The organism is Rhodobium gokarnense (genome assembly GCF_025961475.1).
GTDB lineage: Bacteria > Pseudomonadota > Alphaproteobacteria > Rhizobiales > Rhodobiaceae > Rhodobium > Rhodobium gokarnense.
Genome location: NZ_JAOQNS010000004.1, coordinates 400,129 through 457,799 on the forward strand (window position 1 = coordinate 400,129; position 57,671 = coordinate 457,799).

48 protein-coding genes (1 of these 48 running past the window's edge) are annotated in these 57,671 nt (G+C 66.5%); 12 read left to right on the forward strand and 36 right to left on the reverse strand.

Features of this window, described 5'->3' with window-relative positions:
* The 7 genes from M2319_RS23170 to M2319_RS09525 form a co-directional block, all read left to right on the forward strand.
* Positions 1-1,440, forward strand: partial view of a septal ring lytic transglycosylase RlpA family protein gene (locus tag M2319_RS23170; protein ID WP_319801774.1) — the 3' portion only. 162 nt of this gene lie to the left of the window's left edge; 1,440 of the gene's 1,602 nt are visible here — the last part of the coding sequence; its start codon lies beyond the left edge, outside the window; its stop codon occupies positions 1,438-1,440.
* Positions 1,441-1,606: 166 nt separating this feature from the next.
* Complete coding sequence (locus tag M2319_RS09500; protein ID WP_264601214.1) at positions 1,607-2,773, forward strand: D-alanyl-D-alanine carboxypeptidase family protein; 1,167 nt, start codon at positions 1,607-1,609, stop codon at positions 2,771-2,773.
* A 140-nt stretch (positions 2,774-2,913) separates the two neighbouring features.
* Positions 2,914-3,582, forward strand: a complete 669-nt coding sequence (tmk, locus tag M2319_RS09505) for a dTMP kinase (RefSeq protein WP_264601215.1) — start codon at positions 2,914-2,916, stop codon at positions 3,580-3,582.
* Complete coding sequence (locus M2319_RS09510) at positions 3,575-4,660, forward strand: DNA polymerase III subunit delta' (RefSeq protein WP_264601216.1); 1,086 nt, start codon at positions 3,575-3,577, stop codon at positions 4,658-4,660. The genes tmk and M2319_RS09510 overlap by 8 nt, the downstream gene beginning before the upstream one ends.
* 38 nt (positions 4,661-4,698) lie before the next feature.
* On the forward strand, positions 4,699-6,261 hold the full coding sequence (gene metG / locus M2319_RS09515) for a methionine--tRNA ligase (RefSeq protein ID WP_264601217.1): 1,563 nt from the start codon (positions 4,699-4,701) through the stop codon (positions 6,259-6,261).
* Complete coding sequence (locus M2319_RS09520; RefSeq protein ID WP_264601218.1) at positions 6,261-7,040, forward strand: TatD family hydrolase; 780 nt, start codon at positions 6,261-6,263, stop codon at positions 7,038-7,040. The genes metG and M2319_RS09520 overlap by 1 nt, the downstream gene beginning before the upstream one ends.
* The gene (locus M2319_RS09525; protein ID WP_264601219.1) at positions 7,037-7,846 is read left to right on the forward strand and encodes an MBL fold metallo-hydrolase; all 810 of its coding nucleotides are present in this window, start codon (positions 7,037-7,039) and stop codon (positions 7,844-7,846) included. Before M2319_RS09520 ends, M2319_RS09525 begins: the two co-directional genes overlap by 4 nt.
* Before the next feature lie 358 nt (positions 7,847-8,204).
* Here the strand turns inward: M2319_RS09525 and M2319_RS09530 are convergent, their stop codons facing one another.
* Positions 8,205-8,852: an aspartate/glutamate racemase family protein gene (locus M2319_RS09530; protein WP_264601220.1), complete on the reverse strand. Its 648-nt coding sequence runs from the start codon at positions 8,850-8,852 to the stop codon at positions 8,205-8,207.
* 195 nt (positions 8,853-9,047) lie between these two features.
* On the opposite strand from M2319_RS09530, the gene M2319_RS09535 reads away from it, so the two are divergent.
* Positions 9,048-9,551, forward strand: coding sequence for a hypothetical protein (locus M2319_RS09535; RefSeq protein ID WP_264601221.1), 504 nt, complete (start codon positions 9,048-9,050; stop codon positions 9,549-9,551).
* Positions 9,552-9,847: 296 nt separating this feature from the next.
* Positions 9,848-10,666: a nucleoside triphosphate pyrophosphohydrolase gene (gene mazG, locus M2319_RS09540; protein ID WP_264601222.1), complete on the forward strand. Its 819-nt coding sequence runs from the start codon at positions 9,848-9,850 to the stop codon at positions 10,664-10,666.
* A 39-nt stretch (positions 10,667-10,705) separates the two neighbouring features.
* Here the strand turns inward: mazG and hflX are convergent, their stop codons facing one another.
* The 9 genes from hflX to dusB all read right to left on the reverse strand — a co-directional run bounded on the left by hflX (position 10,706) and on the right by dusB (position 23,043).
* A complete protein-coding gene (hflX, locus tag M2319_RS09545) occupies positions 10,706-12,055 on the reverse strand; it encodes a GTPase HflX (protein ID WP_406682089.1) in 1,350 nt (449 codons plus the stop codon).
* A 54-nt stretch (positions 12,056-12,109) separates the two neighbouring features.
* The gene (hfq, locus tag M2319_RS09550) at positions 12,110-12,367 is read right to left on the reverse strand and encodes an RNA chaperone Hfq (RefSeq protein WP_264601223.1); all 258 of its coding nucleotides are present in this window, start codon (positions 12,365-12,367) and stop codon (positions 12,110-12,112) included.
* Between the two features lie 259 nt (positions 12,368-12,626).
* On the reverse strand, positions 12,627-14,093 hold the full coding sequence (locus M2319_RS09555; RefSeq protein WP_264601224.1) for a TrkH family potassium uptake protein: 1,467 nt from the start codon (positions 14,091-14,093) through the stop codon (positions 12,627-12,629).
* A gap of 20 nt (positions 14,094-14,113) precedes the next feature.
* Positions 14,114-15,490, reverse strand: coding sequence for a Trk system potassium transporter TrkA (gene trkA / locus M2319_RS09560; RefSeq protein ID WP_264601225.1), 1,377 nt, complete (start codon positions 15,488-15,490; stop codon positions 14,114-14,116).
* Positions 15,491-15,631: 141 nt separating this feature from the next.
* The gene (gene ntrX / locus M2319_RS09565; protein WP_264601226.1) at positions 15,632-16,999 is read right to left on the reverse strand and encodes a nitrogen assimilation response regulator NtrX; all 1,368 of its coding nucleotides are present in this window, start codon (positions 16,997-16,999) and stop codon (positions 15,632-15,634) included.
* Positions 17,000-17,004: 5 nt separating this feature from the next.
* Positions 17,005-19,272 (reverse strand): sensor histidine kinase NtrY-like, encoded by a 2,268-nt coding sequence (locus tag M2319_RS09570; RefSeq protein ID WP_264601227.1) that lies wholly within the window; start codon positions 19,270-19,272, stop codon positions 17,005-17,007.
* Between the two features lie 179 nt (positions 19,273-19,451).
* Positions 19,452-20,894, reverse strand: coding sequence for a nitrogen regulation protein NR(I) (gene ntrC / locus M2319_RS09575; protein WP_264601228.1), 1,443 nt, complete (start codon positions 20,892-20,894; stop codon positions 19,452-19,454).
* Positions 20,891-22,027, reverse strand: coding sequence for a two-component system sensor histidine kinase NtrB (locus tag M2319_RS09580; protein ID WP_264601229.1), 1,137 nt, complete (start codon positions 22,025-22,027; stop codon positions 20,891-20,893). The genes ntrC and M2319_RS09580 overlap by 4 nt, the downstream gene beginning before the upstream one ends.
* Positions 22,027-23,043 carry a tRNA dihydrouridine synthase DusB gene (dusB, locus tag M2319_RS09585; protein WP_264601230.1) on the reverse strand — a complete coding sequence of 339 codons (1,017 nt, stop codon included), beginning with the start codon at positions 23,041-23,043 and terminating at the stop codon, positions 22,027-22,029. Before dusB ends, M2319_RS09580 begins: the two co-directional genes overlap by 1 nt.
* A 179-nt stretch (positions 23,044-23,222) precedes the next feature.
* Between dusB and M2319_RS09590 the strand changes: the two genes are divergently transcribed.
* Positions 23,223-24,455 (forward strand): bifunctional 2-C-methyl-D-erythritol 4-phosphate cytidylyltransferase/2-C-methyl-D-erythritol 2,4-cyclodiphosphate synthase, encoded by a 1,233-nt coding sequence (locus M2319_RS09590; protein WP_264601231.1) that lies wholly within the window; start codon positions 23,223-23,225, stop codon positions 24,453-24,455.
* Positions 24,448-24,945 (forward strand): CinA family protein, encoded by a 498-nt coding sequence (locus tag M2319_RS09595; RefSeq protein WP_264601232.1) that lies wholly within the window; start codon positions 24,448-24,450, stop codon positions 24,943-24,945. The genes M2319_RS09590 and M2319_RS09595 overlap by 8 nt, the downstream gene beginning before the upstream one ends.
* 119 nt (positions 24,946-25,064) lie before the next feature.
* Here the strand turns inward: M2319_RS09595 and M2319_RS09600 are convergent, their stop codons facing one another.
* From M2319_RS09600 to glmU, 11 genes are all read right to left on the reverse strand, one after another.
* Positions 25,065-25,556, reverse strand: a complete 492-nt coding sequence (locus M2319_RS09600) for a type II toxin-antitoxin system RatA family toxin (protein ID WP_264601233.1) — start codon at positions 25,554-25,556, stop codon at positions 25,065-25,067.
* Between the two features lie 17 nt (positions 25,557-25,573).
* Positions 25,574-26,566 (reverse strand): lipoyl synthase, encoded by a 993-nt coding sequence (gene lipA, locus M2319_RS09605; RefSeq protein WP_264601234.1) that lies wholly within the window; start codon positions 26,564-26,566, stop codon positions 25,574-25,576.
* Between the two features lie 103 nt (positions 26,567-26,669).
* The gene (locus tag M2319_RS09610; RefSeq protein WP_264601235.1) at positions 26,670-26,918 is read right to left on the reverse strand and encodes a GlsB/YeaQ/YmgE family stress response membrane protein; all 249 of its coding nucleotides are present in this window, start codon (positions 26,916-26,918) and stop codon (positions 26,670-26,672) included.
* Between the two features lie 73 nt (positions 26,919-26,991).
* Entirely contained in the window at positions 26,992-28,407 is a 1,416-nt protein-coding gene (gene lpdA / locus M2319_RS09615) for a dihydrolipoyl dehydrogenase (protein ID WP_264601236.1), read from the reverse strand.
* A gap of 82 nt (positions 28,408-28,489) precedes the next feature.
* On the reverse strand, positions 28,490-29,854 hold the full coding sequence (locus M2319_RS09620) for a pyruvate dehydrogenase complex dihydrolipoamide acetyltransferase (protein WP_264601237.1): 1,365 nt from the start codon (positions 29,852-29,854) through the stop codon (positions 28,490-28,492).
* 57 nt (positions 29,855-29,911) lie between these two features.
* A complete protein-coding gene (locus tag M2319_RS09625; RefSeq protein ID WP_264601238.1) occupies positions 29,912-31,336 on the reverse strand; it encodes a pyruvate dehydrogenase complex E1 component subunit beta in 1,425 nt (474 codons plus the stop codon).
* Positions 31,337-31,352: 16 nt separating this feature from the next.
* Positions 31,353-32,420: a pyruvate dehydrogenase (acetyl-transferring) E1 component subunit alpha gene (gene pdhA / locus M2319_RS09630; protein WP_264601239.1), complete on the reverse strand. Its 1,068-nt coding sequence runs from the start codon at positions 32,418-32,420 to the stop codon at positions 31,353-31,355.
* Positions 32,421-32,599: 179 nt separating this feature from the next.
* Entirely contained in the window at positions 32,600-32,920 is a 321-nt protein-coding gene (locus M2319_RS09635) for an FtsB family cell division protein (protein WP_264601240.1), read from the reverse strand.
* A gap of 150 nt (positions 32,921-33,070) precedes the next feature.
* Entirely contained in the window at positions 33,071-33,823 is a 753-nt protein-coding gene (locus M2319_RS09640) for a DUF502 domain-containing protein (protein WP_264601271.1), read from the reverse strand.
* Positions 33,824-33,996: 173 nt separating this feature from the next.
* The gene (gene glmS, locus M2319_RS09645; RefSeq protein ID WP_264601241.1) at positions 33,997-35,823 is read right to left on the reverse strand and encodes a glutamine--fructose-6-phosphate transaminase (isomerizing); all 1,827 of its coding nucleotides are present in this window, start codon (positions 35,821-35,823) and stop codon (positions 33,997-33,999) included.
* A gap of 170 nt (positions 35,824-35,993) precedes the next feature.
* The gene (gene glmU / locus M2319_RS09650; RefSeq protein ID WP_264601242.1) at positions 35,994-37,349 is read right to left on the reverse strand and encodes a bifunctional UDP-N-acetylglucosamine diphosphorylase/glucosamine-1-phosphate N-acetyltransferase GlmU; all 1,356 of its coding nucleotides are present in this window, start codon (positions 37,347-37,349) and stop codon (positions 35,994-35,996) included.
* Positions 37,350-37,597: 248 nt separating this feature from the next.
* Here glmU and M2319_RS09655 point away from each other — a divergent pair, with 248 nt between their 5' ends.
* Positions 37,598-38,812 (forward strand): hypothetical protein, encoded by a 1,215-nt coding sequence (locus M2319_RS09655; protein WP_264601243.1) that lies wholly within the window; start codon positions 37,598-37,600, stop codon positions 38,810-38,812.
* 3 nt (positions 38,813-38,815) lie between these two features.
* On the opposite strand, the gene lpxB is transcribed toward M2319_RS09655, so the two are convergent.
* From lpxB to dnaE, 15 genes are all read right to left on the reverse strand, one after another.
* Positions 38,816-40,033, reverse strand: a complete 1,218-nt coding sequence (gene lpxB / locus M2319_RS09660) for a lipid-A-disaccharide synthase (RefSeq protein ID WP_264601244.1) — start codon at positions 40,031-40,033, stop codon at positions 38,816-38,818.
* Positions 40,030-40,905 carry an LpxI family protein gene (locus M2319_RS09665; protein WP_264601245.1) on the reverse strand — a complete coding sequence of 292 codons (876 nt, stop codon included), beginning with the start codon at positions 40,903-40,905 and terminating at the stop codon, positions 40,030-40,032. The genes lpxB and M2319_RS09665 overlap by 4 nt, the downstream gene beginning before the upstream one ends.
* A 27-nt stretch (positions 40,906-40,932) precedes the next feature.
* Positions 40,933-41,733, reverse strand: a complete 801-nt coding sequence (lpxA, locus tag M2319_RS09670; RefSeq protein WP_264601246.1) for an acyl-ACP--UDP-N-acetylglucosamine O-acyltransferase — start codon at positions 41,731-41,733, stop codon at positions 40,933-40,935.
* A gap of 11 nt (positions 41,734-41,744) precedes the next feature.
* Positions 41,745-42,209: a 3-hydroxyacyl-ACP dehydratase FabZ gene (fabZ, locus tag M2319_RS09675; protein ID WP_264601247.1), complete on the reverse strand. Its 465-nt coding sequence runs from the start codon at positions 42,207-42,209 to the stop codon at positions 41,745-41,747.
* A 67-nt stretch (positions 42,210-42,276) separates the two neighbouring features.
* Complete coding sequence (lpxD, locus tag M2319_RS09680) at positions 42,277-43,332, reverse strand: UDP-3-O-(3-hydroxymyristoyl)glucosamine N-acyltransferase (protein ID WP_264601248.1); 1,056 nt, start codon at positions 43,330-43,332, stop codon at positions 42,277-42,279.
* 64 nt (positions 43,333-43,396) lie between these two features.
* Entirely contained in the window at positions 43,397-45,724 is a 2,328-nt protein-coding gene (bamA, locus tag M2319_RS09685; RefSeq protein WP_264601249.1) for an outer membrane protein assembly factor BamA, read from the reverse strand.
* Positions 45,725-45,971: 247 nt separating this feature from the next.
* Positions 45,972-47,123, reverse strand: coding sequence for an RIP metalloprotease RseP (gene rseP, locus M2319_RS09690; protein WP_264601250.1), 1,152 nt, complete (start codon positions 47,121-47,123; stop codon positions 45,972-45,974).
* Positions 47,124-47,293: 170 nt separating this feature from the next.
* Positions 47,294-48,520, reverse strand: a complete 1,227-nt coding sequence (locus tag M2319_RS09695) for a 1-deoxy-D-xylulose-5-phosphate reductoisomerase (protein ID WP_264601251.1) — start codon at positions 48,518-48,520, stop codon at positions 47,294-47,296.
* A gap of 5 nt (positions 48,521-48,525) precedes the next feature.
* A complete protein-coding gene (locus M2319_RS09700; protein WP_264601252.1) occupies positions 48,526-49,407 on the reverse strand; it encodes a phosphatidate cytidylyltransferase in 882 nt (293 codons plus the stop codon).
* Positions 49,404-50,174 carry an isoprenyl transferase gene (locus M2319_RS09705; RefSeq protein WP_264601253.1) on the reverse strand — a complete coding sequence of 257 codons (771 nt, stop codon included), beginning with the start codon at positions 50,172-50,174 and terminating at the stop codon, positions 49,404-49,406. Before M2319_RS09705 ends, M2319_RS09700 begins: the two co-directional genes overlap by 4 nt.
* Before the next feature lie 33 nt (positions 50,175-50,207).
* Positions 50,208-50,771 (reverse strand): ribosome recycling factor, encoded by a 564-nt coding sequence (gene frr / locus M2319_RS09710; protein WP_264601254.1) that lies wholly within the window; start codon positions 50,769-50,771, stop codon positions 50,208-50,210.
* 61 nt (positions 50,772-50,832) lie between these two features.
* Entirely contained in the window at positions 50,833-51,552 is a 720-nt protein-coding gene (gene pyrH, locus M2319_RS09715; protein WP_264601255.1) for a UMP kinase, read from the reverse strand.
* A gap of 105 nt (positions 51,553-51,657) precedes the next feature.
* Positions 51,658-52,584, reverse strand: coding sequence for a translation elongation factor Ts (gene tsf, locus M2319_RS09720; protein ID WP_264601256.1), 927 nt, complete (start codon positions 52,582-52,584; stop codon positions 51,658-51,660).
* Between the two features lie 128 nt (positions 52,585-52,712).
* Entirely contained in the window at positions 52,713-53,828 is a 1,116-nt protein-coding gene (locus tag M2319_RS09725; protein WP_264601257.1) for a 30S ribosomal protein S2, read from the reverse strand.
* Positions 53,829-54,042: 214 nt separating this feature from the next.
* Positions 54,043-57,510 (reverse strand): DNA polymerase III subunit alpha, encoded by a 3,468-nt coding sequence (dnaE, locus tag M2319_RS09730; RefSeq protein ID WP_264601258.1) that lies wholly within the window; start codon positions 57,508-57,510, stop codon positions 54,043-54,045.
* Positions 57,511-57,671: the final 161 nt, after the last annotated feature.

The following is a 57,671-nucleotide window of genomic DNA, read 5'->3' on the forward strand; positions in this document are numbered from 1 at the left end:
GGCGGCCGCTACCTGGTCGGCAAGCCCTACAAGGTCGCCGGCAAGTGGTACAAGCCCCGGAAGGTCCGCAAATACACCAAGACCGGCTACGCCTCCTGGTACGGGTCCGCCTTCCACGGCCGGCTCACCGCCAATGGCGAAGTCTACGATATGAACCGGCTGTCGGCGGCCCACACCACCCTGCCGCTGCCGTCCTATGTCCGCGTCACCAATCTGAAGAACGATCGCTCGGTGATCGTGCGCGTCAACGACCGCGGCCCGTTCCACGGCAAGCGCGTGATCGATCTGTCGAAGCGTACCGCCGATTTGCTCGATTTCCGGCATAGCGGCGTCGCCAAGGTCAAGGTCGAATATGTCGGCGATGCGCCGCTGGAAGGCCACGACCACGCCATGCTGATGGCGTCCTATCGCGGCCCGGGCCAGACGGCGCCTGGCGGCACCTTCCCGGGCACGATGATCGCGAGCGCGACGCCGAAGACGCCGGCCGCCGCCGAGGTCGCGACGCCCGCAAGGCCGACCCCGCCGGTGATGCTGGCCCAGGCGCCGGTGCCCAAGCCGCGTCCGTTCTGGGCCGCGACCGCGCCGGTCGAGGTCGCGTTCGATCCGGCGTCCGCCTTTGCCGCCGGCGATGGCGTCATGGTCGCCTCGCTTGAAACCCCCGTTACCTCGCCGACGGCCGAGCCCGCCGGTGCCGCACAGAGCGCCGTCACCGGCACCTACAGCCCGGACGACAGCCGGCCGGATGCAAAGGTCGCCCTTGCCGAGAACGCCGCCGACGATGCGCGCCGCGTGCGCACCGTCACCTATCGGATGCCTGGGCAGGACAGGGTCGCGACGCCGCAGCGCGCTGCCGCGCCGGTCCAGCGATCCGAGCCCGTGCGCGTCGCCTCCAATCCGATCAATCTGCAGCCGCAGCAACCGGCCCGCCAGGTGCGCCAGGCCGTTTCCAACGACACCGGCCTGCGTCTGCGTCGCAGTTCCGCGCCGGTGCCGCCGGCCCCGGTCGGCGCGACGCCGCCCGCCAATGTCGGCGGTCCCTTCGTCCCCGTTTCGGCCGATGCGTCCAGCGCCGTCTTTACCGCCGGCGGCCTCTTCTACGCCCGTCCGGACCGCATCGAGGCCGGCTACCAGGTGATCGCCAGCGTCGCCGACGGTTCCGTGCCGCTCAGCACCCTGGAAGCCCGCATTGCCGCTGCCGGCCAGCGCGCCGTCGCGGCCCGGGCCGACATCCGCCTCGGCGTCTTCCGCAATCCGCAGAGCATCGCCAAGCTGGAGCGCGGACTTGCCCATCTCGGCCGCATCGACCGGCGCACCGTCACCGCCAATGGCGAGGCGCTGACGCTCCTGTCGCTGACCGAGATCAAGGCCGGCGTTTCGACCGATGACGCCATTGCCGCCGCCGAAAGGCTCGGTGCCGCGGGCGCCCATCCGGTGCGCTGAGCAGGGCCCTGCCTGGTCGCGGCGTCGATTGCAGCCCCAATTGCCGATTGACTTATTCCGCCGGATTTCGTTCAAAACGGACGGGGGCAGTCGGTATAAGTGCGGGTGAGCGGTGCCGTTTTCTTTTCATGGAACGCCGCGGCGTGGTCGGATAGCGGGCCGGGGATTGCGTCCCGGTTGTCGTTTCGTTGCCGTCCTTGCCGCCTTTTGCCTGATCCTTTCCGCGCATGGTCCGAGCCTGGCGCAGCCGATCGAGACGGTCGCCGAACAGGCGATCATCATGGATGCGGAAAGCGGCGCCATTCTTTTTGAAAAGAATGCCGAGGAGCGCATTCCGCCGGCCTCGCTGACGCTGCTGATGACGGCCGAGACCGTCTTCGACATGATCAAGCGCGGCCAGCTCAGCCGCGACCGGGAATTCAAGATCAGCGAGCATGCCTGGCGCACAGGCGGCGCGCCGGCCGGCGGCACCACCATGTTCGCCGAGCTCGGCTCCATGGTGCCGGTGATCGATCTCCTTCGCGGCGTCATCATCCAGATCGCCAATGACGGGGCGATCGCCCTTGCCGAGGGCATCGCCGGCTCGGAAGCGGCCTTCGGCGAGCAGATGACGCTGAGGGGCCTGGAAGTCGGCATGACCGACTCCAATTTCGTCAATCCGACCGGCTACGAGGACCCGAAGAACTACTCCACGGTCAAGGACCTCGCCGTCCTCGCGCGCCATGTCATCCGCACCTATCCGGAGCTCTACAAGCTCTTTGCGCAGCAGGAATTCACCTGGAACGACATCACCCAGCGCAACAAGAACCCGATGCTGACCATGTCGTCGTTCCAGGTCGACGGCCTCGTCATCGGCGGCACCAGCATCGACCGGCTCGGCATGGTGACCTCGGCAAAGCGCGGCGACCTCAGGCTGATCCTCGCCTTTTATGGGCTGCCTTCCAAGGCGGCGCGGCTGAAGGAGGCCAAGGCGCTGCTCGACTGGGCGTTCGGCTCGTTCGAGGCGGTGCGGCTGTTCGAGGCCGGAGAGACCGTCGGCGAGGCGCGGGTCTTCGGCGGCGAGAAGAGCTATGTGCCGCTGGTCGGCGAGGGAGCCGTCATCGCCTTCCTGGAAGAGAACGTCGTCAAGGGATACCACGGCCGCATCGCCTATGAGGGCCCCGTCGTGGCGCCGGTGGAAAAGGGCCAGCCGATCGGCAATCTGGAAATCGTCCGTGACAAGGCGGTGGTCCAGAAGATCCCGCTCTTTGCCGGCGAATCGGTCGGCATCGGCGGCTTCCACGGCAAGGCGTTCGATGCGTTGATCGAAGCCGTCGCCGGGCTCTGGTACTGACGTCGCCGCCGGCATTCCTCGGCAAAAAAATATTCCGTTCGCGCACGATCCCGGACTGGGGCTTTCCTCGCGCGCCCGTTCGGTCGATATAAGGGCTGAACGCGCGTGGGCGCACATCGCAGATATCGGGACCCAGCCAGGTGGCCGGAACGTTCATAACCTTCGAAGGCGGCGAGGGCGCCGGCAAGTCGACGCAGATCCGGCGCCTTGCCGCGCGGCTGGAAGGACTCGGCCTTGAGGTCGTGACGACCCGCGAGCCGGGCGGCGCGCCGGGCGCGGAGGCGATCCGCGAGGTGCTGCTCTCCGGCAAGGCGAAGGCCCTCGGGCCGCTCGTGGAGGCAACGCTCTTTGCCGCCGCGCGGATCGACCATGTGGCGAACAGGATTCGCCCGGCGCTCGATCGCGGCGCGGTCGTGCTCTGCGACCGCTTCACCGATTCCACCCGCGTCTATCAGGGCGACGGCGACGGGGTCGATGCGACGACCGTGGCGGAACTGGAGCGCATTGCCGTCGACGGCGTCCGTCCGGACCTCACGCTCGTCCTCGACCTGCCGGTGGAGGTGGCGCTAGAGCGGATTGCGACGCGCCGGGGCGACGAGCATCCCGATCGCTTCGAGGGCGAGGCCGACGTCGTCCATCATCGCCGCCGCGAGGCGTTCCTGTCGATCGCGAAAGCCGAGCCCGACCGCTGCGCCGTTATCGATGCCTCGGGCGACGAAGAGACGGTGGCTAATCGCATCTGGGAGACCGTCGCGGCGCGCCTCGATCTTCCCACAGAGAGCCATCCTGCGGAGGCCGGCCATGGCTGATGCCGTACCGCTCGACGCCGACGCCATCGACGATGTGCCGCATCCGCGGCAGCAGCAGCGGCTTGCCGGCCAGGCGCATGCCGAGACCGAACTGCTGGACGCCTACCGCTCGGGCCGCATTCACCACGCCTGGATTCTCTCCGGCACCCGCGGCATCGGCAAGGCGACGCTCGCCTTCCGGATGGCGCGCTTCGTGCTCGCCCATCCCGATCCAAAGGCGGCGGCGGTCGCGGGCGCAAGAGACCTCTCCGTCGCCCCGGACGTCCCCGCGGCGCGCAAGGTCGCGGCCGGGTCCCATCCGGATCTTCTGCACCTGCGCCGGCCCTATGACGACAAGCGCAAGCGTTTCAAGACCGAGCTTCCCGTCGACGAGATCCGCCGCACGGCGTCCCTGTTCGGCACGACGGCGGGAGAGGGGGGCTGGCGCATCTGTATCGTCGATGCCGCCGACGACATGAACGCCAACGCCGCCAATGCGCTCCTGAAGGTTCTCGAAGAGCCGCCGCCGCGGGCGCTGTTCCTCGTCGTCTCGCACAATCCCGGCCGGCTCCTGCCGACGATCCGCTCGCGCTGCCGCAAGCTGGCGCTCGACCCGCTGGCGCCGGAAACGATCGCCGGCGAGCTGCAGGCCCTCGGCCTTGCCGGCGGGCTCGACGAGCGCACGCTGCACCGGGTCGCCGTGCTCGGCTCGGGGAGCCTCCGCCGTTCCGTCCTTCTCCTGCGCGCCGACGGCGTTGCGCTCTGGGATGCCTTCGAGGACATCGCCCACGGCCTGCCGAAGATGGACCGGGCGGCGATCCACGCCCTTGCCGACCGGGTCGCGGCGCGCGATGCCGACGACGTCTTTGCCACCTTCAAGGACATCGTCCGCGACTGGCTGACGGCGCGGGTGCGCGACGGGGCGGCCGCCGGCGCCTCGGCCGGCGACCTCATTGCCTGGAGCGAGGCCTGGGAGACCATCAACCAGGCCAACCGCACGGCCGCCGTCCTCAATCTCGACCGCAAGCAACTGGTGCTCGATACCTTCCGGACCCTTGCGGAAGCGGCCCGAAATTCGCTATCTCCCCAGTCGACCTAGCGCTGCACAAGCGCCGACCTCCCGAAAGTTTTCCGCCAATGAGCGACCAACAGACATTCTACATCACGACGGCCATCTCCTATCCGAACGGCGCGCCCCATATCGGCCACGCCTATGAGGTGATCGCCACCGACACGCTCGCCCGCTTCAAGCGGCTCGACGGCTACAATGTCCGGTTCCTGACCGGCACCGACGAGCACGGCCAGAAGATGATCCAGACGGCGGCCAAGCACGGCATGTCGGTGCGCGATTTCGCCAACCAGCAGGCGCCCCTGTTCCAGGAGATGGCGCGGGTGCTGACCTGCTCCAACGACGACTTCATCCGCACGACGGAAGAGCGCCACACGCGCTCCACCCAGGCGATCTGGCAGGCGATGGTGGACGCGGGCGACATCTATCTGGACAAATATTCCGGCTGGTACTCGGTGCGCGACGAGGCCTATTACGCGGAATCGGAAACCACCGTGACCGACGACGGCGTGCGCATCGGGCCGCAGGGCTCGCCCGTCGAATGGGTGGAGGAGGAGAGCTACTTCTTCCGGCTGTCGAAATATGAGCAGCCGCTCCTCGACCACTACGCCGCCAACCCGGATTTCATCGGCCCGGACGAGCGGCGCAACGAGGTCGTCAGCTTCGTGAAGGGCGGGCTCCGCGACCTCTCCGTCTCGCGCACGACCTTCGACTGGGGCATCCCGGTGCCGGGCGATGAAAAGCACGTGATGTATGTCTGGGTCGACGCGCTCACCAACTACATCACCGCCGTCGGCTATCCCGATACGCAGAGCGACCTCTTCGCGACCTACTGGCCGGCGAACGTCCATGTCATCGGCAAGGACATCCTGCGCTTCCACGCGGTCTACTGGCCGGCCTTCCTGATGTCGGCGGGTGTTGCCCTGCCGAAGCGGGTCTACGCCCACGGGTTCCTCTTCAATCGCGGGGAGAAGATGTCGAAGTCGGTCGGCAACGTCATCGATCCGCATTCCCTGGTCGCGGCCTATGGCGTCGACCAGCTCCGCTATTTCTTCCTGCGCGAGGTGCCGTTCGGCAAGGACGGCAACTACAGCCACGACGCCATCGTCAACCGCATCAACGCGGACCTTGCCAACGACCTCGGCAATCTCGCCCAGCGCTCCCTGTCGATGATCGCCAAGAACCTCGGCGGGGTGCTGCCGGAGCCGGGCGCCTTCACCGGGGACGACACGGCGATCCTCGATCAGACCGATGCGCTGCTCGACAAATGCCGGGCCGCCATGGACCGCCAGGAGATCCATCTGGCGCTCGGTGAGGTCTGGCAGGTGGTCGGCGAGGCGAACCGCTATTTCGCCGCCCAGGAGCCCTGGGCGCTGAAGAAGACCGATCCGGAGCGGATGGGGACCGTGCTCTATGTGACGGCCGAGATCATCCGCCAGGTGGCGATCCTCGCCCAGCCGGTGATGCCGACGTCCTCAGAGAAGCTGCTCGACCTTCTGGCGCTCAGTGCCGACGAACGGACCTTCGCGACGCTCGGCGCTAGCGGCCGGCTGAAGGCCGGCACAGAGCTGCCGAAACCGCAGCCGGTCTATCCGCGCTATGTCGACGAGATCCCGGACGAGGAGAAATGATGCTCGTCGACAGCCACTGCCATCTTGATTTTCCTGATTTCGCCGAGGAGCGCGACGACGTGGTCGCCCGCGCCCTCGACGTCGGCGTTGCCCGCATGGTGACGATTTGCACGCGGGTCCGCCAGTTCGATGCCGTGCGGGCCATAGCCGAGACCTACGATCCGGTCTACTGCTCGGTCGGCACCCATCCGCACAATGCGGCGGAGGAACTGGACGTCACCACCGAGCATCTCGTGCGCATGGCCGAGCACCCGAAGGTGGTCGCCATCGGCGAGGCCGGGCTCGACTATTTCTATGACCATTCGCCGCGCGAGGCGCAGCAGCAGAGCTTGCGCGTCCATATCGCGGCGGCGCGCGAGACCGGGCTGCCGCTCGTCATCCATTCGCGCGATGCCGACGACGACATGATCGCGATCCTGACGGAGGAGATGGGGAAGGGGGCTTTCCCGGCCCTCCTCCATTGTTTCTCGTCCGGGCGCGCGCTTGCACTCGCCGGCATCGACCTCGGCCTCTACGTCTCGTTCTCCGGCATCCTCACCTTCAAGAAGTCCGAAGAACTGCGCGCGATCGCCGCCGAACTGCCGCGCGACCGGTTGCTGGTGGAGACCGACGCGCCGTATCTGGCGCCGGTGCCGAACCGGGGCAAGCGCAACGAGCCGTCCTTCGTTGCCCATACGGCCAAGGTGCTGGCGGAGACGGTCGGCGCCACCGAGGAAGAAATCGGCGCGGTGACGACGGAGAATTTCTTCCGGCTGTTTTCCAAGGTGCCGAGGGTTTGAGTGAGTATGTCTTCACGCTGCTCGGCTGCGGGGCGTCGCCGGGCGTGCCGCGCATCGGCAACGACTGGGGTGCGTGCGACCCCAAGAACCCGAAGAACACGCGGCGGCGGAGCGCGCTCCTGATCGAGCGGCGGACGGGCGATGCCGTGACCTGCGTTCTCGTCGATACGGGGCCGGATCTTCGCGCGCAGATGATCGATGCCCATGTCGCCTGGGTGGACGCCGTCTTCTACACCCATCCGCATGCCGACCACATCCACGGCATCGACGACCTCAGGGCCTTTGCGATCAACCACCGGCGCCGCGTCGACGTCTATATGGATGCGGAGACGGCGGAGCGCGTGCGGGGCGGCTTCGACTATTGCTTCCGCATGCCGAAGGCCTCGAACTATCCGCCGATCCTGGAAGAGCACCGGATCCGCGCCTTTGAGCCGGTGACGATCGACGGGCCGGGCGGCGCGATCGAAATGCAGCCGTTCCTGCAGGTGCATGGCAGCATTCCGTCGCTCGGGTTCCGGGTCGGCGATTTCGCCTATTCGACGGACGCCAGCGACTTCCCGGAGGAGACGCTGCCATACCTTGAGGGCCTCGACAGCTGGATCGTCGGGGCGCTGAGGTACAAGCCGCATCCGAGCCATTTTTCGGTGTCCGAGGCCGTCGACTGGGCGCAAAGGCTCGGCCCGCGGCGGACGATCCTGACGCACATGCATGTCGACCTCGACTACGAGACGCTGTCGGCCGAACTGCCGGACGGCATCGAGCCGGGCTATGATGGCCTGACGATCGTGCGCCCGGCGGACGACTGATCGGGACGCGCTCCGGTCGGACGGACTTATCACCGCTGCGCCGGACGGCGTTATGATGGTCGGGCGGACGGTTTCGGCACGGCGGCTCATCGGCTGCTCGTCGGTGCCATCAGGCAACGGCGCTGTCGGGGGACCGGTGGACGCCTCGGCATTGATCAGACCCGAACAGCCCGAATGCCCGTCTTTCCCATACAAAAATATTCCATAATATATCTTATGCGAATCATGTGTGGGCAGCGGGAGGGTGCCCTGCGGCTGCCGGGATTGCTGTTCGCCGCTCTTCCCTCCCGGTTCTTCAGGATGATCGCTGCCGATGTCCCGGGCGGCGCCGTCGGCATGTCGTGTGGCGTAAGAAGCATCACCGCGATGTGCATCGCGCCATCGCCGCGGCCAGACCGGCGGCCGGGCTCGTCAACGGCGTCGGGCCGTTCCTGACGGACCGTGCCGCGTCGGCCATGGAGGCCTGCGCCAGGGCGACGATCGACGCCCCGTCGGCATAGGCCGCATCGGCGGCCGTTGCGATGGCCGCGAGATAGCCGCCCGTGTCGCCGGCCCTGAAACGATCCCAGACGCCGGGCACGAGCCGGATGTCGACTGTGGCGCCTGTCTTTGTCGCTTCCTCCTCGAAGACCCGTCTGGTCGCCTCCAGCGTCGTCTCCACGGCACAGAGCGCGACGACGGTGCCGCCCGTTGCTGCCGCCTCCTCCGCCAGCGCCCTGTCGATCCGGATGACGGGCGCGGCCGATGTCTCGGCGGCGGTATGGGCGACGGGGCCGAGCGTCGAACAGGTCAGGAGAACCGCATCGGCATTCCCGGCAAGCCCGGAAAGGATTGCCGCGGTGTCGTCGGCGATCTGCGGCGTCAGGCCGCCTGCCGCCTCGGCGGCAAGAAGAAGCTCCGGGCGCACAAAATGCTCCAGCGTTCCGTCCGGCAGTCCGAGGTGTCTGGCTGCGGCCTCGAAGATCGCCACGTTGCTCGCCGCGCTATGGAGGCATTTGAGCAGCACTCGGGTCACCCTTCAGGTTTGGAGCGGCTTCTCCTGGCGGCGTTGCCGCGGCAACGGGCCGGAATTCCGCCGTTTTCCCGGCCTTTGCGAAATACCGGTACCGGTACTGGAATACATTGTGTTCAGTCGAAACTGCAAATAAGAATAGTTCCTGTTCCTACTTGGATTTTCTTCCCTTTTCAGGACGATCGCAAAATGATCAGGATCTTCTCTGCCACTGTACTCGCCTTGGCGGTGTTGACGGGCCCTTCGCTGGCCGCCGGCGACCGTTTCTGCCATCAATACGCCTCAACCACCGCCGATGTCGCCCAGGACGCCATCAACAAGAACCCCGCCTGCCTCAATCCGAGCAAGGGCGTGCACGGCGTTTATCAGGCGCACTACGACTGGTGCCGCAAGACCCCGCGCAAGACGGTCGAAGGCGCAGCCGACAACATCCGGCGGCTGGCGCGCCAGTGTACCCGCCAGGCGGGCGGGCCGAACGGTCGGACGAATCCCCAGTTCTGCCAAAAATATGCGACCAATGCCGCCCGGGTGTCGCAAAACGCCATCGACCGCAATCCGAACTGTCTCGATCCCAGCCGGGGCGTTCACGGCTATTACCAGGGACATTACGACTGGTGCCTGAAGAATACGCGCGGCACCGTGCAAGGCGCGGCCAAAAACATCCGGCGGCTGGCGCGCCAGTGCAGCCGTTGACGGCCTGGAGCCTCGGGCGAGCATGGAATCGCGCCGAATGCTATAACCAACTGTTTTAACGAATAGAATTTTCGAGGACCGGTCTTTGTTTTTGGGGAAACCGGTCTGGAATCGGAGCGCTGAAAAGACCGGAGGGCGGCCTCGGCTGCCCTCCTTTTTCGTGAAAATGACCGGGCGGGCGCCCTCGCCGCCGTCGCGGCGTGCCGGTGACCGCGCGCCGCCGCCCATGCTAGGCTACGACCCGCGACTCTTTTCGTTGCACCCCTTCCGTCCGACAAAAATCCGGAGCCTTTGCCATGGAGCCCTCGCGGGACATTTCACGCCTTCTGGAAATCATGGCGGCGCTGAGGACGCCGGGCACCGGATGTCCCTGGGACCTGGAGCAGGATTTCTCCACCATCGCCCCCTACACCATCGAGGAAGCCTATGAGGTGGCCGACGCGATCGATCGCGGCGACCGCGGCGATCTTTGCGACGAGCTTGGCGACCTGCTCCTCCAGGTGGTCTTCCATGCGCGCATGGCGGAGGAAGAAAAGAGCTTTGATTTCAGCGATGTGGTGCTGGCGGTGAACCGCAAGATGGTGCGCCGGCACCCGCATGTCTTCGGCGATGCGGAGGCGCGCACCTCCGGCATGTCGAAGGCCCAGTGGGAGGCGATCAAGGCGGTCGAAAAACGCGAAAAGGCCGAGCGTCACGGCGATGCGGCAACGCGCAGCATCCTCGATGACGTGACCGTCGCCCTGCCCGCGCTCACCCGCGCCGTCAAGCTGCAGCAGCGCGCCGGCCGCGTCGGCTTCGACTGGAACGACGTCCGGGCCGTCATCGCCAAGCTGCACGAGGAACTGGGCGAGCTGGAAGCGGAAATGGCAGCAAGCGAGCCCGTCCAGGAGCGCATCGAGGAGGAAGTCGGCGACCTCCTCTTCGTCGTCGCGAATCTCGCCCGGCACCTGGACGTCGATCCGGAAAAGGCGCTGAGGGGCACGAACGACAAGTTCCGCGACCGGTTCCGGCACATCGAGGCCGGCCTGAAGGACGCGGGAAAAACGCCCGAGGACGCCACGTTAGAGGAGATGGAAGCGCTCTGGCAAGCGGCCAAGAAGCCTAAGAACGCATAGAACATAACGCGTTAGAAAACAGAGTTATAAAAACAACACTTAAAGTGATTGTTCGGCTTCCTGCGTGCGCATGCGGCCGTCGACGTAGGCGGCGCAGCGCCGGCGCACCTCGTCGGCGTATTTCGGCGGAATGCGGATGGTGAGGTGGATGCCCTCCTCGCCGTCGTCGCGCTCCAGGACCTCGCAACTGCGATAGAGCCAGGCGAGCAGCGCACCGTCGCTCGGCGGCAGGGTCAGCCGCAGCACCTGGCGGTTTGCGGTCAGCCGCCGCGCGATCTCGGCCAGCAGCGGCTCGATGCCCTCGCCGGTGAGTGCGGACACGGGGTAAGGACCGCCCTCCTCCGCCCGGTCCAGCATCCGCTGGCGCTGGTCGGGTGCCAGAAGGTCGATCTTGTTCCAGACCTCGATGACGTGGCTGGTGTCCCGGGCGTCGATGCCGAGCGCATCGAGGGTGTCGGCGACGTCGGTCGCCTGGGCCTCGGTCTCCGGATGGCTGATGTCGCGGATATGCAGCACGATGTCGGCCGAGATGACCTCTTCCAGCGTTGCCCGGAAGGCGGCGACGAGATGCGTCGGCAGGTCGGAGATGAAGCCGACGGTGTCGGACAGCACCACCTCCATGCCGCCGGGAAGCTCGACGCGCCTCAGGGTCGGGTCGAGGGTCGCGAACAAAAGGTCCTCGGCCATGACCGAGGCATCGGTCAGCCGGTTGAAGAGGGTCGACTTGCCGGCATTGGTGTAGCCGACCAGCGCGACGACGGGCCGCGGCACCTTCTTGCGCGCCTTGCGGTGCAGGCCGCGGGTGCGCTTGACCTGCTGCAGGTCCTTTTCCAGCCGGGTGATGCGTTCCTGGATCAGCCGCCGGTCGGCCTCGATCTGGGTCTCGCCGGGGCCACCAAGGAAGCCGAAGCCGCCGCGCTGGCGCTCCAGGTGGGTCCAGGAGCGTACGAGCCGGCTCTTCTGGTAATTGAGATGCGCCAGCTCGACCTGGAGGCGGCCTTCCTTGGTCCGCGCCCGCTCGCCGAAGATTTCGAGAATCAGGCCGGTGCGGTCGAGGATCTTGGCGTTCCAGGCCTTTTCCAGATTGCGCTGCTGGATCGGCGAAAGGGCGTGGTCGACGATGACGAGGCCGATGTCGTCCATGCGCACGGCAAGGCCGATCTCCTCCACCTTGCCGGAGCCGAACAGGGTTGCCGGTTTCGGCTCGGCGACGCGCACGACCGAGGCGCCGATTACGTCGAGCGCGATCGCCTCGGAAAGGCCCACGGTCTCGGCCAGCCGGCCCTCGGGCGAACGCTCCGTCAGAGCGGCCTCGCCGCGTCCCGGGGCGCCCTTGCGATGGGTCAGCTCCGGTTCGAGCACGAGCGCGCGCACGGGATCTCTCGCCACCTGCTCACCAGCCGGTGGAGTCTCGGCCCCGCCCTGCCCGTCTTGCGGCTTCAATCAGTCAGCGGCCTTTTCGCCCGTTTCCTCGCCCGGTTCAAAAAGCTGAACGGGCTGATTCGGCATGATCGTCGAAATAGCGTGCTTGTAGACGAGCTGGGAATGCCCGTCTCGCCTCAACAGGACACAGAAATTGTCGAACCAGGTAACCACCCCTTGCAACTTCACGCCGTTGACCAGGAAGATGGTCAGGGGGATCTTGTTCTTGCGTACATTGTTCAGGAAGGTGTCCTGGAGATTCTGTCCGCGGTCCGCCATTGTTGTTATTGCCTTTTGTCTTTCTTCGGACGTTGCGTCCGTTCTCTGTCGTTCTGCCGCCGGAAGCCATGCCGACGAACAATATTGCCGCAAGCGGGCATCGGTCACCTGCGAGCATAGCAAATCATAGGCGACGCATCGCTGGAATGAAACTACGATTATTTTATGAAATGCAAACGCAAATGCCGCATAAATTCAAGCTACACGCGCAGGTTTTCCGTCCGCAGCCCGATTTGCCGCAGTTTTACAGCCATTCCCGTCACCTGCGCAACCAGATGAGACCGTTTACCGCGCCCAGGAGCGCGAGCATTTCCAGGCGCCCGGCGATCATGGTCAGGCACAGGGCGAGCTTGGCGATGACGCCGAACTCCTCAAAGAGCTGCCAGTGGCGCACGCCGGTCTGCCACTGGCTCTCATAGACCGGGCCGATATTGGAAAAGGTCGCGGCCGTCGCCAGGAGCGCGTTCTCGTAGTCGATGGCCTCGCCGGCGACGACGAGGGTGATGATGCCGAGGACCATGACCGTGACCACGAAATGGCTCCAGATCGCCTTCATGAGCTGCATGTCGTAGGGCTGGCTGCCGAATTTCGCCGGCCGGATGCCGTGCGGATAGAGCAGCCGCGTCAGCTCGCGGGCCGACTGGGTGGCCATGGCGCCGAACCGGTAGGCCTTGATGCCGCCGGCGGTGGAAAAGGCGCTGCCGCCGATGAAGATGACCATCAGCACCAGCGGCAACGGCAACAGCGCGAGGCCGCCGGTGCGGGTCTCGTAGCCGGTCGTCGAGATCATCGAGGCGGCCGTCACCAGCCCCTCGCGCAGGGCCGACAGCGGCGACAGCACGCTCGCCGAGCCGGCGGCCTGAAACAGCACCGCGGCCGTCAGCACGCCGAGGACGAGGATTCCGGCGATCAGGATATAGCTCTCCCGGTGCTCCTTCAGGAGCTGGAAGCGGCGCTGCAGCACCATACGGTGCCACAGGATGCTGGTCGCTCCGATGACCATGAAAACGGCGAGCCAGACTTCCAGCGCCGGCAGACCATAGACCGACAGGTCGCCGTCGCGCGGCATGAAGCCGCCGGTTGAGACGGTGGAAAAGGTCAGGCAGAAGGCGTCGAAGGCCGGCGCGCCGATGACGAAGAGGCCGACGAAGCAGATGAAGGTGGCGGCGCCATAGGCCGTTGCGGTGTCCAGAACGATCTGGGTGGCGCGGCTGATGTCGGTGCGCTCACTGGTCTCCAGCAGGCGGATCTGGCGGCCCGGAAGCCCGCCGACCCCGGCCGGCGCGAGAATCAGCACGATGGACAGAAGCGTCAGGAAGCCGCCGATCCATTGCAGCTCGGCGCGCCAGAAGATGACCGCGCGCGGCAGCGGATCGAGCGTCTTGAAGACCGTGGCGCCGGTCGTCGTCAGTCCCGAGACCGTCTCGAAATAGGCATCGATCGGAGCCAGCCCGGTGATCAGCACCACCGGGATCGCGGCGATCGCCGGCACCAGGGCCCAGACCATGATGAGGAGGATATAGCCGTTCTTGTGGACCAGCCGGCGCTCGCGCCCGGTAAGCGCGATGGCCGCGGAGACGGAGACGACGGAGGTGAGCGCGGCGGTCAGGCCGAAATCGACGAGTGCGACCGTCTCGCCATAGCTGGCGGCGACGGCCACCGGCAGGAGCAGCGCCACGGCGATGCCGGTGAGGACGAGCGCGAAATGATAGAGGATACCGCTCATGAACCGGCCATGCCCGGATCCTAGAAGAACTCGAGGCTGACGCGGAACATGCGCTCGACCTGGCGCACCCGGCCGCCGACGGTGAAGATGACGACCCGGTCGTTGGCGAGGATCTGGGTGTCGCCGCGCGGGATGATGACGTTGCCGGCGCGGTAGATGGCGCCGATGCGGATGCCGTCGGGAACGTCGAGTTCGCGCAAGGGTTTGCCGACCAGCGGCGAGGTCTCCAGCGCCTCGGCCTCGATCACCTCGGCGCTGCCGTTCTGCAGCGAGTGGACGCCGCGGATGCGGCCGCGGCGGACGTGGCGCAGCACCTTGGAGACGGTGACGGCGCGCGGATTGATGTGGGCGTCGATGCCGAGGGCGCGGGCAAAGGCGTGGTAGCTGGTGTTGTTGATGAGGCAGAGATTGCGCCGGCAGCCGAGCTTCTTGGCCATGACGCTGGTCAGGATGTTGGCCTCGTCGTCATTGGTCAGCGCGATCATGGTGTCGGCGTGGCGCACGTCCGCTTCGGTGAGGATCGCCTGGTCGAGGGCGCTGCCGTGCAGGATCACCGTGCGCTTCAGGCCGTCGGCGATGTCGATGGCGCGCTCGCGCGAGGCCTCGATGATCTTGACCTTGGAGCCGGCGTGGCGCTGTTCCAGGGCCTTGGCGACGTAGAGCCCGATATTGCCGCCGCCGGCGACCACCACCCGGTTCGCCTCCGGTTCCTCGTGGCCGAAGATGCCGAGTGTCCGCGCCACCTGCTCGCGGCGCGCGGCGACATAGACGAGGTCGCCTTCCAGCATGGCGTCGTTGATATGCGGCACGAACAGGGTGTTGCCGCGGAAGATGCCGACGACGACGGCGCCGAGATCGGGAAACAGCTCGGTGAGCTGGCGAATCGGCGTGTCGACGATCGGGCAGTCCGGCTCGCAGACGACGCCGACGACGACGACCTTGTCGTCGGCAAAGCGCACGGTCTCCACAGCGCCCGGCAGGGCGAGGCGCCGCAGCACCATCTCGCCGACCTCGATCTCCGGCGAGATGATGACGTCGATCGGCATGTGGTCGCGGGAGAACAGGTCCTGCCAGTGCGGCTGCAGATAGCTCTGGGCGCGCACCCGGGCGACCTTGGTCGGCACCGCGAACAGCGAGTGCGCGACCTGGCAGGCGACCATGTTGACCTCGTCGTAGAGGGTGACGGCGATGATCATGTCGGCCTGGTCGGCGCCGGCCTGGGACAACACGTCCGGATGGGCGCCGTGGCCGACGAAGCCGCGCACGTCGAGCGCCTCGCGGATGCGGTTGATCAGTTCGGGCGAGGAATCGATGACGGTGACGTCGTTCTGCTCGGCCGCGAGCTTTTCGGCGATGCCGTAGCCGACCTGGCCGGCTCCGCAGACAATGACTCTCATGGGGTTGCGACTCTCATGGACGGCGCCTTTCGCGCTTTTTGCTCCTGCCCTTTTAGCGGGTTAAAGGGGCGCACGAAACAGCGCAGGAACAGGAAAGCGACAACGCCGGGCGGGCCGCGCGGTTCCGCGGGGCCCCGATCGTCAGCCGAGGCCGAGGGATTTCAGCTTGCGGTGCAGGGCCGATCTCTCCATGCCGACGAATTCCGCGGTGCGCGAGATGTTGCCGCCGAAACGGTCGATCTGGGCCTTCAGGTAGTCGCGCTCGAAGGCCTCGCGGGCGTTCCTCAGCGACATGGCGAGGAGATGCTCGCCGCCGGCGCTCGACGACAGCGAGGGCAGCATGGAGCCGACCTCGGCCGGCAGGAGGTCGGCGGTGATCGTCGCCTCCGGGTCGCCGCGGGTCAGGATCATCAGCCGCTCCACATTGTTGCGGAGCTGGCGGATGTTGCCGGGCCAGTCATGGGCCTGCAGGACGGCCATGGCGTCGTCGCCGATGCGCCGCTTCGGCAGGCCCGTCGCCACCGAGATCTGCTCCATGAAGAAGTCGACGAGGCCGGGGATGTCCTCGCGCCGCTCCGACAGGGACGGCACCCGGAGCGGCACCACGCCGAGCCGGTGGAACAGGTCCTCGCGGAACCGGCCTTCGGCGATCTCGGCCTCCAGGTTACGGGCGCTGGAGGAAATGATGCGCACGTCGACATGGACCTTGGTGCCGCCATTGACGCGCTGGAACTTCTGGTCGACCAGCACGCGCAGGATCTTGCTCTGGGTCTCGCCGGGCATGTCGGCAATTTCATCAAGGTACAGCGTGCCGCCATGGGCCTCTTCGAGCGCGCCGACCTTGCGCTGGGCGCCGCCTTCGGCCTCGATGCCGAACAGCTCCTCCTCCATGCGCTCCGGCGTGATGGTGGCCGCGTTGAGCACCACGAAGGGACCGGCCGCGCGGGCCGAGCGATTGTGGATGGTGCGCGCCACCAGCTCCTTGCCGGAGCCGGACGGGCCGGTGATCAGGATGCGGCTGTTGGTCGGCGCGACGCGCTCGATGGTCTGGCCGAGCTGGTTGATGACGGAGGAATCGCCGACGAGCTGCAGCGCATCGCCGGAGCGCTGGCGCAGGTCCCTCACCTCACGCTTCAGCTTGGAGGCTTCCAGCGCGCGTTCCGCGATCAGCACCAGCCGGTCGGCCTTGAACGGCTTTTCGATATAGTCGTAGGCGCCGCGCTTGATGGCGGAGACGGCGGTCTCGATGTTGCCGTGGCCGGAGATCATCACCACCGGCAGTTCCGGATGCTGGGCCTTGATCTCGTCGAGGAGGCCGAGGCCGTCGAGGCGGCTGCCCTGCAGCCAGATGTCGAGGAAGGCGAGCGAGGGCCGGCGGTCGCCGATCGCGGCAAGGGCGCCGTCGGCGTCCGCCGCGGTGCGGGTCGCGTGTCCCTCGTCCTCCAGGATGCCGGCGACGAGGTCGCGGATGTCCGTTTCGTCGTCAACGATGAGAATATCGCTGGCCATTGTGGTTATGCTCCCTCGGTCAGGCTTTCGGCGGCATCGGACGCGGCCGCGCCGCCGCCATTGACCAACAGTGTGAGACGGACCATGGCGCCGCTGCCGCCTTCGGCAACGGCCGGCGCGTCGCGCAACTCGATGCGCCCGCCATGTTCCTCGACGATCTTGCCGACGATGGCGAGGCCGAGGCCGGTGCCCTTCTCGCGCGTCGTCATGTAAGGCTCAAGCAACCGCTGGCGGTTTTCCTTCGGCCAGCCGATGCCGTTGTCGATGACGTCGATGACGAAGCGCCCCCCCTCGCGGTGGACCCGCACGTGGATGTGGCCCTCGCGTTCGTCCACGGCGATTGCGGCCTCCACGGCCTCCGTGGCGTTCTTGACGACATTGCCGACGGCCTGGCCGATCAGCCGGTGGTCGAAGCGGCCGATCATCGGCTGCTCCTCGAATTCGGTGGTGAACTCCACGTCCTGGCGGCCGACGCCGACGAGGAACACAGCCTCGCTGACGGTGTCGGTGAGGTCGCGCTCCTCCATCACCGCCTTCGGCATGCGGGCGAAGGACGAGAACTCGTCGACCATGCGGCCGATGTCGCCGACCTGGCGCACGATGGTGTCGATGCACTGGTCGAACACGGTGCGGTCGTCCTCGATCTGCTTGCCGTAGCGGCGCTTGATGCGTTCGGCGGAAAGCTGGATCGGCGTCAGCGGGTTCTTGATCTCGTGGGCGATGCGGCGGGCGACGTCGGCCCAGGCGGTGGAGCGCTGGGCGGCGACGAGGTCGGTGATGTCGTCGAAGGTCAGCACCAGGCCGTGGTCGCGGCCGGCGGACTGCTCGCTGGTGGCCTGGACGGAGAACGTGCGCTCGCGGCCGTCGCGCACCAGCACGACCTCCTCGGTGCGGTTGCCGCTGGCCGCGGCGTGGGCGGCCGGGACGATGCCGGAGAATTCCGGCACGGCCTCGTCGATCGGCCGGCCGACCAGTTCGTCGAAGGAGAGCGCCAGCAGGTGCTGGGCGGAGTTGTTGGCGAGCGAGATGCGGCTGTCCTCGTCGATGCCGAGGACGCCGGCGGTCACGCCGGCCAGAACCGCCTCGGTGAAGCGGCGACGGCGGTCGATCTGGTCGTTGGCCGCGAGCAGCTCGCCGCGCTGGCTGCGAAGCTGCTTCATCATGGTGTTGAAGGTGTTGCCGAGCCGGAAGAGGTCCCCTTCCCGGCGCCCGATGGCGACCTCCACGTCCATGTTGCCGCGCGAGACCTGGTCGGCGGCGCCGATCAGCCGGCGGATCGGCGTCACCAGACGGTTGGCGAAGCCGAGGCCGATCCAGATGGCGGAGAGCAGCAGCACCAGGGTCATGCCCACATAGATCATGCCGAAGGCGACCTGGACGCCGAACCGGCTCTCTTCCAGGCGGGCATATTCGGACGCCTTCTCCTTGGTGACACTCAGATACTCGACGACGCGGCTGTCCAGCGCCCGGGCGATGTAGAGATAGGTGTCGACATAGCCGGTCAGCTTCATGACGCCGCCGACGAGGTTCGACGGCCCCGGCGCGATCAGCACCGGCTCGCCGTCCTCGGCGCGCTCCAGCACGCCCTTCGGCGGCATCAGCATCTTCACGTCGGGATCGATGATGGCGCTGGTGATGATGCTGCCGTCGGAGCCGAGGAGATAGGCGGCCGGGATCTGGCGCAGCGTGAGCTGGGTCTTGAGGAACAGGTCGAAGCGCAGCGGCTCCTCGTCATAGAGCGGCTTGGCGCGGGAAAAGTCCGAGGCCATGGCGATGAGGTCGGAGCGCAGCACCCGCGTGTGTTCCTGCACATAGGCGTTGGCGACGGTGACCGCGTTGGAGACGATCTGGCGGGTGCGGTCCTGGAACCAGCGGTCGAGGCCGACATCTAGGGTGATCAGGGCGATGATGGCGACGATGATCGCCGGGATCGCCGCGATCAGGCTGAACAGCGTGACGATGCGCACATGCAGGCGCGCCGCGGCGCGGCCGCGCTGGCGGGCGAGCAGCAGGCTGCGGGCTTCCAGCGCGATGGTGACCAGCAGGATGACGACGAGGATGCCGTTGATGACCATCGCCGCCCGGATCACTTCCGGCGTCGGGTTGATGGGCGACAGGCCGGTCAGGACGATGAACGAAATGGTCGCCGCGAACAGCGCCACCACCACGGTGATGAGGCCGATGCGCCGGACCAGGCGGCGTCCGTCGCCGCCCGAGCCGGTGCGCTGGTCGGTCTGTCTGGAAGCGTCCGATGGGGTGGCCGAAGAGGTCATGCGCGGCAGAAGGCCCGTGGCAGTCGTCGGTGAAGGCGGGTCCGATGATTCCGGAAAGTCGCAATCCTACAACAATGTTGCGAAAATGCGACAGAAGCGGGGCAGAAAACTTTACCGGCGCGCATGCGAACGCCCCCGGGCGGCCGAAGCCGCCCGGTTACGCCCTCGCCTGAGGCGTCTTAGCGCATGCCGCGATAGACCTGGATTTCCAGGTCGCGGATCTTCTTGCGCAAGGTGTTGCGATTGAGGCCGAGGAGATCGGCGGCGCGGATCTGGTTGCCTCTGGTCGCGGCGAGCGCCGCCGTGATCAGCGGCTGCTCGATTTCCCGCAGAATCCGCTGGTAGAGCCCGGCCGGTGGCAATTCGTCGCCGAACTGGGAGAAGTATTTGGCCAGGTGCCGCTCGACGGCGACGGTGAGCGACTCGCTCTCCTGGGCCGGCTCCGGCAGCGGCTCGGCGAACGGGCGCTCCAGCTCCGCCTCGATGTGCTCCTTGTTGATGACCTCGTCGGGGCAGAGGGCGGCGAGCCGGCGGATCAGGTTTTCCAGCTCGCGGATGTTGCCCGGCCAGCGGTAACGGCGCAGCGCCTCAAGGGCGGCAGCATCGATCTGCTTGGCCGGCAGACCCTCGCGGGACGCCTGCAGGAAGAAGTGCCGGACGAGGTCGCCGATGTCCTCGGTGCGCTCGCGAAGGGGCGGCAACCGGATGGGGACGACGTTGAGGCGGAAGAACAGGTCCTCGCGGAACAGGCCCTGGTCGATGAGCTGGCGCAGGTCCTTGTTGGTGGCGGCGACGATGCGCACGTCGGTCTTGATCGGCGTGCGGCCGCCGACGGTGGTGTATTCGCCCTGCTGCAGGACGCGCAGCAGCCGCGTCTGGGCGTCCATCGGCATGTCGCCGATCTCGTCGAGGAACAGCGTGCCGCTCTCGGCCTGCTCGAAGCGGCCGACGGAGCGGGTCTGGGCGCCGGTAAAGGAGCCCTTCTCGTGGCCGAACAGTTCCGATTCGATGAGGTCGCGCGGGATGGCGGCCATGTTGATGGCGACGAACGGGCCGTTGCGGCGCTTGCCGTAGTCGTGCAGGGCGCGGGCGACCAGTTCCTTGCCGGTGCCCGATTCGCCGGAGATCAGCACCGTCAGGTCGGTGTGCATGAGGCGCGCGAGCACCCGGTAGATGTCCTGCATGGCCGGCGAGCGGCCGACCAGCGGGATGTTCTCGCCGCCCTCCTCCTCGTCGCCGACCCGCTGCTCGCGGCGCGGCTCGGACAGGGCGCGGCCGACGATGGAGATCAGCTCCTTCAGGTCGAAGGGCTTGGGCAGGTATTCGTAGGCGCCCTTCTCGGAGGCCCGGATCGCCGTCATGAAGGTGTTCTGCGCGCTCATGACGACGATCGGCAGGTCCGGCCGGATGCGCTTGATGCGCGGCAGGAGATCGAAGGCGTTCTCGTCCGGCATCACCACGTCGGTGATGACGAGATCGCCGTCGCCCTCGTTGATCCAGCGCCACAGCGTGCCGGCATTGGAGGTCAGGCGGACGTCGTAGCCGGAGCGCGACAGGGCCTGGTTGAGGACGGTGCGGATTGCCGAATCGTCATCGGCGACGAGGATTCTTCCCTGCGTCATTGGGTGTCTCCGGCGTCGCCCGCGGTGGCGGGCGTAAAGGCTGGCAGGAGGATGCGGAAGACGGTCATGCCCGATTTCATGTCACATTCTATGACGCCGCCATGGTCGCCGACGATCTTGGCGACGAGGGCAAGGCCGAGGCCGGTGCCGTTGGTCTTGGTGGTGACGAACGGGTCGAACAGATGCGGCAAGAGATCTTCGGAGACGCCGGGGCCGTTGTCCTTGACGCAGAATTCCAGCGGCAGGCTGACCTTTTCCGCGCTGCCCGGGACGGACAGCCGGATGCCCGGCCGGAACGCGGTCGACAGCTCGATCTCGCCGTCGGGCCGGTCCTTGACCGCCTCGCAGGCGTTCTTGATGAGGTTGAGGAAGACCTGGATGAGCTGGTCGGAATTGGCCCAGACCGGCGGCAGCGACGGGTCGTAGTCCTCGCGGATCGTGACGTCCCGGGCAAAGCCGGTGGTGGCGACCCGCTTCACCCGGTCGAGCACGACATGGATGTTGACCGGCGCGCGCTCCACCGGGCGCTCGTCGGAAAAGACGTCCATGCGGTCGACGAGCTTGACGATGCGGTCGGCCTCGGCGGTGATGAGCTGGGTCAGCGCCCGGTCCTCGTCGCCGACGGACTGCTCCAGGAGTTGGGCGGCGCCGCGGATGCCCGACAGCGGGTTCTTGATCTCGTGGGCGAGCATGGACGCAAGGCCCATGACCGAACGGGCGGCGCCGCGATGGGTGAGCTGCCGGTCGATCTTGTCGGCCATGGAGCGTTCCTGCAGCATGACGACGGTGCCGGGCTGGCGATTTATCAGCGGTGCGGCATGGATGTCGACGATGCGCTCCGAGCCGATGCGGGGCGAGGAAATGTCGACCCGGTAGCCGTTGACCGGGGTGCCCCGGCGCACGACTTCGTCGATCAGCGCCAGCACCGGGCTGCCGAAGGGCACGAAATAGGACAGGCCATGCTTGCGCAGGCTGGAAAGGCTCGCCTGGAAAAAGGACTGGGCCGAATCGTTCGCCGTGATGATGCTCATGTCCTCGTCGACGAGCAGCACCGGATGCGGCAGGGCGTTGATGATGGCGGTCGCCTGCACTTCGCTGGCACCGTTGGCGGAGGCGTTCTTGCGGTTCAGCATCAGGCGGCATCCCGTCGTTCGGCCGCGTCGAACCAGCACGTCAGCAGCGCGCGCACGCTGTCGGGGTTCTCTGCAGTCAGAATGTCCCTGCGCAGGGCTTTTGCGTCGGCGTCGCTGCGCGGGCTGGCGTCCATGTACCAGGCAAGATGCTTGCGGGCGGCGCGAAGGCCGAGGTCGACGCCGTAGTGGTCGAGGATGCCCTCATAGTGTTCGGCGACGATCACCGCGATCTCGTCATTGGCCGGCTCGGCCGGGGCGACGCCGGTCGAAAGATACCGTGCAACGGCGCCGGGGAACCAGGGGCGCCCATAGGCGCCGCGCCCGATCATGATGCCGTCGGCGCCGGACTGGCTGAGCATTTCGGCGGCATCTTCGAAGCTTTCGCAGTCGCCATTGGCGATGACGGGAATGGAGACGGCCTGCTTGACCGCGGCAATGGCCTTCCAGTCGGCCCTGCCCTTGTAGAACTGGCAGCGCGTGCGGCCATGGACGGTGACGAGGGCAACGCCGGCCTTTTCGGCGCGCCGTGCAAGCTCCGGCGCGTTGAGATTCTCGTCGTCCCAGCCTAGGCGCATCTTGACGGTGACAGGCACTTTGACCGCGCCGACCACGGCCTCGATCAGCCGCGTTGCGTGTTCGAGATCGCGCATCAGGGCCGAGCCGGCATAGCCGGTCGTCACGCGCTTGGACGGGCAGCCCATATTGATGTCGAGGAGGTCGGCGCCGGCGGCTTCCAGGCGGCGGGCGCTTTCGGCGAGTGCCGTCGCCTCGCGCCCGGCAAGCTGTACCGCGTGGGGGGCGACGCCGGCCGATTCGGCGCGCAAATGGGCCTCCTCACCGCCGGTGATCAGTTCGTTGCTTGCCACCATTTCCGAAATCACCAGACCCGCGCCGAAGCGATGCGCCAGCCGCCGGAACGGCGCATCGGTAATGCCCGCCATCGGCGCCAGGAATACGGCATTTTTCAGCCGCAGATCACCGATCGTGGGAGCGTGGTTCCACACGGTCCGTCGCATGCTTTTGCTCACTTCATAGGCAGATATACGGGCTGCACTGATATTAGTCAATGCGACGCCTTGACGGCGTGACGATGCGCGGCATTCCTGCAACATATGCGCCCGCCGCCGCATCGTGATATGGAACGATCACATAGCAAATTAATGGCCCCGAACCACTCACATTTTCCGTGTCGCCCATGAAAATCGACGAAAACACGACGGTCGCCGTCCTGCTGGTTGCCGCCGGACGCGGATCGCGGGCCGCCACCGCCTCCGACACCAGCCCCAAACAATATCGCACAATTGGTGGCGTTTCGGTTATCGCCCGCTCGATCAAGGTGTTCCAGGACCATCCGCGCGTCGGGCCGGTCGTTGCCGTCATCCACCGGGACGACGGCGCGGCCTTCACAGAGGCGACCGGCGAGGCCGGCCGGGACGTTGCGACCGTTCCGGGCGGCGCCACGCGACAGGCCTCGGTGCTGTGCGGGCTGGAGCACCTTGCGTCCCTCCCCGCCCCGCCGGACATCGTCCTCATCCACGACGCCGTGCGCCCGTTCGTCGCCCCGTCGGTGATCGACGACGTCATCCTGGCGCTTGGCGACAGCGAGGGCGCGATCGCCGCCCTGCCCGCCATCGAGACGCTAAAGACCGAGACCGAGAACGGGCATATCGCCAAAACCGTGCCGCGGGCCGGCGTCTGGTCGGCGCAGACGCCCCAGGGCTTCCATTTCGCGCCGATCCTTGCCGCCCATCGCGCCGCCGCCGAATCGGAGCGCTCCGACTTCACCGACGACGCTGCGGTGGCCGAATGGTACGGTGCGGCCGTGCGGCTCGTCGCCGGCAACCGCGACAACGTCAAGCTGACAACGGCGGGAGACCTCGCCAGCGCCGACCGGAGACTGAAGATGGAAGCGCTGATGCACATGGCCGACATAAGGGTCGGCTCCGGCTTCGACGTCCATGCCTTCGTGGAGGGCTCCGAAGTCATCCTCGGCGGCGTCGCGATCCCGCACGACAAGCGCCTCAGCGGCCATTCGGACGCGGACGTCGCCATGCATGCCGTGACCGACGCGCTCTTCGGCGCGCTCGGCGACGGCGATATCGGCAGCCACTTCCCGCCCTCCGAGCCGGAATGGAAGGGAGCGGCCTCAAGAATCTTCCTGGAAAAGGCGGTCTCGCTCGTTCAGGAACGTGGCGGCGGCATCGCCCATATCGACGTGACGATCATCTGCGAGGCGCCGAAGATCGGCCCGCACCGGGACGCGATCAGGGAGAGCCTGGCCGCACTCTGCGGCCTTGCCGTGGAGCGGGTCTCGGTGAAGGCGACGACGACGGAGAAGCTCGGCTTCACCGGCCGCAAGGAAGGCATCGCCGCCCAGGCGACCGCCACCATTCGCCTGCCCTTCGACGACGGTGCCGCCGATGGCTGACGACGACCTCAAGGCGCTCGCAGCCACCGTACTTCAGGCGTGCCGCGCCAAGGGCCTGATGGCGGCGACGGCCGAGAGCTGCACCGGCGGGCTGATCGCCGCCATGCTGACGGAGGTCGCCGGCTCGTCGGATGTGGTGGAGCGCGGCTTCGTCACCTATTCCAACGAGGCCAAGACCGAAATGCTCGGCGTTCCGGCTGACCTCATCGAGGCCCAGGGCGCCGTCAGCGAAGCGGTGGCGCGGGCGATGGCGGAGGGAGCGATCGCGCACTCCCGCGCCGATATCGCCGTTGCCGTTACCGGCGTTGCCGGGCCCGGTGGCGGCTCGCCGGAAAAGCCGGTCGGCCTCGTCCACCTGGCGGCAAGCCGGCGGGGCGGCCAAACAGTGCATCTGGAGCGGCGCTACGGCGACATCGGCCGCGCCGAGGTGCGCGCCGCGACCGTCGTCGATGCCTTGTTGCTGATCGAGAAGCTGGCCGTCGGCGGCTAGAGCGTATTCCCGAAAAGTGGAAACCAGTTTTCGGATAAGAATACGCATCAAAACAACAAGCTAGAGCGTTTCGGGCGATTCCGTAATCGCATGAAATGCTCTAGGCGTTCCCGCCGGCCTCAGGGGCTTACAGTGGAGGGCCGCGCCATCCGCTGGTCGTGGATGCCGTAGAGTTCGTCGGCGCGCTTCTCGAAGGCCGTCGAAAACATCCGGAACGCCTTGTCGAAGACGGTGCCCATCACCGCGCTCAGCATGCGCGAGCGGAACTCGTAGCTGATGAAGAAGCCGACGTCGCAATTGTGCTCGGGCAGGTCGTCGAACTTCCAGCGGTTGTGCAGGTATTTGAACGGGCCGTCGAGATATTCGACCTCGATGGTCATGTCGCCGCGATTGAGGGTCGCGCGCGAGGTGAAGCTCTCGCGGATCACCTTATAGGCGACCGTCATGTCGGCGACGATGACGTCGCAGGAGGGCGACACCACCTTCCTGCCGCGCAGGCGCGCGGCCTGGCACAGTGGCAGGAACTTCGGATAGTTCTCCACGTCCGCGACCAATTCGAACATGTTCTCGGCGGTGTGGCGAACCCGTCGGGTCGTTTCAAATTCCGGCATTGGTCATCCGATTGGGATCAGTAGCCCTTGGCCGCCACGCGCGCCGCGCGCAGCTTGGCGAAATCGTCGCCGGCATGGTGGGACGAGCGGGTCAGCGGCGTCGCCGAGACCATCAAAAAGCCCTTGGCGTAGGCGATCTGCTCCAGCGCCTTGAACTCGGACGGCTCCACGAAGCGGTCGACCGGATGGTGCTTGCGGCTCGGCTGCAGGTACTGGCCGATGGTCAGGAAGTCGACGTCGGCGCTGCGCAAATCGTCCATGAGCTGCTGGATTTCGTGCCGCTTCTCGCCGAGGCCGACCATGATGCCGGACTTGGTGAACATGGTCGGATCGAGCTCCTTCACCCGCTGCAACAGGCGGATGGAATGGAAATAGCGGGCGCCGGGGCGAACGGTGAGGTAAAGGCCCGGGACGGTCTCCAGATTGTGGTTGAAGACGTCGGGCTTGGCGGCAACGACCGTCTCCACCGCCCCGTCCTTCCTCAGGAAGTCGGGCGTCAGAACCTCGACCGTAGTGGTCGGCGAAGCGGCGCGGATCGCCTTGATGGTGGCGGCAAAGTGCGCGGCGCCGCCGTCGGCGAGGTCGTCGCGGTCGACCGAGGTGACGACGACGTGCTTCAGGCCCATGCGGGCGACGGCGGTCGCCACCCGCTCCGGCTCCAGGAAGTCGAGCCCCTTCGGGATGCCGGTCGAGACATTGCAGAAGGCGCAGGCCCTCGTGCAGGTGTCGCCCATGATCATGAAGGAGGCGTGCTTCTTGGCCCAGCACTCGCCGATATTCGGGCAGCCCGCTTCCTGGCAGACGGTCACCAGCCGGTTGTCGCGGACGATGTTCTCGGTTTCCCGGAACCCGGTGTTGCCCGGCGCCTTGACCCGGATCCAGGAGGGTTTCCTCAGGATCGGCGTGTCGGCCCGGTGCGCCTTTTCCGGATGGCGCGGCCGTTCGGCCTTGGCGTTGTCGGTCTTGGCGTCGGTCCCGGTCTCGGGCTGTGTGTCGGGGGCGATGGCCATGGGTGGTCTTTCCGTCTTTCAACTCACGACCGGCGGTCGCTGCCGGCCGCCGGTCGGATGGGCATATAGCGCGCGCGGGCTTGCGCGCAAACGCGACCTTTGGTCAGGAAATCAGCCGCGCGATCAGGACGACGATGATGGCGCCGACCGTTGCGACGATGATTTGCTCGACGAAGGCGTTGCCGATGTTGAGGCTGATGTTGAACTGCCGGGCGAGGAAGCCGCCGACGAAGGAGCCGACGAGGCCCCACAGGATGTATTTCAAAAGGCCGCCGCCGCCGACGACGAAGCTGGCGAGCCAGCCGGCGATCAGGCCGATGACGACCCAGATGATGATAGACCGTGTGTCCATGTTGCGTTCGTCTCCCCGTTAACTGCCGCCGCGTTGCGTCGGCTGGAGCCCCTTCAATGACAGCGACAGCCTATCACGTATGGATGACGCGGCCATAGGCGTCCAAAACGCTTTCGTGCATCATCTCCGAGAGCGTCGGGTGCGGGAAAACCGCGTGGATCAGCTCTTCCTCGGTGGTCTCAAGGTTCATGGCGACGACGAACCCCTGGATAAGCTCGGTCACCTCCGCGCCGACCATATGGGCGCCGAGGAGCTGGCCTGTCTTGTCGTCGAAGACCGTCTTGACGAGGCCTTCCGGCTCGCCGAGGGCGATCGCCTTGCCGTTGCCGATGAACGGAAAGTGGCCGACGCGGACCTTGTAGCCGGCTTCCTTGGCCTTTGCCTCCGTCAGGCCGACCGAGGCGACCTGGGGATTGCAGTAGGTGCAGCCGGGGATCTTCAGCTTGTCCATCGGGTGGACGTCGAGGCCCTTGATGCCCTCAACGCAGATGACGCCCTCGTGCTCGGCCTTGTGGGCGAGCATCGGCGGGCCGGCGACGTCACCGATGGCATAGAGCCCTTTGACGTTGGTGCGGCCGAGCCCGTCGGTGACGACGCAGCCGCGGTCGGTTTTCACGCCGAGGTCTTCCAGGCCGAGCTTCTCGATATTGCCGACGACGCCGACGGCGGAGATCACCTTGTCGACGGTGAGCTTCTCGCTCTTGCCGTCCTTGAATTCCAGCGTCGCGGTGACGCTGTCCTTGCCCTTGTCGAGCTTGGCGACCTTGGTGTCGGTGTGGATCTTCATGCCGGCCTTTTCCAGGCGCTTGCGGGCATGGGCGGAGATTTCCGCATCCTCCACCGGCAGGATCTGCGGCAGCACCTCGACGACGGTCACCTCGGCGCCCATGGTGCGGTAGAAGCTGGCGAATTCGATGCCGATGGCGCCGGAGCCGACGACCAGCAGCTTCTTCGGCAACTCGTCCGGGACCATGGCCTCGAAATAGGTCCAGACCTGCTTGCCGTCGGGCTCCAGACCGGGCAGCACGCGCGGCCGGGCGCCGGTGGCGACGATGACGTGCTTGGCGGAATAGTCGCCGCCGCCGAGGGCGCCCTTCGGCGCATCGTCGGCGCCCGTGACGGTCATCTTGCCCGGGGCCGTCAGCTTGGCCGAGCCCCAGATCACGTCGACCTTGTTCTTCTTGAGCAAGAAGCCGACGCCGGTGGCGAGCTGTTTTGAGACACCGCGCGAGCGCTTGACGACGGCGTCCATGTCGAAGCCGATCTTGTCCGCGGACAGGCCGAAGTCCTTGGCGTGCTCCATGTGGTGGTAGACCTCGGCGGAGCGCAGCAGCGCCTTGGTCGGGATGCAGCCCCAGTTGAGGCAGATGCCGCCGAGGTGCTTCTTTTCAACGACTGCGGTCTTGAAGCCGAGCTGGGCGGCGCGGATGGCCGTGACGTAGCCGCCGGGGCCGGCGCCGATCACGATGATGTCGTAAGCGTTGGACATGGCTTGCCTCGTTGTGCGGTGCCGCGCGGCGGGCGCCGAGCTGGCGCCTGCCGAATGCGTCGCGCGTGCCGAAGGACGGGTGCTAGACCAGCATTCCCATCGGGTTCTCGATGTAGCGCTTGAAAGCGGCCATCAGTTCGGCGCCCAGCGCCCCGTCGACGGCGCGGTGGTCGGTGGAAAGGGTCGCCGACATGATGGTCGCCACCTCGATGGTGCCGTCGACAACGACCGGCCGCTGCTCGCCCGCACCGACCGCAAGGATCGTCGCGTGCGGCGGGTTGATGACGGCCGAAAAGTCCTTGATGCCGAACATGCCGAGATTGGAGACGGCCGTCGCCCCGCCCTGGTATTCCTCCGGCTTCAGCCGGCGGTCGCGGGCGCGCTTGGCAAAATCCTTCATCTCGTTGGAGATGATGGACAGCGTCTTTTCGTCGGCCCGGCGCACCACCGGCGTGATAAGGCCGCCCGGGATGGCGACGGCAACGCCCACATCGGCGGACTTGTGCTTCAGCATCGCGTCCTCGGTCCAGGTGACGTTGGCGTCCGGCACGGCCTTCAGCGACAGCGCCAGCGCCTTGATGACCATGTCGTTGACGGAGATCTTATAGGCCGGCTTGTCGTCGGTCACCGGGGCCGCGTCGTTGAGCTGTTTGCGCAAGGCGAGCAGCGCATCGATGCGGCAGTCGACGGTGAGGTAGAAATGCGGGATCGTCGTCTTCGATTCCGTCAGGCGCCGGGCGATGACCTTGCGCATGGAATCGTGCGGCACGGTCTCGTAGCTGCCCTCCTCGAACATGGCGCGGATCGCATCGGCGCCCATGCCCTTTGCCGGCGCAGCAGCGGGCGCGGCGGCCTCGGCCTTGTCCGGCTTGGCGGCGGCGGTGCCCTTTTCAAGGGCCTCTTCCACGTCGCGCTGGACAATGCGGCCATGTGGGCCGGAGCCCTTGATGGCGGAAAGGTCGAGATCGTTCTGCTTGGCGATGCGGCGGGCGAGCGGGGAGGAAAAGATGCGGTCGCCGTCGCCGGTCGTCGGCGCCGGACCGGCTTCAGCGTCTGCGGCGGCCGGCTTTTTCGCCTCCGTTTTCTTCTCGTCGCTCTTTTGGGCCGGCTTGTCGTCGGTCTTTGCCGCCTCAGCCTTTTCGGGCTTGGCGTCTTTCTTCGGCGCCGCGTTTTCGCCCGCGCCTTCCAGCGCGCTTTCGTCCTCGCCCTCTTCCAGAAGAAGCGCGATCAACTGGTTGACCGGCACGTCGTTTGTACCCTCGCCGACGACGATCTTGCCGACGGTGCCCTCGTCGACGGCTTCCACTTCCATGGTCGCCTTGTCGGTCTCTATTTCGGCGATGACGTCGCCGGGGGCGACCGAATCGCCCTCTTTCACCAGCCACTTGGCGAGATTGCCGCTTTCCATGGTCGGCGACAGGGCCGGCATCAGGATCTCTATGGGCATTGCTGCGCTCCCCGCATTTTCATGCCTGCATCATTCATTTGAGCGGTTGAGGCGCCCTCACCTGTAGCAGACCGCCTTGACGGCCTCGATCAGTTCGGGAACCGAGGGCTTGGCGAGCACTTCCAGATTGGCCGCATAGGGCATCGGCACGTCCTTGCCGGTGATCGACAGGATCGGCGCGTCGAGCCAGTCGAAGGCCTTTTCCTGGACCTGCTTGGCGATCTCCGAGGACACCGAGCAGATCGGCCAGCCCTCTTCCACGGTGACGCAGCGGCCGGTCTTCTTCACCGACTCAATGACCGTGTCGATGTCGAGCGGACGCAGGGTCCTGAGGTCGATGAGTTCGGCCGAAATGCCCATCTCGTCCAGCGCCTCGGCGGCCTTGACCGCATAGGTCATGCCGATGCCCCAGGAGACGATGGTGGCGTCGGTGCCCGGGCGGGCGATCTTGGCCTTGCCGATCGGAAGCACGTAGTCGTCGAGCTTCGGCACGTCGAAGGACTGGCCGTAGAGCATCTCGTTTTCGAGGAAGACGACCGGGTTCGGATCGCGGATCGCCGCCTTCAGGAGGCCCTTGGCGTCCGCGGCTGTCCACGGCATCACGACCTTCAGGCCCGGGATCTGGGAATACCAGGCGGAAAAATCCTGGCTGTGCTGGGCGGCGACGCGTGCGGCAGCCCCGTTCGGGCCGCGGAAGACGATCGGGCAGCCCATCTGGCCGCCGGACATGTAAAGGGTTTTTGCCGCCGAATTGATGATCTGGTCCATCGCCTGCATGGCGAAGTTGAAGGTCATGAATTCGACGATCGGCCGAAGCCCGGTCAGGGCCGCGCCGACGCCGAGACCCGTAAAGCCGTGCTCGGTGATCGGGGTGTCGACGACGCGCGTGTCGCCGAACTCCTTGAGGAGCCCCTGGGTCACCTTGTAGGCGCCCTCATATTCCGCGACCTCTTCGCCCATGATGAAGACGGTGTCGTCGCGGCGCATTTCTTCCGCCATGGCATCGCGCAGGGCCTCGCGCACCGAGGTCTTGACCATCTCGGTGCCGTCCGGGATCTCCGGATCGTCGTCGGGCTTCAAGAGCGGTGTAGCGGCAAGCGGCGGGCCGGACGGCTTGTCGGTCTCGTCGTCCTCGCCATCGTCCGCGGACGCCTCTTCCTTCGGCGCTTCAGCCTTTTCTTCCGCCTTCTCCGGCGCCTTCCCGCCCTTCGGGGCGGCGTCGAGGGCGCTCTCGTCCTCGCCCTCTTCCAGGATCATGGCGATCGGCGTGTTCACCTTCACGTTCTCGGTGCCGTCAGCGACCATGATCTTGCCGAGGACGCCCTCGTCGACGGCCTCGACCTCCATGGTCGCCTTGTCGGTCTCGATCTCGGCGAGAACGTCGCCGGCCGAGACCTGGTCACCCTCGGCCTTCAGCCATTTGGACAGGGTGCCCTCTTCCATGGTCGGGGAAAGGGCGGGCATCAATACTTCGATCGGCATCTTCGTCCGTCCTTCTCTAGCGCAGGATGTCGGTGTAGAGCTCCGAGACGTCGGGCTCCGGATCCGTCTGGGCGAACTCGGCCGCCTCGCCGACGATGCCGCGGACCTCCTTGTCGATCGCCTTGAGGTCGTCCTCGCTGGCGAGCCCGCGGTCGATCATGCGCTGGCGGACCCGCTCGATCGGGTCGTTCTCCGTGCGCATCTTCTGCACTTCTTCCTTGGAGCGGTACTTGGCCGGGTCGGACATGGAGTGGCCGCGGTAGCGATAGGTGATCATCTCCAGAATGTACGGCCCCTCGCCCTTGCGGCAGCGCTCGACCGCCCGCAGCCCCGCCTCGCGCACGGCGCGCACGTCCATGCCGTCGACCTGCTCGCCCTCGATGTCGAAGGAGGCGCCGCGCTGGGAGAAGTCCCCTTGTGCGGTGGCGCGCTGGGTCGAGGTGCCCATGGCGTATTTGTTGTTCTCGATGACGAAGACGATGGGCAGCTTCCACAGGGAGGCCATGTTGAAGCTCTCATAGACCTGGCCCTGGTTGGCCGCGCCGTCGCCGAAATAGGTCAGGCACACCCGGTCGTTCTTGCGGTAGCGGTTGGCAAAGGCGATGCCGTTGCCGAGCGAGACCTGGGCGCCGACGATGCCGTGGCCGCCATAGAAATCCTTCTCGCGGGAGAACATGTGCATCGACCCGCCCTTGCCCTTGGACAGGCCGCCGCGGCGTCCGGTCAGCTCGGCCATGACGCCCTTGGGGTCCATGCCGCAGGCCAGCATGTGGCCGTGGTCGCGGTAGCCGGTAATGACCTGGTCGCCCTCCTCCAGCGCCATCTGCATGCCGATGACGACGGCCTCCTGGCCGATATAGAGGTGGCAGAAACCGCCAATGAGGCCCATGCCGTACATCTGGCCGGCCTTTTCTTCAAAGCGCCGGATCAGCAGCATTTCCCGAAAGGCGTGGCGTTCCTGGTCTTCGGTGAGAGCGGGCGGGGCGTCCGCCGATGCCGGTTTTTTGGCGTCCGGCTTCGCCTTGGCGGATCTTGTCCGGGATTTCGGTGCGGTCTCGGACGATTTCTGCGCTTTCGTTGCCATGCGTTCCTCCGCGCTGTGCAGCGATGATCGCTTGGCGAGAAAGATAGCGCGGGCGCGGGCCGTTTCCAATTCCAAATGGCAACCGGCCGGCAGTTATAACCACTTATTTTTATTGGGAATTCACGATGAACTGGAATCCGGTTGATCAGGTGGATTAACCGGATTTAGGTAATGCCTGCTTACCTAATATGGTCGCGGAAGATGACGACCTCGTCCTGGTGGACGACGTTGAGGCTTTCCCTCGCCCGCTCCTCGATCATATCCGGATCGAGGCTTTCGGGCCGAAGCAGCGCGACCCGGCGTTCCAGCTTCTCCTTGGTCGCCTTGAGGTCGGCCAGTTCCTCGCCGAGATGGGCCGCCTCGCTGTCGAAGCGTTCGCGGGCGAACAGGCCGTAATCGCCATGAAAGGCGTGATAGGCGAAATAGGCAAGGAACATGACCGTGATCGCAGGCAAGTAAAGCTGCTGCAGGACGGTCTTGCGACGGTGTCGAGTGGCCATGGATTTTTTACGCAAGGACTGGTTACGCGAGTACCTGCTCGGCGCTTACTGCGCCCCCCACGGACCATCATGGCCGAATGTGCTTAACGCTTGGTTTCGCACCTGCGGTAGCCGGCGCCGTATGGCGGATTTCGGCCACAGAGTGCGGGGTCAGACCCGTTCGGGACGACGGTCGGGCGACGGCGCTTCCGGCTCGCGGCCAGGCTCCGGCGTGTCGAGCTGAACCCCGGCGTCGGCCGCCAGCTGGCGCGTCTTTGCCTGGTATTGCGGCGAGACGAGGCCGGCGGAAATGACCAGCTTGGCCGCCTCCTCCACCGTCATTTCCAGGGGAATGACGTCCTTCCTCGGCACGAACAGCAGGAAGCCGGAGGTCGGGTTCGGGGTGGTCGGCAAGAAGACGCTGATGATGCCGCCGTCGATGGGCATTTTTTCCGCGACCTCGCCGACGGTGTCAGTCGCAAGGAACACGATCGCCCACAGACCGCGCCTTGGATACTCCACCAGCGCCGCCTTCTTGAACGACTGGCCGCGCTGGGACAGCACCGTCTCGAAGATCTGCTTCAGCGCCTGGTAGAGATTGCGGATCAGCGGCATGCGGCCGAGGATCAGCTCGCCATAGGAGATGATCGTGCGCCCGGCGATGTTGGCCGTGAGGAAGCCGAGCACGGTCAGGCCGACGACGGAAAAGATCAGGCCGAGCCCCGGCACCGCAAACGGCAGGTAGTGTTCCGGGTTGTAGACCGTCGGGATCAGCGGCTTCACCCAGTCGTCGACCCAGCGGATGAACGACCAGGTGAGGTAAAGGGTGATGCCGAGCGGGCCGGCGACGATGATGCCGGTCAGCAGGTAATTGCGCAGCTTGGCCGCCCCGCTGACGCGCGCGGAGCTTTCTGGCGGGCCGATCTTTTCGGTCGGCCGTTGTTTTTTCTGGCTTTTCGGTTTCACGCTGGGTCGTCCTGTCGGCGCGTCCTGGGTCCGCTCAATCCCTTTCTACATCAATATAGGGCGCCGCAAAAAAATTTTGTGCAGTGCTTTAACGAAGACCGAAAAAGACGACGAAAAACGACCGCCGCCGCCTATTCCACCGTGACCGACTTTGCGAGGTTGCGGGGCTGGTCGACGTCGGTGCCCATGAAGACGGCGACGTGGTAGGCGAGGAGTTGGACCGGCAGGGCGTAGACGATCGGCGTGATCGTCGCCGGCATGTCGGGCAGCACCAGGGTTTCGAGCGCATCGATGGAGGCGGCCTCGGCGCCCTTCGGGTCGGTCATCAGGACGATGCGCCCGCCGCGGGCGGCGACCTCCTGCATGTTCGACACCGTCTTGTCGAAGATGCGGTCGTAAGGAGCGATGACGACCACCGGCAGGGTCTCGTCGATCAGCGCGATCGGCCCGTGCTTCAGTTCGCCCGCCGCATAGCCCTCGGCGTGGATGTAGGAGATCTCCTTCAGCTTCAGCGCCCCCTCCATGGCCAGCGGATAGGAGGTGCCGCGGCCGAGATAGAGGACGTCCGAGGCGTGGGAGAAGGTTTTTGCCAGCCGCTCGATCTGCGGCTCCAGGCGCAGCGCCTGGGCGGCAAAGCGCGGGATCTCGACCAGCGCCTCGACGAGCTTGCGCTCATCCTCTTCGCTCAGATGGCCGCGCGCGCGCCCGGCGGCGATCGCCAGTGCCGTCAGGACGGCGAGCTGGCAGGTGAACGCCTTGGTCGAGGCAACGCCGATCTCCGGGCCGGCGAGCGTCGGGAAGATGACGTCGGATTCGCGCGCGATCGTCGATTCCTCGACATTGACGATGGCGGCGATGTGCTGGCCCTCGCCCTTGCAGTAGCGAAGGCTCGCCAGCGTGTCGGCGGTCTCGCCGGACTGGGAGACGAACAGCGACAGGCCGTCCGGCTCCAGCGGCATCTCGCGGTAGCGGAACTCCGAGGCGATATCGATGTCGACCGGCAGCCGCGCGAAGCGCTCGAACCAGTACTTTGCGACGAGGCCGGCATAGAAGGCCGTGCCGCAGGCGGAAATGGCGATGCGGTTGAGGGTACGGAAGTCGAAGGGCAGGTCGTCCGGCAGCCGCGTTGTCATGGCGTTGAGGTCGAGATAGCGGGCGAGCGTGTGGCTGACGACCTCCGGCTGCTCGTGGATTTCCTTGGCCATGAAGTGGCGGAAATTGCCCTTGTCGACGAGGAGCGCCGAGGTCTGGGACTGGCGCACGGGCCGCTGCACTTCCGCTCCGCTTTCCTCGTAGATGCGCACGCCCGAGCGCCGCACCACGGCCCAGTCGCCGTCCTCCAGATAGGCGATGCGGTCGGTGAAGGGGGCGAGCGCGATGGCGTCGGAGCCGACATACATGGTGCCGTCGCCATAGCCGATGGCGAGCGGGCTGCCCCGCCGCGCGCCGATCATCAGGTCGTCATGGCCGTCGAACAGGAAGGCGAGCGCAAAGGCGCCCTCCAGCCGCGGCAGGACCTTGCCGACGGCCTCTTCGGGCGTTGCCCCGCCATCCATCTCATGGGCGACCAGATGGGCGACGACTTCCGTGTCGGTCTCCGTCTCGATGGCAATGCCGGCCTCGGTGAGTTCGGCGCGCAAGGCGCGGAAATTCTCGATGATGCCGTTGTGGACGACGGCAACGCGCGCATTCATGTGCGGGTGGGCGTTGGTCTCGGTCGGCGCGCCGTGGGTCGCCCAGCGGGTGTGGCCGATGCCGCTGATGCCGGCGAGATGCTCGCTGCCGAGGCGCTGTTCCAGATTGGTCAGCTTGCCCTCGGCCCGGCAGCGGGTCAGCACGCCGCCTTCAAGGGTGGCGACGCCGGCCGAATCGTAGCCGCGATATTCCAGCCGCTTCAGCGCGTCGACCAGTTGCATGGCGACGCTGTCCTTGCCGAGAATGCCAATGATGCCGCACATGCCAAAAAAGCTCCCCTCGTCTCAAGCCAACGCCGGTCTTTGCCGTTTTATCGAAGGCAGACGACTTTCGTACAATCAACAAAGGTATCGATGTGTGACCGTCCCCCCGGCGGGCGATGCCGATGTATACTGGGGCAAGAAGGTTGCAATAGGGTTTCGCAGGTGCGCCGCTACTTGCGGCTCGCCTTTTCGGCGGCCAGGCGATCGCGCAGGTCTGCGCCCCTTCCCGCCTTCGTCACCTGGCGTCCGCGGCCGATGGCGAGCGCATCCTTTTCCACGTCCTCGGTGACGACGCTGCCGGAGCCGACATAGGCGCCGTCGCCGATCGTGACCGGGGCGACCAGCGAGGAGTTGGAGCCGATGAAGGCGCCGGCGCCGATTTCCGTGTGGTACTTGTTGAAGCCGTCATAGTTGCAGGTGATGGTGCCGGCACCGATATTGGCCGCCGCGCCGATATGGGCATCGCCGATATAAGTCAGGTGATTGACTTTCGCGCCCTCGTCGACGACGGCCTTCTTGATCTCCACGAAATTGCCGACCCGGGCCTTTGCCCCGATCTCCGCACCCGGCCGCAGCCGGGCATAGGGGCCGATCTGCGCGTTCTCGGCAACGCTCGCCCCTTCCAGGTGCGAAAAGGCGCGGACGCGCGCGCCGGAGGCGACGGCGACGCCGGGGCCGAAGACGACGTTGGGTTCGACGACAACATCGGCCGACAGCGCGGTGTCATGGGAGAAGAAGACGGTCTCCGGCGCGATCAGGGTGACGCCGGCGGCCATGGCGTCCGCGCGCTTGCGCGCCTGGAACACCGCCTCGCACTCGGCAAGCTGGGCGCGGTCGTTGATGCCCATGACCTCGTCTGCGCCGGCCTTGGCGGCGACGACGGAGAGCTCCTGCCCCCGGGCGATCTCCACGGCGTCGGTCAGGTAAAACTCGTGCTTGGCGTTGTCGCAGCCGATGTCGTCGAGGAGCGCCGGCAGGTGGGTGCCGCGAAAGCCCATGATGCCGGAATTGCAGAGCCTTATGCCGCGCTCGGCCGGGTCGGCGTCGCGGTCCTCGCGGATGGCGACGAGGGTGCCGTCCTCCACGATCAGCCGGCCGTAGCCGGCCGGGTCCTCCGGCTCGAAGCCGAGCACCACCAGATCGGCTCCGGCGGCGAGCTTGGCGCGCACGCTTTGAAGCGTTGCCGCAGCGACCAGCGGCGTGTCGCCATAGAGCACGATGACGTCGTCAGCCGGCTCCTTTAATGCCGCGCGGGCGGCAAGGACCGCATGGGCCGTGCCCTTGCGCTCTTCCTGGACGAAGACGCCGCAATCGGGCCAGTCGGCGCGCGCCGCCTCCGCGACGTTGCGCATGTCCGGCCCGACGACGACGGCGAGGCGGTCGGCACCGGCCGCTTTCACGGTATCGATGACGTGACCGAGGAGGCTACGGCCGCCGACCTCGTGCAGGACCTTCGCCCGCGACGACTTCATCCGCGTGCCTTCGCCGGCGGCGAGCACCACGGCCAGAAAGCTCCGATCCGACATCCGATCCCTCCTTCGCGCCGGCGCCTCGGTCGCCGGTTCCTTGCGCTGCAGCAAGTGGCCAAACTCGGTGCCATCCGTCAAGCCGTCATCCACAGCCCAAATGCGGCCGCAGTTGGGTGTTGCCGCGACTCACTTTACAAATCGAATCGGGTTGGTCCGAATATGGCGATCTGCAACGGCACGTTGACGACGGCGATCCGTTGATCGCGGAATCGGATGACAGGGGCGCTGGCTGAAGCGACGAGGGCGTGAAAACCGATACCGGCTCACTCTATGGGGGCTTCTCCGACCAGGAGGATGGTCCTGACGGCTTCGCCCTTGCGGGTTGGGGCTTCACAGCCGTGCTCGCCTTCGTCTTCGCCTATGCCGCCTGGCAGTTCGGTGCCCTCAACGGCACCAGCCTTGCCGAACTGCCGCCGGCCGGCGACGTGGTCATCACCGGCAGCACAAGGTCGACGGAGCCGCTCGGCACCTTTTCCGACAATGTCAACGCAAGGGCGCCGATCGCCGAAGTGACGACCGTCGAGGCCGACGTGTTGCGCCGGGAAATCGCCGAACTGCGCCGTACCGTCATCATGGTCCGGGACATCAACGACCGGCTGCAGGGCCGGGTCGACCGGCTAGAGGCCGAACTGCGCAAGGCGGCAAGCCTGACGCAGCAGCGCCCGGCCCGCGAGGCGGCGACAACGCCGGAGGCGGCCAGGCCGGATGCCAAGACAGCGGCAAAAGCCGGGCTCGACATCTCGGTGCGGCCGTTCGATGCCGCCAAGGAGCTGCCGAAGGTTGCGGCTGCACCTGGCGAAAAGCCCGCCGAGGCGCCCAAGGCTGAGCAGCAGGCGGCAGCGATGCCCGCATCGCCTGCGGAAAAGCCGGCCGAGACCAAGCCCGTGCGGGTGATCATGCCGGGGCCGACGGGGACTGCGGCGCCGCCGCAACGGGTTGCCGGCGCGCCGGCCGCGATGCCTGCACCCGAGGTCAACGGTCCGGAAAAGGTCGTGGAGATCGATCGGCCGACGCCCGAGGCGGCCCGCGCGCCCACCGACGCCGACGACCCGGTCACCACCGGATCGATCCGCGCCCCGGAACGCGACAAGCTGGTGCCGCGGGCAAAGCCCCGCCTGCAGCAGGCCTCGCTGCCGCCCGAACCGAGCCCTGAAGCCACCGAAAAACCGGAAGCCGCACAACTCAGCCAGTCGCGGTTCGGCATCGATCTCGGCGGCTACAAGTCGCTCACCGAGCTGCGCATGGGCTGGTCGTCGTTCTCCCAGAACAATCCGGCCCTTGCCGGCGACCTGGAGCCGCTGGCCAGCATGAGCGAGCGCGACGGCACCCTGGAAGCGCGACTGGTCGTCGGGCCGTTCGTCAACGCCAACGACGCTGTCCGGGCCTGCGCCAAGCTGATGTCGAGCGGCAATCTCTGCCAGCCGACCCTGTTCTCCGGCCAGGCGCTGCGCCTGCCCTGAGGGTCAGCCTTTCTCTATAGCGCCCGCAACATCGAGCATAGCGCCCGCAACATCGAGCACGATCCGCGCGGCCCTGGCGCTTGGCGCCTCGCCGCCCTCAAGCGTCATCTCGTCCCGTAGCCGCCGGAAAGCCGCGACCTGGCGCGCGCGTTCCGGCGTCTCCGACAATAGCGGCAGCATGGCATCGGCGAGCCGTTCCGGCGTCCCGTCGAGGTCGAGGAACTCCGGGATCGCCTTTTGCCTGAGGATAAGGTTCGGCAGCACCATGGTGTCGACCTGCACCATCTTCGGGAACACACGGCGCAGGCGGTTGAGCTGACGGTAGACGGCATCGAGCCGGTAGGCGATGACGGTTGGAACGCCTGCAAGCGCCAGTTCCAGCGACACTGTGCCGGAGGTGGCAAGGGCCGCGTGAGCACGCCGGAAGGCGGCGAATTTTTCCGCCTCGCCGGAAACGATCTCCGGCGTCATAGACCAGTCGGCCATCCGGGCCTCGATCTCGCCGCGCAGATGCGGGACGGCCGGCAACAGCACCTGCGGCTTTCGTGAAGCGCCGGCGGCGATCCGGGCGAGCGTCTCGCCGAAGACGGGCATCATCCGCTCGATCTCGCCGCGGCGGCTGCCCGGCAGGACGAGAAGCACCGGCGCTTCGGCATCTGCAAGGGGGACGCGCTCGCCCGCCTCCTTCCACAGATCCTCCCGCTCGACCAGCGGATGGCCGACATAGTCGCACATCGGGCCGCCGAGCCGCCGGTGCGCCTCCGGCTCGAAGGGCAGGATCGCCAGCACCCTGTCCACATAGGCCCGCATGGCCCTCGCCCTCCCCGGCCGCCACGCCCAGACGCTCGGCGAGACGTAGTCGACGACGGGAATGTCCGGCCGCGCCTTGCGCACCGTGCGGGCGACCCTGTGCGTGAAGTCGGGACTGTCGATGAGGACGAGGACGTCCGGATCGGCGGCGAGCACCGCCTCGGCCGTCTCGCGGATGCGCTTCAGGATCAACGGCAGCCGGCCGAGGACCGCCGTAATCCCCATGACGGCGATGTCGTCGAGGGCAAAGAGGCTTTGGAAGCCGCGGACCGCCATGCGCTCCCCGCCGGTGCCGGAGAAGCTGAGCGCGTCGCCGCCGCAGCGCGCGATCAATGCATCGATGAGGGCCGCGCCGAGCTGGTCGCCGGACTCCTCGCCGACGATGATCGCGATCTTGAGGGGCGCCGTCACGCGCCCGCCTCCGCGGCATCAAGGCGAATGCCGGTCAGAAAGAGTTTTCCCCTGTCGGCTGCGGCAACCGTCGCCTCCCTTTCGGCGATGAGCACGCCGGCGGCCTCCACCGCGATGCCGGCAAGGCTGGCGGCTGCGGCAAGCTCCACCGTGCGCGGGCCGACCGTCGGCAGATCCGTGCGCAGCTCCTGGCCCGGCTTGGTGCGCTTGACGAGGACACCGCGCCTTCCCTTTGCCGGCAGGCGGCCGATAGCCTTCAGCTCCGCGATACGCTCAAGCATCCGGTCGGTGCCTTCGGCGGCTTCCACGGCGGCGACCCGGCCGCCGAGGACGACGACGCCCTGGCCGATATCGAAGGAGCCGAGGACGGAAACCAGCCGGCTCCCGGCCGCGATATCGGCAAGCGCCTCGGCATCGGGCCTGCTGCGGGTCAAAACGCCCTCCGGCGCCAGCAATTGCGGCGCCACGTCCTGCGCGGCGACGATGGTCAGCCCCTCGTCCTCGAAGATGCGGATGACCCGCTTCAGGACCGTGTCGTCGCCGCCGATCAGCGCGGCAATGATTTTCGGCAGCCGGGCGAGCGCGCCGAGATCCGGCGCAACGGCGCGGAAATCCGGACGTTTCGTGACGCTGCCGATCATCACCATCTGGGTGCAGTCGGCCGATTTCAGGATGTCGAAGAAGCGGCCGATCTGGCCCCAGTCGAGCCAGTGGGGGGAGAACGGCTCCATTTCCGGGCCGGCCTCGCCGCGAATGGCGATGACGATGAAGGGTCGGCCGCTCGCGGCGACCGCCGCGGCGACCTCGGCCGGCAGCGCGCCGCCGCCGGCGACGATCGCAAGGGGGCCGGCCGCGCTTTTCGCCGCGCTCATGGCTGCCCCGCCGGTGTTTCGGCCGCCCTAGAGCCCCTGGCCGGTGCGCGGCGTGCACAGCGCCCGGTCGGAGCCGGAGCGGATGAACTCCACGATGGTCTGGACAAGCGGTTCGTCCTCGAAGGTTCGCGCGACGTCGTCGACGCGCTCCAGGAGCGTTCCCTCGTCGGCAAAGAGCAGGCGGTAGGCCTTGCGCAGCGCATGGATCTGATCGCGGGAAAAGCCGTGCCGCTTCAGGCCGACGATGTTGAGGCCACCGAGATGGGCCCGGTTGCCGATCACAGAGCCGAACGGGATGACGTCGTGTTCAACCCCGCTCATGCCGCCGACGAAGGCGTGGGCGCCGACGCGGACCCATTGGTGGACGGCACACAGGCCGCCGAGAATCGCGTGGTCCTCGATGGTGACATGGCCGGCGAGCGTGGCGTTGTTGACGAGGATGACGTCGTTGCCGATGCGGCAGTCATGGGCGACATGGGCGCCGACCATGATCAGGCAGCGTTCGCCGATCGAGGTGACGAGGCCGCCGCCCTCGGTGCCGGGATTCATGGTGACGTGCTCGCGCACGACCGTATCGGCACCGATCACCAGCCGGCTCTCCTCGCCCCGGTATTTGAGGTCCTGGGGCGGCAGGCCGATGCTGGAAAACGGGAAGAACTTTGCGCGCGGACCGACCTCGGTGCGGCCGTCGAGGACGACGTGGCTTTCCAGCGCCACGCCCTCGGCAAGCACGACATCGGGGCCGATGACGCAATAGGGTCCGATACGGACGTCGTCGGCGAGCGTTGCCGCCGCGTCGACGACCGCGGTCGGGTGGATATGGGGCATTCTCTACCTTCTCATGCGTCGACGAGCATGGCGCTGATCTCGGCCTCGGCGACCTTGCCGCCGGCAACGATCGCCTCGACCCGGAACTTCCAGATGGTCCCGCGGCTCTTGATCTTGGCGACGTGGTACTCGACCGTGTCGCCCGGCACCACCGGCTTGCGGAACTTCGCCTTGTCGATGGTCATGAAATAGACCAGCTTCGGGCGCGCCGAGCCCTGGCGGGCATGGACGCAGATGGCGCCGGCCGTCTGGGCCATGCCCTCGATCAGGAGCACGCCGGGCATTACCGGCTGCTCGGGGAAATGCCCAAGGAAATGTGGCTCGTTTATGGTGACGTTCTTCAGCCCGATCGCCGAATCGTCCCTGTTGATGTCGATGATCCGGTCGACCATCAGAAAAGGGTAGCGGTGCGGCAACAGCTCCATGATCTGGAGGATGTCGACCGCTTCGAGCGTTGCCGCTTCTGCCTCAGACATTTGCATTCATCCCTTCGATCGGCGCCCCCCGGCGCCTCGGGCGCGATCCGTCCTTTCGGGGTCCGCCCTATTCCCTCTCGTTTTTGCCCGGCCTTCGCTCTTCGGCGAGTTCGCGCAGGGCCCGGGCCTCGCGCATGAACTCGCGGATCGGCTTGGCCGGCGTCCCGATCCAGCGTTCCCCTGCGGGCACGTCGTTGGCGACGTTGCTGCCGCCGGCGACCTGCGCCCCGGTGCCGATGCGCAGATGGCCGGCAAGGCCTGACTTGCCCGCCAGCACCGCATAGTCCTCCAGCACCGTCGACCCGGAGATCCCCGCCATGGCGACGATGACGCAATGGCGGCCGATGACGACGTTATGGGCGATCTGGACCTGATTGTCGATTTTCGTTCCCTCACCGACGATTGTGTCGCGGTTGGTGCCGCGGTCGATGGTGGAATTGGCGCCGATCTCCACATTGTCCTGGATGATGACGCGGCCGATCTGCGGCACCTTCCTGTGGCCGCCCGGCCCCATGGCGAAGCCGAAGCCGTCCTGGCCGATCTTGACGCCGGGATGGATGATCACGTTGTTGCCGATGAGGGCATATTGCAGCACCACATTGGCGCCGATCGAGCAGCCGCGGCCGATGCGCACGCCGACGCCGATCACCGCATTGGCGCAGACCACCGAGCCGATGCCGATCTCCGCTCCGGCGCCGATGACGGCACCCGGCTCCACGGTGACGTCGGCTTCGAGGCGGGCGGTCTCGTGAACGAGGGCGCGTGCGGAGACACCTTTCGTATCGTCGAAAAAACCTTCCGGGCGCATCACCTCGGGATAGAGGCGGCCGGTGATTTCGGCAAAGGCGACATAGGGGCGGTCGACGATGACGGCGACGACATCGGCCGGCACCTTCTCGGCGAATTTCGGCGAACACAGGCAGGCGGACGCCTTCGTCTCGCCGAGCTGGTCGATATAGCGGGTGTTTTCGATGAAGGCGAGATCGCCGGGACCGGCGAGATCGAGCGGGGCGACGCCGGAGATCAGGATGTCGCCGCCGCGCGCAATGCGCCCGCCGACCCAGGCCGCAATGTCACGAAGCGCAACGGGCTCGGGCGGGGTGAGAAACGCAGGTTCGGTCATGGAGTGCGCCGCGAAGGCCGAGGTCCCGGCGCCGGCAGCGAGAAGCCACCGGCGCCGGGAGGGATCAGAATTGGGTGCCGCCGCCGATCCGGAAGACCTGCGTCTCGTCATACTTGTTCTTGACGATCGGCCAGGCGAAGTCGGCGCGGATCGGGCCGAACGGCGAGTGCCAGATGATGCCGAAACCGGCCGCCCAACGCAGGTCGCCATTGTCGCCAACGACATTGATGCGGCGGAAGAAGTTGGCGCTGTCGTCGACGTCGAGCAGGGTGCCGGCATCGGTGAAGACGGCGCCTTCAAGCCCGATCTCGCTCGGAACAGCCGGCAGCGGGAACGTCGCCTCGGCCGTACCTGCGACATAGTAGCGGCCGCCGAGTGCGTCGCGGGTCAGGCCGTCGCGCGGACCGATGCCCTTGGTGCCGAAACCGCGAATGGTCTCGCCGCCGAGGAAGAAGTGGTCCGGCAGCTTCAGGCGGTCGTCGAGGCTTTCGACGTGGCCGGCCTTGACCTTGAACATGCCGACGATGCCGCGGTCCGCCCAGATCTCGCGATAGGCGCGGCCCTCGACGGTGGTGCGGATGAACGCCACGTCGCCGCCGACACCGGCGAATTCCTGCTGGAACTTGCCATAGTAGCCGTCGCGCGGCCGCTTGATGTCGTCGCGGGTGTCATAGACCAGCGAGTAGCCGATGATCGAGGTGAAGGTCTCGCCGATGGCGTCTTTGACCGCGAGCGAGGCCTCGTCCATGTCCAGGTTGCGATCGAACTTGCCGTCGCCATTGCGGTCACACGACGGCGGGATCTTATCCCCCCGGGTGTATTTCCGCATGTAGCAGCCGTCCTTCAACTCCTTGGCGACGTCGAAGTCCCGCTGATAGGCCGTGTAGGTCAGGTTCAGCCGGACTTCCTCGTTGAGGGGCAGGCCGAAGGTCAGGTTGCCGCCGGTCGTGGTCTCCTCATAGGAGCGGTAGTCCGTCTCCTCGAACTGGCGCCGGTAGAGGTCGAAGCCGGCCGACAGGCGGCGGCCCATGAAATAGGGCTCGCGGAAGGAGAACTCGTAGGTGCGGGTGCTCTCGCCACCGCCGACGGCGGCGCGGACGAACTGGCCGCGGCCGAGGAAGTTGCGCTCGGTGATGGAGACGTCGCCGATGACGCCTTCGGCCGAGGAATAGCCGGCACCGAAGGAAAGCTCACCCGTCGCCTGCTCTTCGACGTTGACGATGATGATCACCCGGTCGGCGGAACTGCCGCGCTGGGTCGCGATCGCCACGTCCTTGAAGAAGCCGAGATTCTTCAGCCGGCGCTTGGCCTTGTTGATCAGCACGCGGTTGAACGCATCACCCTCGGCGAAGTCGAGCTCGCGCCGGATGACGTAGTCGCGGGTCCGCGTGTTGCCGCGGATGTCGATGCGCTCGATGTAGACCCGCGGGCCCTCGTCGACGTGATAGGTGATGTTGATCGTGTGGTTTTCGTAGTCGCGCTCGCCGCGCGGATTGACCTCGGCGAAGGCGTAACCGCGTTCGGAAACCTCAAGCACCATCTCTTCGAGGGTCTTGTCGACCTCGCGCGAATCGTAGGTATCGCCCGGATCGGTGCGCACGGCACCGGCCAGCTCCTCCGGCCCGACGGACGCGAGCGAGCTTTGGACGTTGACTTCGCCGATGGTGTACTGCTCGCCCTCTTCGACCGTGAAGGTGACGAAGAAGGTGTTGCGCTCGCGATCGAGGTCGGCGACCGCGGAGATGATCCGGAAGTCGGCATAGCCGTGCCGCAGATAGTACTCGCGCAGGGCCTCCTGGTCGGATTCAAGCCGGCTCGGGTCGTAGCTGTCGGTGCTGCGGATGAAGCTCAACAGGCCGGATTCGCGCGTCTTGATGACGTCGCGCAGGCGGCTGTCGCTGAATGCGTGGTTGCCGATGAAATTGATGCGGGCAACGCCCGTCTTGTCGCCCTCGGCGATCTCGAAGACCAGATTGACGCGGTTCTGGGGCAGCTTGATGATCTTCGGCTCGACGGTCGCGCGGTAGCGGCCCTTGCGCCGGTAAAGCTCCAGCAGAAGCTGCGTGTCGGCCTCGACCTTGGCCCGGCTGAGGACGGTGCGCGGCTTCGATTTGACCTGCGTCAGCAGCATCTTGTCGTCGTATTTGTCGTTGCCCTCGAACGAGACCTTGTAGATCAGCGCGTTCTCGGTGACCGACACGACGAGGACGGCGCCGCGCTGGTTGATGGCGACGTCGGAGAAGAGGCCGGTGGCGTAAAGAGCCCTGAGGGAATCGTCGACGTCCTGGGCGCTGTAGGCGCGCCGCGGCTGGATCGTCATGTAGGCGCGAACGGTCTCGTCCTCGACCCGTTCGTTGCCGGTGACATCGATTCGATTGACAACAGCCGCCACAGCGCTGGTGACGCTGAACGTCTGTGCAACGCATGCTACTGCCAGCAACAACGCGGCGATGGTCGTCGCCCGCAGAGCAGTTCCTATAACTCGCATCGGGGTTGGTCGCCCTTTTCTGCCGAAGGTTTCGCCGAGACGAATTTGCCTATCATCCCGAGGTTCCTTGACGTTTTACAGGGTTTGAGAGGCCGTGCAAGCCGGCCATTGGGGGAAAGCACCTAATTTCGGTCACACCGTTGCGCAGCGGTCACGGTTTTGCCGCACCGAAGAAGCTGAGGGTGGTTATGTCGTTCCATGTGACGAAGATCATAAGGGACAGAACCAGAGCAAAACCAACGCGGTAGCTGAGGTCCATGGCCCGGTCGGACAGCGGCCGGCCGCGCACCGCCTCAATCGCATAGAAGGCCAGATGCCCGCCGTCGAGCAGCGGAATCGGAACCAGGTTGATGAGGCCGATGCTGATCGACAGCACCGCGATCAGATTGATGAGCTGCATGACGCCGAGGGACGCCACCTGGCCGGAGATGTGGGCAACGCGAATCGGACCGCCGAGCTGGTCGGCCGGATTGCGGCCCGCGATCACCCCGCCGACATAGTCGACGGTGCGCTCCAGCACGTCCCAGGTCTCCTCCACCGCGGCAACGAAGGCGGTGTGCGGCAGGTAGGTCTTGACGACGACGTCGGACGGCTTGGTGCTGCGGCCGATGCCGAGGATGCCGAGGCGCTGCTCGTTTCCGAAGCGGTCCTCGATGGTGCGCAGTTCCGGCGTCACGACGAGGTCGCGGCGGCTGCCGTCACGGTCGACGACGACATTGAGCGGCAGGCCGGCATTGACGCTGACCATGCGCTGGACGTCGGCGAAGCTCTCGATGGACTGGCCGTCGATTTCGACGATCCGGTCGCCGGGCTCGAACCCGGCTACTGCGGCGGCGCTTTGCGGCTGCACGGTGTCGACGCGGGCCGACACCATCTGCTTGCCGTAAATGCTGAAAAACAGCGTGAAAATGGCGATCGCCAGGACGAAATTCGCAAGCGGGCCGGCGGCGACGACGGCGGCGCGCTGCCACAGCGGCTTGGCCGGGAAGCTGACGGAGCGCTCGCTGGCGCTCATGGCGGCGACGGCATCGCGATCCGGCGTGCTGGCGGCGCCCTCGTCGCCGTAGAACTTGACGAATCCGCCGAGCGGAATCGCCGACACCTTCCAGCGGGTCCCGTGCCGGTCTTCGCGGCCGAACAATTCCGGGCCGAATCCGATGGAGAAGGTCAGGACCCGGATGCCGCACCAGCGGGCGACGAGGAAGTGGCCGAGTTCGTGGAAAAACACGACGACGGTCAGGACGATGAGGAACGGCAGGATGAAGCCGATCAGCACCGACCCGGTTCCAGTGATGATTTCCATGTGACGGCCTTCTTAAATCATGCGTCGACGGCAGCGCTGCGCCGGGAAAGCGCCAGGCTAACCGAACTTTCCTACAAAATGTTACCCGCCGGGCGTCGTCAACCGCTGCGTGCCCGGCATAGCACGAGTGTTGCGCTCGAGCGTGTTCGTTGGCGCCCTCGTTACGCCCTTCATGCGGCCATGATGTGGCGGGTCAGGGCGCGGGTCTCCGAATCGAGCTCCAAAGCAGCCCTGAGCGAGCCGGGCTCCTCAAGAAGGCCCCGCTTTTCGGCCGCATCGAGTGCCGCCTCGACCGTTCCGGCGATGTCGAGAAAACCGATCCGCTCCTCCAGGAAGGCATGGACGGCGATCTCGTTGGCGGCGTTGAGGACCGTCGGCGCCCCCTCGCCCCGCTTCAGCGCGGCAAGCGCCAGGGCAAAGGCAGGGAAGCGGTCGAAGTCGGGCTTTTCGAAGGTGAGTGTCGCAAGCGCCGCCAGGTCGAGCCGTGCGCTCGGCGCGGTGCCGCGCTCCGGCCAGGACAGGCAATGGGCGATCGGCGTGCGCATGTCGGGCGCGCCGAGCTGGGCGAGCAGCGAGCCGTCCTCATATTGCACCAGGCCGTGGATCGCCGACTGCGGGTGGATCAGGGCCTCGAACTGGTGCGCTTCCAGCGGGAACAGGTGGAAGGCCTCGATGATCTCCAGGCCCTTGTTCATCAGGGTCGCCGAATCGATGGTGATCTTGGCGCCCATCGACCAGTTGGGATGTTTCAGGGCCTGGGCCGGCCTGGCCTTTTCCATCTCCTCGCGCGTCCAGGTGCGGAACGGGCCGCCCGACGCGGTGAGGATGACCTTTTCGATGCGGCCGACATTTTCCCGGTCGAAGACCTGGAAGACGGCGTTGTGCTCCGAATCGACCGGCAGCACGCGGGCACCGGCCCGGGCCACCTCGGCCATGAAGAGGGAACCGGCACAGACGAGGCATTCCTTGTTGGCAAGGCCGATGCGCCCGCCGCCCTGGACGGCGCGCAGGGCCGGCTCCAGGCCCGCGGCTCCGGTGATGCCGGCCATGACCATGTCGGCCGGCATGGTCGCCGCCTCGATCAGCGCCGCGCGACCGGCCACGGCCTCGATACCGGTGCCGGCAAGGGCGTCGGCGAGCGTTTGATAGTGCGCATCGTCGGCGATGACGGCGCGCTCGGGCCGGAACTTCAGCGCAATCTCGATCAGCTTGTCGACGCTCGACTGGGCGGTGACGGCGACGAGCCGGTAGCGGTCCGGCGCGCGTTCCACGAGGTCGAGGGTGCTGGTGCCGATCGACCCCGTGGCGCCGAAGACGGACAGGGTCATCGGCTCGGCATCGTGGGACCGGGCGGCGAGGTCTTCGGGGACCGCAAGCTGAGGTTCGGGTCTCGACATCACATCTACCATAACAGCAATCCGGCGGCCGGGTGGAACAGTCCGCCGCGAAGCCAGCCGATTAATGCGCCTAGAATGGCAGCGGCGATGAGGGCGTCAACGCGGTCCATCAGCCCACCATGGCCCGGGATCAGCGATCCGGAATCCTTGCGGCCGACCCGGCGCTTGATCGCCGATTCGAAGAGATCGCCAAGCTGGCCGGCGATCGACAGGAGCGCGGCGGTCGCGGCAACGCCGATGCCGACGGGAAGCCCGACGGCGATGACGACGCCGATGCCCGCGGCAACGCCGATGACGAGCCCGCCGATGGCGCCCGACCAGGTCTTGTTCGGCGACACCTTCGGCCAGAGCTTCGGCCCGCCGAGCGTGCGACCGGTGAAATAGGCGGCGATGTCGCTCGCCCAGACGACCGCAAACAGGAAGAGGACCGCGGCAAGGCCGAGCGGCCCGGCGCGCAGGGAGACCAGCGCGATGCCGCCGAGGCCGGCGTAAAGCAGGCCGGTTGCGAGCCCGAAGGACGCGCGCACGAGCCGCACCAGCATGAACAGGATGCCGGTCGCGACTGCGATCAACGCCAGTCCGGGGACCGGCCCGAGGACAGCCGATGCTGCAACGGCCCCGACCGTCACCGCCGCGACGATGCCGACGCCGATCTTCGAGGCGCCGCGGATGGTGATCGAGGCCCATTCCAGGAAGACGATGGCTGTGCCGAGAACGATGAGGCCGGCATAGAAGAGCCCGCCGAACCAGGTCGCGGCGACGGCGAGCGGAATGAGGACGATCGCGGAAGCGACGCGCAGCAGCAGTTCCTGCTTTTTCGGCTGAACGGGCACTTCCGGCCGCACCGGCCGGCGAACCCTGGGCCGCAGCGGCTCGGCACCGGTCATCTCGGCCTCGCGCGGGCCTCGACACCTCCGAAACGCCGGTCGCGGGCGTAGAATTCGGCAAGGGCCGCCCCGAAGGCGGTTTCATCGAAATCCGGCCAGTAGGTCGGCACGAAAACGAACTCCGAATAGGCGGCCTGCCAGAGCAGGAAGTTGGAGAGGCGCTGCTCGCCGCTGGTGCGGATGATGAGGTCCGGGTCCGGCACGTCGCGGGTATCGAGCGCTGCCGTCAGCGCCGTCTGGTCGATGGCATCGGGGCTCATCTCGCCGGCGGCGACGGCCGCGGCGATGCGCTGCACGGCGCGGACAATCTCGTCGCGGGCGCCGTAATTGAAGGCGATGACCAGGGTCATTCCGGTGTTGGTGCGGGTCGTCGTCTCCGCATCATGGAGAAGCCGGCGCAGGTCCGGGTTGAGCCGGTCGCGGGTGCCGATGATGCGCACGCGGACATTCTTGCGATTGAGGTCGGCGAGATCGGAGCGGATGAACAGCCTGAGAAGCAGCATCAGCTCGGCGATCTCGGCCGGCGGCCGCGACCAGTTTTCGGAGGAAAAGCTGAACAGGGTGAGATAGTCGATGCCGCGCTCGCGGGCGTAGCGCACCGTCTTTCGCACCGCCTCGACGCCCCGCCGGTGCCCTTCCGTGCGCGGCAGGCCGCGGGCGCTCGCCCAGCGGCCGTTGCCGTCCATGATGATCGCCACATGCGACGGTCCCAGATCGTCGCCGGGCAATTCGAGCGGAAGAGTAGAGGCTTCGAGGCGCACGGTCATTGCGTCTGCCACCCAGGGTCTGCGGCGACCACCTCAGACCTGTTTGATTTCTTCTTCCTTGTGGGCGAGCAATTCATCAATGCTTTCAATATAAGTGTCCGTCAGGGCCTGAATTTCTTCGCCTTGGGCGTGATGCTCGTCCTTGCTCATAACGCCTTCTTTTTCGAGCTTTTTCAAGGTCTCCATACCATCGCGGCGGACATGACGCACTGCAATGCGGGCCTGCTCGGCATACTTGTGGGCGATTTTCGCCAGTTCCAGCCGGCGTTCTTCATTCAGCTCCGGAATGGGAAGGCGCAGCAACTGGCCGTCCATGACCGGATTGAGCCCGAGGCTGGATTCCCGGATCGCCTTGTCGACGGCATGGACCATCGACTTGTCCCAGACCTGGACGGAAATCATGCGCGGTTCGGGGACGCTGACCGTCGCCACCTGGTTGATCGGCATCGCCGAGCCGTAGGCCTCAACGGTGATCGGTTCCAGGAGGGCCGCCGAGGCGCGACCGGTGCGCAGGCCCGACAGCTCCGTCTTCAGCACCGATACGGCACCGTCCATGCGCCGACCAAGGTCGTCGAAATCGACTGATTGATGTTCCATGATTTCCTCGCAGACATGTTCTGTTGGCGCCGGGCGGGCGCGAAGGCAAGCGGGCCGCGGATCAGTCGCCGACGACGGTCGCCCGTCCGCGTCCGCACAAGACGTCAACAATCGCACCGGCCTCGTGAATCGAGAACACGATTATCGGAATCGAATTGTCGCGGGCAAGAGCAAAGGCGGCCATATCCATAACGGCAAGGCCTTTTTCGATGGCGTCGCGGTGGCTGAGGCGCTCATAGCGGACGGCCGAGGGATCGGTCTTGGGGTCGGCGGAGTAGACGCCGTCGACCTGGGTGCCCTTCAGGATCGCGTCGCAGCCCATTTCGGCGGCACGCAGCGCGGCGCCGGAATCGGTGGTGAAGAACGGGTTGCCGGTGCCGCCGGCAAACAGCACCACCCTGCCCTCGTCCATCGCGGCCGTTGCCGCGCGCTGGGAGAACGGCTCGCAGATGCTCGGCATCGGCACGGCGGAAAGCACCGTCGCGGCGACACCGCGCTTGGCGAGCGCGCCGTGGACGGCGATGCAGTTGATGACGGTCGCCAGCATGCCCATGTGGTCGCCGGCGACGCGGTTGCCGCCCTCGGCCGCCACCGTCATGCCGCGCACGATGTTGCCGCCGCCGATGACGAGGCCGACCTTGACCCCGAGGGCGACCGCCTCGGCGATCTCGCCGGCGATGCGGTCGACGAAGTCGCCGTCGATGCCGTAGCCCTTGGCGCCCATCAGGGCTTCGCCGGAAAGCTTCAGGATGACCTTGCCGTAGCGGGCGGTTTCCGTCATCGGACGTTCCTCATCCGGGTCGGGGTGTCGGTTCGCCGTGCGGATGCATGGCGATGTAGATACAAAAACGGCGCCGGATTGTTGCGTCCGGCGCCGTTTCCGAAATCAGTTTCCGCCGGCCATCGCCTGGACTTCGGCGGCGAAGTCGTCGTCCTTCTTGTCGACGCCCTCGCCGACCTCGAAGCGGACGAACCCGGCGACCTTGATCGGAGCACCGATCTCCTTCGACGCGGCCTCGACCGCCTTTTCGACCGTGTTGTCCGGATCGACGACGAAGGGCTGCTTCAGGAGCGCCACTTCCTCGAAGAACTTGCGCATGCGGCCTTCCACCATCTTCTCGATGATGTTCTCCGGCTTGCCGGATTCGCGGGCCTGCTCCGAATAGACCGCGCGCTCGCGGGCGGCGACGTCGGCATCGACCTCGTCCGGGGTGACGGCGAGCGGGTTGGAGGCGGCAACGTGCATGGCGATCTGGCGGCCGAGCGCGTTGACGGCGTCCGCGTCGCCGGTCGATTCCATGGCGACGATGACGCCGATCTTGCCAAGGCCCGGGGCGATAGCGTTGTGCACATAGGACGAGATGACGCCGGCATCAACGGCAAGGCCGGCGGCGCGGCGGAACGTCATGTTCTCGCCGATGGTGGCGATCTGCTCGCTCAGCTCGGCCTCGACGCTGTGGGACTTGCCGGGATAGGTCGCAGCCGCCGTCGCGTCGCGGTCGCCGCCGACCGTCAGCGCGGTCTCGGCGATGTCGCGCACCAGCTTCTGGAAGCCTTCGTTGCGGGCGACGAAGTCGGTCTCGGAATTGATCTCCACGATGGCGGCCTTGGTGCCCTCGGTGGCGACGCCGACGAGGCCCTCGGAGGCGACGCGGCCGGCCTTCTTGGCGGCCTTGGCAAGCCCCTTGGTGCGCAGCCAGTCGATGGCGGCTTCCATGTCGCCGTCGTTCTCCATCAGGGCCTTCTTGCAGTCCATCATGCCTGCGCCGGTCTTCTCGCGCAGTTCCTTGACTTGGGTGGCTGAAATGCTCATCGGATCGCCTCGTTGTCGGTTTGTCTCAGCGAAGGGGTGTCAAAGGCGCGCACCGCCGGCGGACACAATCCATCGACGGTGCGACACATTTATGATCTCCGGCCGTCTGCCCGGCCGGCGGCGTGGTGTTACGCGTCGGCGCCCGCGAGGGCGGCGGCCTGGGAGACCCATTCCTCGCGCTCGATGCGGCCCTTGAAGGCAAGCGCCTCGTCGATGCGCGCGATGTCTTCCGCGGAAAGAGCGGCCACCTGCGCGAATGTGGTGATGCCGAGCTTGTTGAGCTTGGTCTCGATCACCGGGCCGATGCCATTGATCTTCTTCAGATCGTCCGGCTCGCCTTCCGGCGCCTCAAAGAGCGCAACGAGCTCTTCCTCGGCGGTCTCTTCGGAAGCGGCCTCGGCGGCCGGCGCTTCGGCGGCAGGCTCGACGGTGGCAGCCGGGGCCTCGGCGACAGCTTCCTCGGCGACGGGCGCCTCGGTCGTGACCTCGGCAAGCACCGGCTCTTCGGTGAAGATCTCTTCAGACTCGCCGATATCGACGCCCATGGAGCCCTGGGCGCGGCCAATGCCGTCGAGGGCAGCGCGGGCGATCAGGTCGCAGTAAAGGTCGATGGCGCGGGCGGCGTCGTCGTTGCCCGGGATCGGGAAGTCGATGCCGGCCGGATCGCAGTTGGTGTCGAGGATGGCGGCGACCGGGATGTTCAGCCGGCGCGCTTCCTGGATGGCAATCGATTCGCGGTTGGTGTCGATCACGAACAGAAGGTTCGGGATGCCGCCCATGTCCTTGATGCCGCCGAGGTTGCGCTCAAGCTTCTCGCGCTCGCGGGACAGGAACAGGCGCTCCTTCTTGGTCAGCGCCTGGGCGGAGCCGCCGTCCAGCATCTCTTCCAGCTTGCGCAGGCGCTGGATCGAGTTGGAAATGGTCTTCCAGTTGGTCAGCATGCCGCCGAGCCAGCGGGCGTTGACGAAGTACTGGGCCGAGCGCCGCGCCGCATCGGCGACCGAATTCTGCGCCTGGCGCTTGGTGCCGACGAACAGCACGCGCCCGCCACCGGAGACGGTGTCGGACACGACCTTCAGCGCCTGGTGCAAGAGCGGCACCGTCTGGGCGAGGTCGATGATGTGGACGTTGTTGCGCAGACCAAAGATGAACGGATCCATCTTCGGGTTCCAGCGGTGACGTTGATGTCCGAAGTGCACGCCTGCTTCCAGGAGCTGGCGCATGGTAAAATCAGGCAGAGCCATGGCTCGCGTCTCTCCGTTTTTCCGGTTCAGCCTCCGCGAGAGCACGGCCTCATGGCCGTCGATACACCGGATGGACCCGTCCCTATGTGGGGACGCGCCCTGCCCTCGCGTGTGGAATGGGCGCCTTATAAGGCGGGATTCCGCCCTTTGCAAGCCGCCAGGGACGGGAATTTTCGCGGGAAAGCGGGCATCCCGGCGACGATTGCAGCAGGCGCTACTGCATTTCCACCTGGATGACGCCGGAAATCGTCTTCAAGGCACCGGCGATCTGGGGCGAGACATTGTAGCTGCCGGGCAGCCGGATCTCGACCTCGCGCATGCCGCCGTCGAGCAAGAGAACGACGCTGACATCGCCGCCGCCACCACGCTTGTCGAGCCGGCGCGACAGGTTTTCGGCGAGCTTGCCGTCGCGCACATAGACGCGCATTTCCTTGTTCGCCTTGACCGCCACGTCGTCGAGGGGGCGGATCGTCTGGACACGGACGCCGACGCTGTCCTCCTCCAGCCGTGTCAGCACCTCAAGGACGACGGACGTTCCCGGCTCCAGCATGTCGCGGTATTCGTTGAGCATGTCGGAGAACAGCATCGTCTCGAACTGGCCGGTCGGGTCGGAGAGCTGGAGGATGCCGATGCGGTTGCCGCTCCGCGAGCGGCGCTCCTGGCGCGAGGTGATGGTGCCGACGAGGCGCCCGCCCGGCGCGCCGCCCTTTGCCGCCTCCACGAATTCGGCCCAGAACTGGATGTTCAGCTTCTTCAGGACCGAGCGGTATTCGTCGAGCGGGTGGGCCGAGAGATAAAAGCCGATGGCGTCGAACTCGCGCTGCAACTGCTCTGCGGGCAGCCAGGCATCGACGGGATCGAGACGGACGGTCGGCGCGTCGAAGCCGGAAAAGAGCTGGCTCTGGCCGGCGCCCTCGTCGGCGCTGGTGCGGGCCGCCTCGCCCAGGATGCGGTCGAGCCCGTGCATCAGCCGGGCCCGGTTCGGCTCCATGTCGCCCAGCGCGCCGGCAGCAACGAGGCTTTCCAGGCACCGCTTGTTGACGTAGCGCGGGCTGATGCGGCCGGCGAAATCGGTGAGGTCCTTGAACGGTTTGTCGCCGCGGGTCTCGACGATGTGCTCCACGACCTGGCGGCCGACGCCCTTCAGCGCGGCCAGCGTATAGACGATCGCGCCGTCGGCGACGTCGAATTCGGTCGCGGTGCGATTGACGGACGGCGGCACCACCGGAATGCCCAGGCGCTCTGCCTCGCGCTTGAACTCGTGCAGCTTGTCGGTGTTGCCCATGTCGAGGGTCATGGAGGCGGCGAGGAACTCCACGGGGAAGTTCGCCTTCAGATAGGCCGTCTGGTACGCGACGAGTGCGTAGGCGGCCGCGTGCGACTTGTTGAAGCCGTAGTTCGCGAACTTGGCCAAAAGGTCGAAGATCTGGTTGGCCTTGGCGTTGCCGATGCCGTTGTCGATCGCGCCATTGACGAAGCGCTCGCGCTGGGCGTCCATCTCGGCCTGGATCTTCTTGCCCATGGCGCGGCGCAACAGGTCCGCTTCGCCCAGCGAATAGCCCGACATCACCTGGGCGATCTGCATCACCTGCTCCTGGTAGATGATGACGCCGAAGGTCTCCTTCAGGATCGGCTCCAGCAGCGGGTGCAGGTAGTCGGGCTCTTCCTCGCCGTGCTTTCGGGCGTTGTAGATCGGGATGTTGTCCATCGGGCCCGGCCGGTAGAGGGCAACGAGGGCGACAATGTCCTCGAAGCGGTCGGCGCGCATGCCGGCGAGCGCCCGGCGCATGCCCTGACTTTCCACCTGGAACACGCCGACCGTCTCGCCGCGGCCGAGCATCTCGTAGGTCGTCGCGTCGTCGAGCGGCAGGGTCGACAGGTCAATGTCGATGCCGCGCCGGGCGATCAGCCGGACCGCGGTCTGCAGGACGGTGAGGGTCTTGAGGCCGAGGAAGTCGAATTTGACGAGGCCGGCCTGCTCCACCCACTTCATGTTGAACTGGGTCACCGGCATGTCGGAGCGCGGATCGCGATAGAGCGGGACCAGCTCGTCGAGCGGCCGGTCGCCGATGACGATGCCGGCGGCGTGGGTCGAAGCGTGGCGGTAGAGGCCTTCGAGGCGCGTTGCGATTGAGAACAGCTTTTCGACGATCGGCTCGGCCCTGGCCTCTTCCTGCAGGCGCGGTTCTTCGGCGATCGCCTTGTGGAGCGGCGTCGGATTGGCCGGATTGTTCGGGACCAGCTTTGCCAGCTTGTCGACCTGGCCGTAAGGCATCTGCAGGACGCGGCCGACGTCGCGCATCACGGCGCGGGCCTGAAGGGTTCCGAAGGTGATGATCTGGGCGACCTGGTCGCGGCCGTATTTCTCCTGGACGTAGCGGATGACCTCGTCGCGCCGGTCCTGGCAGAAGTCGATGTCGAAGTCCGGCATCGAGACGCGTTCGGGATTGAGGAAGCGCTCGAACAGGAGCCCGAAGCGCAACGGGTCGAGGTCGGTGATGGTCAGCGCATAGGCGACCAGCGAGCCGGCGCCGGAGCCGCGGCCGGGACCTACCGGGATGCCCTGGCTCTTGGCCCATTTGATGAAGTCGGAAACGATCAGGAAGTAGCCGGCATATTGCATGCGGGTGATCGTGCCGAGTTCGTGTTCGAGGCGCGCCTCGTAGGCCTCGCGCTCGATGCCGGGGGCAAGGCCGTGCACGTCCAGCCGGCGTTCCAGGCCGCGGATCGCCTGGGCGCGCAATTCCTCGGCCTCCGCGGCAGCGGCTTTTTCCGGATCGGCGCCCTCCGCATCGGCGGTGAAACGCGGCAGGATCGGCTTGTGGGTGTGCGGGCGGAAATGGCAGCGCCTGGCGATCTCGACGGTGTTTTCCACCGCTTCCGGCAGGTCGGCGAAGAGCTCGACCATTTCGGCGCGGGTCTTGAAATAGTGGTCGGGCGTCAGCCGGCGCCGGTCCTCCTCTATGACAACCCGGCTTTCGGCGATGCAGATCAGCGCGTCATGGGCCTCGAAGTCGTCGCGGGCGGGAAAGAACGGCTCGTTGGTGGCAACGAGCGGCAGGCCCTTGCCATAGGCAAGCTCCAGCAGCGGGCCTTCGGTGCGGGCTTCGCGCGGGTCCTCGTGGCGCTGCAGTTCCACATAGAGCCGGTCGCCGAAGACGGCGGCGAGCCGGTCGAGGCGGGCCTCGGCCTGCGCCGGGCTATCCGCCAGCAGCGCCTGGTTGACCGGGCCGCCGGTGCCGCCGGTCAGGACGATCAGCCCCTCACCCTGCTCTGCGAGCCGGTCCATGGTCACATGCGGCTTCATGGTGTTGTCGGTGTCGAGGAAGGAGTGGCTGACGAGGCGCACGAGGTTGCCGTAGCCGGTCTCGTCGGCGGCGATGAGGACGAGGCTCGGCAGTTGCTGCGCCTTCTGCTGGGAACCGTTGTGGGGCCGCCGCTCGTCGGCGACCGCATCCTCGAAGTCGACGGCCAGCTGGCAGCCGACGATCGGCTGGATGCCGGCGCCTGCGGCCTTTTCGGAAAACTCCAGCGCGCCGAAGAGATTGCCCGTGTCGGCCATGCCGAGCGCCGGCTGCCGGTCGCCGAGCGCAAGGTCGAGCAGCCGCTTGAGCGGCAGTGCCCCTTCCAGCAGCGAATAGCCCGAATGCACCCGCAAATGTACGAAGCCGACCGCGTCCATCGTCCCCATCCGTATCGCGGCGACTCACGCCGCCGAAGGGGACGAGTTTGAAAAGAACGGGGGACGGAGTCGACCCTTCGCCAATGTGTCGCTGACATGGAGCCCACCTCGTCCACAGACGATGCCGTGCAGTAAGGCGCTGCCGGCAGAAGTTTTCGGCA

Bases quoted from the DNA above. Each gene is read 5' to 3' on its own strand.
- lipA (WP_264601234.1), bottom strand. From the start codon at position 26,566: ATGGCCATCGCCCCCGACACACAGCCCGAGACCGGGACCGACGCCAAG.
- dnaE (WP_264601258.1), bottom strand. From the start codon at position 57,510: ATGGACGCGGTCGGCTTCGTACATTTGCGGGTGCATTCGGGCTATTCG.
- M2319_RS09520 (WP_264601218.1), top strand. From the start codon at position 6,261: ATGCTCGTCGACAGCCACTGCCATCTTGATTTTCCTGATTTCGCCGAG.
- M2319_RS09595 (WP_264601232.1), top strand. From the start codon at position 24,448: ATGGCTGACGACGACCTCAAGGCGCTCGCAGCCACCGTACTTCAGGCG.
- M2319_RS09725 (WP_264601257.1), bottom strand. From the start codon at position 53,828: ATGGCTCTGCCTGATTTTACCATGCGCCAGCTCCTGGAAGCAGGCGTG.
- M2319_RS09635 (WP_264601240.1), bottom strand. From the start codon at position 32,920: ATGGCCACTCGACACCGTCGCAAGACCGTCCTGCAGCAGCTTTACTTG.
- M2319_RS09700 (WP_264601252.1), bottom strand. From the start codon at position 49,407: ATGACCGGTGCCGAGCCGCTGCGGCCCAGGGTTCGCCGGCCGGTGCGG.
- frr (WP_264601254.1), bottom strand. From the start codon at position 50,771: ATGGAACATCAATCAGTCGATTTCGACGACCTTGGTCGGCGCATGGAC.
- trkA (WP_264601225.1), bottom strand. From the start codon at position 15,490: ATGAGAGTCATTGTCTGCGGAGCCGGCCAGGTCGGCTACGGCATCGCC.
- pdhA (WP_264601239.1), bottom strand. From the start codon at position 32,420: ATGGCAACGAAAGCGCAGAAATCGTCCGAGACCGCACCGAAATCCCGG.
- mazG (WP_264601222.1), top strand. From the start codon at position 9,848: ATGGAGCCCTCGCGGGACATTTCACGCCTTCTGGAAATCATGGCGGCG.
- tsf (WP_264601256.1), bottom strand. From the start codon at position 52,584: ATGAGCATTTCAGCCACCCAAGTCAAGGAACTGCGCGAGAAGACCGGC.
- lpxA (WP_264601246.1), bottom strand. From the start codon at position 41,733: ATGCCCCATATCCACCCGACCGCGGTCGTCGACGCGGCGGCAACGCTC.
- M2319_RS09695 (WP_264601251.1), bottom strand. From the start codon at position 48,520: ATGTCGAGACCCGAACCTCAGCTTGCGGTCCCCGAAGACCTCGCCGCC.
- M2319_RS09510 (WP_264601216.1), top strand. From the start codon at position 3,575: ATGGCTGATGCCGTACCGCTCGACGCCGACGCCATCGACGATGTGCCG.
- ntrX (WP_264601226.1), bottom strand. From the start codon at position 16,999: ATGGCCAGCGATATTCTCATCGTTGACGACGAAACGGACATCCGCGAC.
- M2319_RS09600 (WP_264601233.1), bottom strand. From the start codon at position 25,556: ATGCCGGAATTTGAAACGACCCGACGGGTTCGCCACACCGCCGAGAAC.
- M2319_RS09570 (WP_264601227.1), bottom strand. From the start codon at position 19,272: ATGACCTCTTCGGCCACCCCATCGGACGCTTCCAGACAGACCGACCAG.
- lpxD (WP_264601248.1), bottom strand. From the start codon at position 43,332: ATGACCGAACCTGCGTTTCTCACCCCGCCCGAGCCCGTTGCGCTTCGT.
- M2319_RS09610 (WP_264601235.1), bottom strand. From the start codon at position 26,918: ATGGACACACGGTCTATCATCATCTGGGTCGTCATCGGCCTGATCGCC.
- rseP (WP_264601250.1), bottom strand. From the start codon at position 47,123: ATGGAAATCATCACTGGAACCGGGTCGGTGCTGATCGGCTTCATCCTG.
- lpdA (WP_264601236.1), bottom strand. From the start codon at position 28,407: ATGTCCAACGCTTACGACATCATCGTGATCGGCGCCGGCCCCGGCGGC.
- M2319_RS09535 (WP_264601221.1), top strand. From the start codon at position 9,048: ATGATCAGGATCTTCTCTGCCACTGTACTCGCCTTGGCGGTGTTGACG.
- M2319_RS09590 (WP_264601231.1), top strand. From the start codon at position 23,223: ATGAAAATCGACGAAAACACGACGGTCGCCGTCCTGCTGGTTGCCGCC.
- pyrH (WP_264601255.1), bottom strand. From the start codon at position 51,552: ATGACGGAAACCGCCCGCTACGGCAAGGTCATCCTGAAGCTTTCCGGC.
- hfq (WP_264601223.1), bottom strand. From the start codon at position 12,367: ATGGCGGACCGCGGACAGAATCTCCAGGACACCTTCCTGAACAATGTA.
- fabZ (WP_264601247.1), bottom strand. From the start codon at position 42,209: ATGTCTGAGGCAGAAGCGGCAACGCTCGAAGCGGTCGACATCCTCCAG.
- glmS (WP_264601241.1), bottom strand. From the start codon at position 35,823: ATGTGCGGCATCATTGGCATTCTCGGCAAGGACAGCGTCGCCATGCAA.
- M2319_RS09705 (WP_264601253.1), bottom strand. From the start codon at position 50,174: ATGACCGTGCGCCTCGAAGCCTCTACTCTTCCGCTCGAATTGCCCGGC.
- glmU (WP_264601242.1), bottom strand. From the start codon at position 37,349: ATGTCGGATCGGAGCTTTCTGGCCGTGGTGCTCGCCGCCGGCGAAGGC.
- M2319_RS09665 (WP_264601245.1), bottom strand. From the start codon at position 40,905: ATGAGCGCGGCGAAAAGCGCGGCCGGCCCCCTTGCGATCGTCGCCGGC.
- M2319_RS09620 (WP_264601237.1), bottom strand. From the start codon at position 29,854: ATGCCCATAGAGATCCTGATGCCGGCCCTGTCGCCGACCATGGAAAGC.
- metG (WP_264601217.1), top strand. From the start codon at position 4,699: ATGAGCGACCAACAGACATTCTACATCACGACGGCCATCTCCTATCCG.
- M2319_RS09625 (WP_264601238.1), bottom strand. From the start codon at position 31,336: ATGCCGATCGAAGTATTGATGCCCGCCCTTTCCCCGACCATGGAAGAG.
- M2319_RS09580 (WP_264601229.1), bottom strand. From the start codon at position 22,027: ATGCTGAACCGCAAGAACGCCTCCGCCAACGGTGCCAGCGAAGTGCAG.
- dusB (WP_264601230.1), bottom strand. From the start codon at position 23,043: ATGCGACGGACCGTGTGGAACCACGCTCCCACGATCGGTGATCTGCGG.
- ntrC (WP_264601228.1), bottom strand. From the start codon at position 20,894: ATGACGCAGGGAAGAATCCTCGTCGCCGATGACGATTCGGCAATCCGC.
- M2319_RS09555 (WP_264601224.1), bottom strand. From the start codon at position 14,093: ATGAGCGGTATCCTCTATCATTTCGCGCTCGTCCTCACCGGCATCGCC.